General features: G+C 42.3%; 63 protein-coding genes and 1 tRNA gene (2 of these 64 only partly in view). 6 read left to right on the forward strand and 58 right to left on the reverse strand.

Annotation, left to right across the window (positions count from 1 at the left end; translation table 11 throughout):
• Both QU605_RS08185 and QU605_RS08190 read right to left on the reverse strand, forming a co-directional pair.
• Positions 1 to 578, reverse strand: the 5' portion of a protein-coding gene (locus tag QU605_RS08185) for a 4Fe-4S binding protein (protein ID WP_289724799.1). It extends 1018 nt beyond the left edge of the window; only the first 578 of its 1596 coding nucleotides appear in the window; its start codon is at positions 576 to 578; its stop codon lies beyond the left edge, outside the window.
• Complete coding sequence (locus tag QU605_RS08190) at positions 575 to 1876, reverse strand: NAD(P)/FAD-dependent oxidoreductase (RefSeq protein WP_289724800.1); 1302 nt, start codon at positions 1874 to 1876, stop codon at positions 575 to 577. Before QU605_RS08190 ends, QU605_RS08185 begins: the two co-directional genes overlap by 4 nt.
• 112 nt (positions 1877 to 1988) lie before the next feature.
• On the opposite strand from QU605_RS08190, the gene QU605_RS08195 reads away from it, so the two are divergent.
• Positions 1989 to 2987 (forward strand): glycoside hydrolase family 113, encoded by a 999-nt coding sequence (locus tag QU605_RS08195; RefSeq protein ID WP_289724801.1) that lies wholly within the window; start codon positions 1989 to 1991, stop codon positions 2985 to 2987.
• Here QU605_RS08195 and QU605_RS08200 read toward each other — a convergent pair.
• From QU605_RS08200 to QU605_RS08230, 7 genes are all read right to left on the reverse strand, one after another.
• Positions 2984 to 3694, reverse strand: coding sequence for a TIGR04283 family arsenosugar biosynthesis glycosyltransferase (locus tag QU605_RS08200; protein WP_289724802.1), 711 nt, complete (start codon positions 3692 to 3694; stop codon positions 2984 to 2986). The two genes, QU605_RS08195 and QU605_RS08200, sit on opposite strands and share 4 nt — an antisense overlap.
• Positions 3691 to 4437 carry a DUF547 domain-containing protein gene (locus tag QU605_RS08205; RefSeq protein ID WP_289724803.1) on the reverse strand — a complete coding sequence of 249 codons (747 nt, stop codon included), beginning with the start codon at positions 4435 to 4437 and terminating at the stop codon, positions 3691 to 3693. Before QU605_RS08205 ends, QU605_RS08200 begins: the two co-directional genes overlap by 4 nt.
• Before the next feature lie 64 nt (positions 4438 to 4501).
• Positions 4502 to 5467: an arsenosugar biosynthesis arsenite methyltransferase ArsM gene (gene arsM / locus QU605_RS08210; protein ID WP_289724804.1), complete on the reverse strand. Its 966-nt coding sequence runs from the start codon at positions 5465 to 5467 to the stop codon at positions 4502 to 4504.
• A gap of 77 nt (positions 5468 to 5544) precedes the next feature.
• Entirely contained in the window at positions 5545 to 6360 is an 816-nt protein-coding gene (locus QU605_RS08215; protein WP_289724805.1) for a purine-nucleoside phosphorylase, read from the reverse strand.
• A complete protein-coding gene (locus QU605_RS08220) occupies positions 6357 to 6980 on the reverse strand; it encodes a TIGR04282 family arsenosugar biosynthesis glycosyltransferase (RefSeq protein ID WP_289724806.1) in 624 nt (207 codons plus the stop codon). The genes QU605_RS08215 and QU605_RS08220 overlap by 4 nt, the downstream gene beginning before the upstream one ends.
• 198 nt (positions 6981 to 7178) lie before the next feature.
• The gene (locus QU605_RS08225) at positions 7179 to 7310 is read right to left on the reverse strand and encodes a hypothetical protein (protein ID WP_289724807.1); all 132 of its coding nucleotides are present in this window, start codon (positions 7308 to 7310) and stop codon (positions 7179 to 7181) included.
• A gap of 72 nt (positions 7311 to 7382) precedes the next feature.
• Positions 7383 to 7553 (reverse strand): DUF6747 family protein, encoded by a 171-nt coding sequence (locus QU605_RS08230; protein ID WP_289724808.1) that lies wholly within the window; start codon positions 7551 to 7553, stop codon positions 7383 to 7385.
• A 232-nt stretch (positions 7554 to 7785) separates the two neighbouring features.
• Between QU605_RS08230 and QU605_RS08235 the strand changes: the two genes are divergently transcribed.
• Positions 7786 to 8256 carry an ABA4-like family protein gene (locus QU605_RS08235; protein ID WP_289724809.1) on the forward strand — a complete coding sequence of 157 codons (471 nt, stop codon included), beginning with the start codon at positions 7786 to 7788 and terminating at the stop codon, positions 8254 to 8256.
• Between the two features lie 52 nt (positions 8257 to 8308).
• Here QU605_RS08235 and QU605_RS08240 read toward each other — a convergent pair whose 3' ends face one another.
• The 21 genes from QU605_RS08240 to QU605_RS08340 form a co-directional block, all read right to left on the reverse strand.
• The gene (locus QU605_RS08240) at positions 8309 to 10498 is read right to left on the reverse strand and encodes a S9 family peptidase (protein ID WP_289724810.1); all 2190 of its coding nucleotides are present in this window, start codon (positions 10496 to 10498) and stop codon (positions 8309 to 8311) included.
• 112 nt (positions 10499 to 10610) lie between these two features.
• Positions 10611 to 11120, reverse strand: coding sequence for a lactoylglutathione lyase family protein (locus QU605_RS08245; protein WP_289724811.1), 510 nt, complete (start codon positions 11118 to 11120; stop codon positions 10611 to 10613).
• A gap of 95 nt (positions 11121 to 11215) precedes the next feature.
• A complete protein-coding gene (locus QU605_RS08250) occupies positions 11216 to 11458 on the reverse strand; it encodes a hypothetical protein (protein ID WP_289724812.1) in 243 nt (80 codons plus the stop codon).
• 113 nt (positions 11459 to 11571) lie between these two features.
• Complete coding sequence (locus tag QU605_RS08255; protein ID WP_289724813.1) at positions 11572 to 11787, reverse strand: hypothetical protein; 216 nt, start codon at positions 11785 to 11787, stop codon at positions 11572 to 11574.
• 318 nt (positions 11788 to 12105) lie between these two features.
• Positions 12106 to 13371 carry a phosphatidylserine decarboxylase gene (locus QU605_RS08260; protein ID WP_289724814.1) on the reverse strand — a complete coding sequence of 422 codons (1266 nt, stop codon included), beginning with the start codon at positions 13369 to 13371 and terminating at the stop codon, positions 12106 to 12108.
• Positions 13372 to 13389: 18 nt separating this feature from the next.
• A complete protein-coding gene (locus QU605_RS08265; protein ID WP_289724815.1) occupies positions 13390 to 14148 on the reverse strand; it encodes a flavodoxin family protein in 759 nt (252 codons plus the stop codon).
• Positions 14149 to 14181: 33 nt separating this feature from the next.
• Positions 14182 to 14961, reverse strand: a complete 780-nt coding sequence (locus QU605_RS08270; RefSeq protein ID WP_289724816.1) for a glycoside hydrolase family 16 protein — start codon at positions 14959 to 14961, stop codon at positions 14182 to 14184.
• A 167-nt stretch (positions 14962 to 15128) separates the two neighbouring features.
• Positions 15129 to 16094, reverse strand: coding sequence for a hypothetical protein (locus QU605_RS08275; protein WP_289724817.1), 966 nt, complete (start codon positions 16092 to 16094; stop codon positions 15129 to 15131).
• A gap of 6 nt (positions 16095 to 16100) precedes the next feature.
• Entirely contained in the window at positions 16101 to 16703 is a 603-nt protein-coding gene (locus QU605_RS08280) for a short chain dehydrogenase (protein ID WP_289724818.1), read from the reverse strand.
• Positions 16704 to 16833: 130 nt separating this feature from the next.
• Positions 16834 to 18447, reverse strand: a complete 1614-nt coding sequence (locus QU605_RS08285; protein ID WP_289724819.1) for a glycoside hydrolase family 30 protein — start codon at positions 18445 to 18447, stop codon at positions 16834 to 16836.
• Between the two features lie 127 nt (positions 18448 to 18574).
• Complete coding sequence (locus QU605_RS08290) at positions 18575 to 19126, reverse strand: dihydrofolate reductase family protein (protein ID WP_289724820.1); 552 nt, start codon at positions 19124 to 19126, stop codon at positions 18575 to 18577.
• Between the two features lie 90 nt (positions 19127 to 19216).
• A complete protein-coding gene (locus QU605_RS08295) occupies positions 19217 to 20281 on the reverse strand; it encodes a DUF481 domain-containing protein (RefSeq protein WP_289724821.1) in 1065 nt (354 codons plus the stop codon).
• 309 nt (positions 20282 to 20590) lie between these two features.
• Complete coding sequence (locus QU605_RS08300) at positions 20591 to 20986, reverse strand: hypothetical protein (protein WP_289724822.1); 396 nt, start codon at positions 20984 to 20986, stop codon at positions 20591 to 20593.
• Positions 20987 to 21015: 29 nt separating this feature from the next.
• Entirely contained in the window at positions 21016 to 21306 is a 291-nt protein-coding gene (locus tag QU605_RS08305; RefSeq protein ID WP_289724823.1) for a hypothetical protein, read from the reverse strand.
• A gap of 25 nt (positions 21307 to 21331) precedes the next feature.
• A complete protein-coding gene (locus QU605_RS08310) occupies positions 21332 to 22180 on the reverse strand; it encodes a glycoside hydrolase family 16 protein (protein WP_289724824.1) in 849 nt (282 codons plus the stop codon).
• A 316-nt stretch (positions 22181 to 22496) separates the two neighbouring features.
• Positions 22497 to 23453 carry a TolB family protein gene (locus QU605_RS08315; RefSeq protein WP_289724825.1) on the reverse strand — a complete coding sequence of 319 codons (957 nt, stop codon included), beginning with the start codon at positions 23451 to 23453 and terminating at the stop codon, positions 22497 to 22499.
• 19 nt (positions 23454 to 23472) lie between these two features.
• Positions 23473 to 24219, reverse strand: a complete 747-nt coding sequence (locus QU605_RS08320; RefSeq protein ID WP_289724826.1) for a DUF6090 family protein — start codon at positions 24217 to 24219, stop codon at positions 23473 to 23475.
• Between the two features lie 298 nt (positions 24220 to 24517).
• On the reverse strand, positions 24518 to 25297 hold the full coding sequence (locus tag QU605_RS08325; protein WP_289724827.1) for an esterase/lipase family protein: 780 nt from the start codon (positions 25295 to 25297) through the stop codon (positions 24518 to 24520).
• Between the two features lie 2 nt (positions 25298 to 25299).
• Entirely contained in the window at positions 25300 to 25806 is a 507-nt protein-coding gene (locus QU605_RS08330) for a hypothetical protein (RefSeq protein ID WP_289724828.1), read from the reverse strand.
• A gap of 128 nt (positions 25807 to 25934) precedes the next feature.
• Positions 25935 to 28019 (reverse strand): penicillin acylase family protein, encoded by a 2085-nt coding sequence (locus QU605_RS08335; protein WP_289724829.1) that lies wholly within the window; start codon positions 28017 to 28019, stop codon positions 25935 to 25937.
• 18 nt (positions 28020 to 28037) lie between these two features.
• Complete coding sequence (locus tag QU605_RS08340; protein WP_289724830.1) at positions 28038 to 29006, reverse strand: MBL fold metallo-hydrolase; 969 nt, start codon at positions 29004 to 29006, stop codon at positions 28038 to 28040.
• A gap of 536 nt (positions 29007 to 29542) precedes the next feature.
• On the opposite strand from QU605_RS08340, the gene QU605_RS08345 reads away from it, so the two are divergent.
• From QU605_RS08345 to QU605_RS08355, 3 genes are all read left to right on the forward strand, one after another.
• Positions 29543 to 30373 (forward strand): hypothetical protein, encoded by an 831-nt coding sequence (locus tag QU605_RS08345; protein ID WP_289724831.1) that lies wholly within the window; start codon positions 29543 to 29545, stop codon positions 30371 to 30373.
• Between the two features lie 49 nt (positions 30374 to 30422).
• A complete protein-coding gene (locus QU605_RS08350) occupies positions 30423 to 31880 on the forward strand; it encodes a DUF1254 domain-containing protein (RefSeq protein WP_289724832.1) in 1458 nt (485 codons plus the stop codon).
• A gap of 217 nt (positions 31881 to 32097) precedes the next feature.
• Positions 32098 to 33660, forward strand: coding sequence for a phosphatase PAP2 family protein (locus QU605_RS08355; protein WP_289724833.1), 1563 nt, complete (start codon positions 32098 to 32100; stop codon positions 33658 to 33660).
• A 30-nt stretch (positions 33661 to 33690) separates the two neighbouring features.
• Here QU605_RS08355 and QU605_RS08360 read toward each other — a convergent pair whose 3' ends face one another.
• From QU605_RS08360 to QU605_RS08380, 5 genes are all read right to left on the reverse strand, one after another.
• Positions 33691 to 34743: a hypothetical protein gene (locus QU605_RS08360; protein WP_289724834.1), complete on the reverse strand. Its 1053-nt coding sequence runs from the start codon at positions 34741 to 34743 to the stop codon at positions 33691 to 33693.
• A 123-nt stretch (positions 34744 to 34866) separates the two neighbouring features.
• On the reverse strand, positions 34867 to 35163 hold the full coding sequence (locus QU605_RS08365) for a glutaminase (RefSeq protein ID WP_289724835.1): 297 nt from the start codon (positions 35161 to 35163) through the stop codon (positions 34867 to 34869).
• On the reverse strand, positions 35160 to 35534 hold the full coding sequence (locus tag QU605_RS08370) for a group III truncated hemoglobin (RefSeq protein WP_289724836.1): 375 nt from the start codon (positions 35532 to 35534) through the stop codon (positions 35160 to 35162). Before QU605_RS08370 ends, QU605_RS08365 begins: the two co-directional genes overlap by 4 nt.
• Positions 35535 to 35637: 103 nt before the next feature.
• Positions 35638 to 36405: a DUF6090 family protein gene (locus tag QU605_RS08375; RefSeq protein WP_289724837.1), complete on the reverse strand. Its 768-nt coding sequence runs from the start codon at positions 36403 to 36405 to the stop codon at positions 35638 to 35640.
• A 487-nt stretch (positions 36406 to 36892) separates the two neighbouring features.
• Entirely contained in the window at positions 36893 to 37489 is a 597-nt protein-coding gene (locus tag QU605_RS08380; RefSeq protein ID WP_289724838.1) for a TetR/AcrR family transcriptional regulator, read from the reverse strand.
• Between the two features lie 72 nt (positions 37490 to 37561).
• On the opposite strand from QU605_RS08380, the gene QU605_RS08385 reads away from it, so the two are divergent.
• Complete coding sequence (locus QU605_RS08385) at positions 37562 to 37996, forward strand: cupin domain-containing protein (RefSeq protein ID WP_289724839.1); 435 nt, start codon at positions 37562 to 37564, stop codon at positions 37994 to 37996.
• A gap of 170 nt (positions 37997 to 38166) precedes the next feature.
• Here the strand turns inward: QU605_RS08385 and QU605_RS08390 are convergent, their stop codons facing one another.
• From QU605_RS08390 to QU605_RS08500, 23 genes are all read right to left on the reverse strand, one after another.
• Entirely contained in the window at positions 38167 to 38955 is a 789-nt protein-coding gene (locus tag QU605_RS08390; protein WP_289724840.1) for a DUF6090 family protein, read from the reverse strand.
• A gap of 641 nt (positions 38956 to 39596) precedes the next feature.
• The gene (locus QU605_RS08395) at positions 39597 to 39773 is read right to left on the reverse strand and encodes a VOC family protein (RefSeq protein WP_289724841.1); all 177 of its coding nucleotides are present in this window, start codon (positions 39771 to 39773) and stop codon (positions 39597 to 39599) included.
• Positions 39774 to 39825: 52 nt separating this feature from the next.
• Complete coding sequence (locus tag QU605_RS08400) at positions 39826 to 40182, reverse strand: hypothetical protein (protein ID WP_289724842.1); 357 nt, start codon at positions 40180 to 40182, stop codon at positions 39826 to 39828.
• Between the two features lie 251 nt (positions 40183 to 40433).
• Positions 40434 to 40973 (reverse strand): DUF1697 domain-containing protein, encoded by a 540-nt coding sequence (locus QU605_RS08405; RefSeq protein WP_289724843.1) that lies wholly within the window; start codon positions 40971 to 40973, stop codon positions 40434 to 40436.
• Between the two features lie 332 nt (positions 40974 to 41305).
• Entirely contained in the window at positions 41306 to 41683 is a 378-nt protein-coding gene (locus tag QU605_RS08410) for a DUF2200 domain-containing protein (protein ID WP_289724844.1), read from the reverse strand.
• A 70-nt stretch (positions 41684 to 41753) separates the two neighbouring features.
• Positions 41754 to 42536 carry a DUF6090 family protein gene (locus QU605_RS08415; RefSeq protein ID WP_289724845.1) on the reverse strand — a complete coding sequence of 261 codons (783 nt, stop codon included), beginning with the start codon at positions 42534 to 42536 and terminating at the stop codon, positions 41754 to 41756.
• Positions 42537 to 42696: 160 nt separating this feature from the next.
• The gene (locus QU605_RS08420; protein WP_289724846.1) at positions 42697 to 44034 is read right to left on the reverse strand and encodes a serine hydrolase domain-containing protein; all 1338 of its coding nucleotides are present in this window, start codon (positions 44032 to 44034) and stop codon (positions 42697 to 42699) included.
• Between the two features lie 190 nt (positions 44035 to 44224).
• Entirely contained in the window at positions 44225 to 44626 is a 402-nt protein-coding gene (locus tag QU605_RS08425) for a hypothetical protein (RefSeq protein ID WP_289724847.1), read from the reverse strand.
• Between the two features lie 245 nt (positions 44627 to 44871).
• Positions 44872 to 45519 (reverse strand): PliI family lysozyme inhibitor of I-type lysozyme, encoded by a 648-nt coding sequence (locus QU605_RS08430; protein ID WP_289724848.1) that lies wholly within the window; start codon positions 45517 to 45519, stop codon positions 44872 to 44874.
• A gap of 291 nt (positions 45520 to 45810) precedes the next feature.
• On the reverse strand, positions 45811 to 46197 hold the full coding sequence (locus QU605_RS08435; RefSeq protein WP_289724849.1) for a YybH family protein: 387 nt from the start codon (positions 46195 to 46197) through the stop codon (positions 45811 to 45813).
• 83 nt (positions 46198 to 46280) lie between these two features.
• The gene (locus tag QU605_RS08440) at positions 46281 to 46874 is read right to left on the reverse strand and encodes a hypothetical protein (protein ID WP_289724850.1); all 594 of its coding nucleotides are present in this window, start codon (positions 46872 to 46874) and stop codon (positions 46281 to 46283) included.
• A gap of 31 nt (positions 46875 to 46905) precedes the next feature.
• A complete protein-coding gene (locus QU605_RS08445; RefSeq protein WP_289724851.1) occupies positions 46906 to 47376 on the reverse strand; it encodes a nuclear transport factor 2 family protein in 471 nt (156 codons plus the stop codon).
• A gap of 58 nt (positions 47377 to 47434) precedes the next feature.
• Positions 47435 to 47827 (reverse strand): hypothetical protein, encoded by a 393-nt coding sequence (locus QU605_RS08450; protein WP_289724852.1) that lies wholly within the window; start codon positions 47825 to 47827, stop codon positions 47435 to 47437.
• 158 nt (positions 47828 to 47985) lie between these two features.
• Entirely contained in the window at positions 47986 to 48738 is a 753-nt protein-coding gene (locus QU605_RS08455) for a DUF6090 family protein (RefSeq protein WP_289724853.1), read from the reverse strand.
• Between the two features lie 59 nt (positions 48739 to 48797).
• A complete protein-coding gene (locus QU605_RS08460) occupies positions 48798 to 49919 on the reverse strand; it encodes a hypothetical protein (protein ID WP_289724854.1) in 1122 nt (373 codons plus the stop codon).
• Between the two features lie 94 nt (positions 49920 to 50013).
• Positions 50014 to 51372 (reverse strand): FAD-dependent oxidoreductase, encoded by a 1359-nt coding sequence (locus QU605_RS08465; protein WP_289724855.1) that lies wholly within the window; start codon positions 51370 to 51372, stop codon positions 50014 to 50016.
• Between the two features lie 144 nt (positions 51373 to 51516).
• On the reverse strand, positions 51517 to 52548 hold the full coding sequence (locus tag QU605_RS08470) for a serine hydrolase domain-containing protein (protein WP_289724856.1): 1032 nt from the start codon (positions 52546 to 52548) through the stop codon (positions 51517 to 51519).
• 181 nt (positions 52549 to 52729) lie between these two features.
• Positions 52730 to 53410, reverse strand: a complete 681-nt coding sequence (locus tag QU605_RS08475) for a toxin-antitoxin system YwqK family antitoxin (RefSeq protein WP_289724857.1) — start codon at positions 53408 to 53410, stop codon at positions 52730 to 52732.
• 333 nt (positions 53411 to 53743) lie between these two features.
• Positions 53744 to 54181: a hypothetical protein gene (locus tag QU605_RS08480; protein ID WP_289724858.1), complete on the reverse strand. Its 438-nt coding sequence runs from the start codon at positions 54179 to 54181 to the stop codon at positions 53744 to 53746.
• A 154-nt stretch (positions 54182 to 54335) separates the two neighbouring features.
• Complete coding sequence (locus QU605_RS08485) at positions 54336 to 55064, reverse strand: DUF6090 family protein (RefSeq protein ID WP_289724859.1); 729 nt, start codon at positions 55062 to 55064, stop codon at positions 54336 to 54338.
• 96 nt (positions 55065 to 55160) lie between these two features.
• Positions 55161 to 55742 (reverse strand): hypothetical protein, encoded by a 582-nt coding sequence (locus tag QU605_RS08490; protein ID WP_289724860.1) that lies wholly within the window; start codon positions 55740 to 55742, stop codon positions 55161 to 55163.
• A 24-nt stretch (positions 55743 to 55766) separates the two neighbouring features.
• Positions 55767 to 55988: a tyrosine-type recombinase/integrase gene (locus QU605_RS08495; RefSeq protein WP_289724967.1), complete on the reverse strand. Its 222-nt coding sequence runs from the start codon at positions 55986 to 55988 to the stop codon at positions 55767 to 55769.
• A gap of 246 nt (positions 55989 to 56234) precedes the next feature.
• Positions 56235 to 56283: transfer RNA gene (locus tag QU605_RS08500), tRNA-Phe, on the reverse strand (it continues 24 nt past the right edge of the window).

Here is a 56283-nt window from a genome sequence, read left to right on the forward strand (position 1 = left end):
TCCGGGATAATGAAAGCAAAGGCCGTCTGGAAGAACATGACGCTCATCGTTCTGAGCTGTTGGTACCTATTGTGGCGGTACTTCCAGATAAATTTGATGCCGAAGGCTAGAATAGCCAGGGTATATAAGGTCCCGTAAACAAACCACTGGCTTGCCGGATTGCCACTTAACGCGCGGCTCAGGGGGTCAAAAAGCGAAATCAGGCCCCGGTTCGGGCCATCTTTGACCAGACCCAGATACTCGGGGTAGAAATACAGTACGATGTAAAACCCGGTGATCAGAATACCCAGGGCCCAGGCCCAGAGACCCCGGCCGGAAATCGATTTAAACCAGACACCGTGGTTTTTAATTCCTTTCGGGTCGTCCCGGTAGGCAATCCAGCTGAACCAAATCACCGCTCCCAAAATCCCCGAAAGCGATGCTGTCAGCCAGAAGCCCTTATTTGGAAAATTGAGTCCGAACGCGGCAAGCACGACAATAAAAAAACTCGATAGTCCCAGGAAAACGGCAAATTTCTGACCGTTCTTCAGGCCCTTGGGTGGCCCGCCGGCCAATGACATAGAATCCAGGGTATTCATACTACTTTTTCGGCTTTAGAGGTGAAGGTCTGGGCAATCTCGGTTTCATAATGACGATACCATTCCGGATCGAAGTTGGCTTCCCCAAGGCGGGGAACAACCTGATCTACGGTGCGATTTTCGGTAAGCCATTGGTCGATAACCTCATGCCGCATTCGAATTCCAAACGTGTTGATGCCCAGCAGCACCCGCGACTCTTTGTGATAGGATATCGTGAGGCAGAGGTATTGCTCCGGATGTCTCCAGTGGAATTGTCGTTCCTGTGGATCCTTGCTACTCGCCCCGGAAACCCACCCATAGGTCTGGTATTCAATATCGAAGAATTTGGCAGAATTAAACCAGTGGCCCGGGTTGTATTCCATGGGCGCGCCGCAGATTGTCCGGGCTACTGTTTCACCCATCATTCGTCCGGTGTACCAGACGGCTTCCACAGCGCGCCGTTTGCCAATTGGGGTACGCTGCTGGGCGCAGTCTCCAATGGCAAATACATCCGGAATGTTGGTTCGTAATTGGCGGTCGACCAGAACCCCTTTATCTGTTTGGACTCCCGAACCGGAAAGAAAATCAATATTGGGCCTGACCCCGGCGGTAAGGCCGACCAGATCACAATCGATCTGTTCGCCACCATCCGTAATCACGGCTCGGGCAGCCCCGGCGTCATCCGAGAGGATTTCTTTCAGGTTGGTATTCAGTCGCAGATCCACGTGGTGTTCACGAATGTGTTCGTTAATCATTGCGGACTCTCCCTGGGGGAGTACACCATTCCAGAAACTGGTTTCGCGTACCAGGAAGGTCACCGGGATATTGCGACTCCTGAGCATTTCTGCCAATTCGATCCCGATAAGCCCCCCACCTACAATTACGGCCCTTTTACATCGGTGGGAATCCGGGGCGTTTTTCTCCAGAGCTTCGAGATCCTGAAGGGAATAAAGGCCCTGAACCCTTTTTAAATCCTGTCCCGGCCACCCAAACCGATTTGGCTGGGAACCAGTTGCGATGATGAGTTTGTCATAGGCTATCTGTGATCCGGAATCCAGGATCAGGGTCTTTGTTTCAGTGTCTACGGATCGAACCCTTGCCCGTTTTAGTTCGATTCGGTTCTTTTTCCAGAATGAATCTTCATAGGGTTTGGTATGTTGATATTTCATATGCCCCATATAGATATACATCAGGGCCGTGCGTGAGAAAAAGTAGTCGCTCTCCGCGGAGATTACCGTTATTTGATGATCGGAAAGTTTTCGGATATGCCTTGCCGCAGTAATTCCTGAAATTCCATTTCCGATGATTACAATTTGCATGGTATCGGGTAAGGTGTTTTACATTGAGTCGCTCTGAAGTTACAAACTTAACAGAACAGGAAAGCATTCCTGCGATTAATATGTACCTTTAAGTCTGGATGAGACCTCAGCTATGAAGAAATTTGGCCTCCTTTTGGTACTGCTTTGTTATTGCTGCACCAACCGACCATCAGAAAAGATCAATGGCGTTAGTTTCGTGGCTTCACGGGAGCCTGCAAATGTTGAACACGTGCAGGCAATACGGGCTATCCACGCAGGCTATGCCGCTGTAATGCCCTTTGGTTTTATTCGGGAAAAGGAGAGTCCGGAAATTATTTTTGATACTGATCGCCAGTGGTTCGGGGAAACCCGGCAGGGAGCCCGGCAGTACATCAGCCTGCTACATAAAAATGGGATCCGGGTGATGTTGAAACCACAACTGTGGATTTGGCGGGGGATCTTTACCGGGGACCTCAAGATGAATTCCGAAGCAGACTGGAAGCAACTGGAATGGCAGTATGCCGATTTTATCCTAACCTATGCTGAGCTGGCTGAAGAGACCGGGGTTCGTCTGTTTTGTATCGGCACGGAATTGGAAACCTTTGTGGAACATCGGCCCAAGTACTGGAAATGGCTGATACGACAGGTCCGGGAACGCTATTCCGGAAAGCTTACCTATGCGGCCAATTGGGATGAATACAAACGCATTTCTTTCTGGCAGGACCTGGACCTTATCGGGATCGATGCGTATTTTCCGCTATCTGAGGCCCGAAATCCCGGGGTTTCTGAATTGAGGGAGGGATGGAGTCGATGGAAAACAGAAATTGAAAAACTTCAACAGAACGTGAACAGGCCGGTCCTGTTTACGGAATTCGGATACCGCAGCATGGATTTTACAGCAAAAAAACCCTGGTTGGTAGACCGAAATGAGGAAGAGGTCAACCTGGAGGCGCAGGCAAATGCCAAAGAGGCAATTTTTCAGGAATTCTGGTCAGAAGACTGGTTTGCCGGCGGGTTTGTATGGAAGTGGTTTATTCACCATTCCAGGGCTGGCGGACCCTCAGATAACCGGTTCACCCCCCAAAACAAACCTGCAGAACAGGTCATCCGCGATTATTATCTGAAGTATTAGGTATCCGCTTTTGGCTCAACAGAAATATGTTTTTTGTAGTAGCGGTACAGGGATTCCGGACTGGCTCCAAAGAATTTTTTAAGGTGAACGACCGCATAATGGAATTGGAGTTGATAGACGCCCTTTTCCCGATAGCGCCTTGCAGATGTTCTCAACTCCGAGGGAAGCACAGTAAAGGTATAATGGCGATAAAGCCTTCCCGTGAATTCATTATCCTCATATACGCGGTAGCGCTCATCGAAACCACCCAGGGCCTCAAACCATTTTTTGGGCAGGAAAAGCGATTGATCTCCACCCCGGCATATTGGAAAATTCAGTCGGCTACACCAGGCAAAGGCACTGAGGAAAGCATTGGATGGTTCAAAACGAATTCTGAAACATCCGGCGGTTTCCCGGCGCTTGAGGGCGGAGGTGATTTTGGATTGGAAGTTCGGGGGTGGTAGTGAATCCGCATGCAGGAAATACAAAATACGACCCTTCGCCTGTTTGGCCCCGGCATTCATCTGAGACGCCCTGCCCCTGGGTGCAGAGATTACCAGAGCTCCTTCCTTTCGGGCGATTTCTTTGGTATCATCCGTACTTCCCCCGTCGGATATGATGATTTCAGGAAGCGCTCCGGGATCTGCATTTGCATAGAGATAGGGAAGCAGGGTTTCCAGGCGGGGCCCCTCATTGAGGGTCGGAATGATAATACTGAATTCACTCACTGCACAGATTCATTGAGGGACCAGTCGTATGGCAGAAATTCAATCGGTGTTGAAGGTTTCAGCCGTTTGTCTGTGTAGCGATTTAAATAATCCAGGAGGGAGACTCCGGCCGATTCGAAGTCTGCCCGGAACCATTTGAAGATTTTTGAGACTTGCGCTTTTTCAGGACAAATGACGTTCCGCTGTGGATCATTGATAAAGGCACGTGTGACACCCTCAAGCTGGGATTCGACCTCTGCTTCAGTGAATGCCTGTTTCGGAAGGGGCGGACAGGAAAAGGAGGCGCAATTGATCGCAAAGTGTATTCTTGGATCCTCCATTTTTCGCAGGATCTTATGTTCAATATCCCCCAGGGAATACAGGTCTTCTCCTACCTGTATCCACTTTCTTCCCCATGGCCTTTTTATATCCCGAATGCTCTTAACCGGATAATTCTCGAGAATCATGGCAATAGTACCCGCATTGTAGAGGTTGATAAAATAAGCCAGTCGTGCTTCCCGGGTCCAATTTGGCTGGGGCGGGGTCTCTGACAGTTCTGACAAATACGACCGAAGGCTTTCCCGATCTTCCAGAAACCCTTTATAATTGACCATTCCATCATTGCTAACGTGAGCCTTTAAAAGGGAATCCCAGGAGGCGTGGAGGTAGGGGCTGATATCCGTGTCCCCCTTCATACGCCCGGACTGAGCGTGAAGGCTGCCGAAAATCAGAACCAAAGCCAGTATGTGGATACACCTGTTCATGATGTAGATTTCAGTGCCGGAGATCCGCTTTAGATTTCCCCCCCGAAAGAACCCTGACACCTTGTTAGCAGCACCCGCCACCATTATAATGCCAGGTGCTATCACTCACATAGATTTCAGCATCTAATTCTGAGAGTGCCTGAGCCGTTTTATCACAGACAGCAAGGGGTTGATTCTGAATCAGGACATGCCCTTTTTGATCGTCGAAATAGTCTTCTTTACCATAATACACCGCGCTTTTGCCCGTAAAAATACACGGGCCATCTTCCGGCATGGGATCCTTAATGGCAGCGATCTCTATGGACTCTATGGGTATGAGTTCATCAACAGCGTAGTGGTTTGGACTCAATACCCTGTATAAACGTCGTGCGCGTACTTCAATGGTTCCGAACCCAACATCCGTCAGTATTTTGATGTAATCCTTTACCGGGATGCTGCCGCTCAGGCACAACGCTCTCAGGCGGTCATCATTGCGAAGCGCATCACTTAAGGGCACATCGCAAACCGGGTCGCTCATAACCAGACGGCCATGGGGCCTCAGCACCCGGTACATTTCCGCTACGGCCTTTCTCAGGTCTTCTTCTTTGAAAATGTTGAAAAGGCAGTTCTGAGCCGCGATATCTACACTTTGGTCCGCAATGGGAAGATTTAGTGCATCCCCCTGAACGAGTTCAACAAAATCTGACGAAAACCAGGGGTTCTCCGATTCAGCAATTTTAAAATTCTTTCGGCAAGCCTCCAGCATTTCCGTTACGACATCTACACCGATCACCCCTGCTTTCTGCCTTGAAAAATAAGCGAACTGAAGCAGCTCCATGCCCCCGCCCACCCCGGCGTAAAGTATTTTTGGGTTTCCTGACAGATCCTGGGCAGAAACTGTGCTTCCGCAGCCGTAATTCATCTCCTGCATGATTGTGGGGATGGATAGTCCAGGGAATTGCCATATCGGATTGGTAGTACAGCAAAGTCCGACATCCGGCTTTAAAGCGGCTTCTTTATAAAGATCGGAAGTAGCTTGAAGATAACTCATAAGGGTTTAAAATATTAAAGCGGTTACTTTGATGAATTAGTAGGGGTTCAGGAATATTGCTTACAACTGAAGTTGTGTTAAATTTCGGCAATCAGATTTCGGAATAGCGCAATCATATGTGGCTCTGCCTCACTGGCGATTTGTATAATCTCAGAAACATTGACCGGAGCAAGGTTGTCCGGGTCACATTCATCGGTGAGAACGGAAATGGCCGCAACAGGTAACTTAAGTTGATTTGCAACGATGACCTCCGGTACTGTGCTCATTCCCACGGCATCCGCCCCAAGGGTTTTCAGCATCCGGTATTCCGCCCGTGTTTCCAGTTGCGGGCCTGTTACGGCTGCATAAACCCCTGTCCTCAAAGTAATACCGAGCCTTCGGCTGGTCTCCAGCAGGCCTTCTCTCAGGTCCGGATCGTAGGGGTCACTCATGTCTATAAACCGGTCCCCGAAGTCGGTAACATTTTTAAATGCCAAAGGGGATCCCCCCTGCAGGTTGATGTGATCCTCCAGAAGCATCAATTCCCCTTTTTTGAAGTTCAGGTTTACGGCACCGGCCGCATTGGAAATTAGTAGTTTCTTTATCCCTAGGCGCTGCATAACCCTAATGGGATAGGTGACTTCGGTTAAGCTGTAACCTTCGTAAAGATGGAAGCGGCCCTGCATCACGACAACCTTCTTTCCTTCCAGGTTCCCGTAAACTAGTTTCCCGCTATGGAATTCCACCGTGGCCAATGGAAAAAACGGAATCTCATGGTAATGCGCGATATGGGCATTCTCAATGTCATCTGCCATACGCCCCAGGCCCGAACCCAGAATGATACCTATTTCAGGTTCGATAAATCCTTTTTCTTTTAATAAGGTTGCCGATGCCGATAGTTGCTTTTCTGTCATTTTATTTTTTTTGCAAAAGTTTCGAAAACAGGGATTCCTGCGATGTCTTCGTACTGGTCAATGTCATTTCGAACGGATAGTTGGGATACCTTTAAATCCTTCAGGTCTTCCAGGGTATCTTTGAGTACGGTGTGGGTTCCCCAGGCTTTATTGCGGAATAGTTTTGGGATTGGGCCTTTGAGGCCCAGCAGGTAGTAGCCCCCATCCTGGGCGGGGCCAAGCACGACTTCCGCCTCCATGAATCGGTTAAAAGCTTCCTTGAGATCGGAAGTGTTCAGGTTATACATATCACTCCCAATAATGAGTACTTCGGAATAGCCTGCCTCAAAGGCATCTTCAAAAGCATTTTGCATTCGCTGGCCCAGATCTGTGCCCTCTTGTAGCTTGTAGCGAAAGGTCTCGGGATCCCAGATAGTACCATTTCCGAGGTGCTCACTGAAATAGACCAGTTTGTCTGCGTCATTGAGTTTGGCAGTTATCGCAGCGGTATGTCGAAGTAAGATAAGGTAAACCTCCAGGGCGGCCTGATCGCCAATAGTAGCAGCCAATCTGGTTTTACATTTTCCGGGAACAGGATTCCTGGTGAAGATAAGAAGTGCACGGGAGGAGGTCCTCAACAAGTCTCAGTGTTGTTAAAACTACCCAAACGTTCCATGTAAACGGAATGAGGGTATGCGTTCAACTACAAAGATATCATTTAGACGCCATAAAAATGTGGTCTTCCGGGCTTTCTGAATTTAGGTATTGGGTATCGGATTCCCGCTGTATCAAAGGACCGCGGGAAAACCTGTGGCTGAACCCGATTTGCTTAGTGAATATTAATACTCCACCAGGCGGGTAGCATAGATGACAATGGCCATAAGATAAACCCAGAAGAGTATAGCTCCACGGTACCGGTGCACCGTATTGGCAATTTCGGCAAAAAACGAGAGGGTTGGGTTATTTTTCATAATAATAGTGTTCGCGTAAAAGAGTCAATTATCAGTTTCGTCAGTCTGGGTAACCTGATCCCAGATAAAGGCTTATACAAAAGCGTAACCGGTGGCTAGTCTGAATACAAAAGCGTAGACAACGGTAGCGATCATTGCAAAGCTGAACCATGCAAAAGCCTTAAAAGAATTTCTAATGATAAAATTTCCAAGTTCTCTGAATGCTTCAAAATAAAGATCTCTAAGAAGTAGTGTTGTTTTCATGTCGTAGGATTTAGGATTCAATTACAAATTTCAGGTCTAAAGAGATATCAGGCCAGTGAAATGGACTGACCCCTTATATTATCGATGAAATGCACTTTCCATTTCCACTTATCGAAAAAACCTGCATTTCATCCCCGGAGTATAATTTTGCACACAAGGGGCATGTGTGGGAAAACACCGATGTTTGGTGCGTTCGGGACCTTGCCATATCTTCTTTGGTACTGGTTATCAGATGGTGTATCTTACTATCGTAATGACCGGATCCTTTGAAACTATTTTTTCGATTGCCAATGCCTGGATTTTGCCTGGCTGGCTTTTATTGCTATTTGCCCCGTCCTGGAAGTATACCGGTAAGATGGTGTATTACCTGATCATCCTGGCGCTGGCTATCACTTATGCGGTGTTGTTATTTGGAGATTTGGGGAGTTTCGATCCTGAAGCGGGTTCTTCATTGGAGGCCCTGGCGAATGCATTTGGATCCCCTCGGGTTATCCTGATCGGTTGGATACATTATTTGGCCTTTGATTTATTTGCAGGGCTTATTATTGCCAGGGATGCGCGGAGGATCGGGTTGAATCGATTTTTAATGATCGTTCCCCTGTTTTTCACCCTGATGACCGGGCCCTTCGGCTTGCTGGTTTACTCTTTGATACGAATCGCTCATACCCGTAAGCTGGATATCCCTTTTGAGGATCAGGGATAAAAGGGAGGCGGACCCGGGGGGTTACGCTAACACAGTAACCATAAGCCCCGGCTTACCTTCCTCCGGGAGGGCAATGAAGTTTAAGGTAGTTTGTGTACATCGTTGAAAGATGCTCCCACGTCCCTTCTCCTTCACTAAAACCATGCGATCGGTTCGGATAGGGCATAAACTGGAATTGTTTGTTGTGTTTTATCAACTCGTTGATCAGCAACTCCGCATTTTGGTAATGGACATTGTCATCTCCGGTTCCATGGATGTAGAGCAAGTTGCCTTCCAGCTTCCCGGCGTGCGTTACAGGTGAGCCTGCGATAAAGTCTTCTCTGTTTTCCTGGGGTAAGCCCATATAGCGCTCCTGATAAATGTTGTCATAGGTCAGCTGATTGGCCACAGCCGCGAGTGAAATCCCTGTCTTGTATATATCCGGGTGTTTAAACATCAGGTTCAGGGTTGCTGACCCCCCTCCGCTATGGCCCCATACGGCTACGCGTTCTGAATCGACGAAATCCCATTTCAGGATTTCCCTGGCTGCCATAGCCTGGTCCCTGATATTTACTACCCCAATTTTTCGATAGATGGATTTTCTCCATTCCCTTCCCTTGGGAGCAGGGGTGCCCCGGTTATCCAAGGAAATATAGATATATCCGTCATCGGCCATATTCCCTTTGTAAAACCAATTCCGACCGACGTTATACGCGTCGTTCACCGTTGTTCCCGCAGGTTCGGTATAGACGTAAAATACGATAGGGTATTTTTTAGACGGATCAAAATCGGTTGGTTTGACCATCCATCCGTCCATTTCAATATTGTCTGCTGTTGTTATGGTAAAAAACTCTGCGGTTGGCTTTTCTTCCAGTTCCCCAAGTTTGGCGAGAATGCTTTCTTTCTCAGTCAGGGCTTTGTGATTGACAACTTTTATAAACTCCTTGGCCCTGGGCGTATGGTGGTTTGAAAACGTATGCTCTGCGTAGGTGCCGTTCGAGGAGAATGAATAATCATGGGTACCCTTGAGGCTTTCCGGGGATACAAGCTCATTTTTTCCTTTTCCGTTCAGTCTGGACCGGTATAAATACTTTTGGGTGGCGTTATCCGGGGATGCCAGGTAATAGACGAATCCTTCTTTGGTATTGATGTGCTTCAAATCTATGACGTCGAATTCGCCCTTTGTGATGAGCATCTCCGGCTTACCCTCAAGGGAAACCTGGTACAAATGCCGCCAACCGTCTTTTTCGGAGGCCCACAGGATATTTTTGTTTTTATCCAGAAAACTGAATCCGTTGGTGTAGTCTATGGCATAGGGATTCCCGACTTGAAACATGTCTACCCAGGCCTCGTCCGACTCCTGGTGAATCGATTTCGTATTTCCATTTGAGGCGTCCGCGATGTACAGTGTACTCTGGTTCTGCTTTCGATTCAATTGCTGAAGCAAAAGCTCGTTGGTCCCCGGGATATACTCCATACGGACCAGGTAGTTTTGGGCGGGGTCCCCCGGGACCTCCATCCATTTTGTTTTGGCATCTGAAAGCGCAACAACTCCAACCCTGCAGACAGATGGGGTTTCACCTACTTTAGGGTATTCCAGCGGGACTAACTGAGAATAGATTTCCTCGGTGTTGTTTATCATGTAGAACTTTTTAATATCCCCTGCATCGATCTGCCAGTAGGCAATGGATTTGCTGTCCGGACTCCATCGAAAGCCATCTCTGCAGAAAAATTCTTCCTCATATGCCCAATCAAAGGTTCCGTTTATCAGGGAAACCGTGCCGTTGGTTGTAAGGGCTTGAATGGCGCCGGATTCATAGTTTTCACTGTATAAGTTGTTCCCCGAGACATAAGCGATTTTGTTTCCGTCAGGTGAGAATTTCGCAAACATCAGGGAGGCCGATGGGAGGTTTTTCCCGAGCTGCTTCAGTGTATTGGTTTTAAAGTCAAAAACCCAGTAATCCCCTTTTGTGTTCAGCCTCCAAACTCTCTGCGTATTGGTAAACAACAGTATTTTTTGCTGATCCGATGAAAATGAGAAATGGGCCACTTCCAGGGGTTCTGAATGGCCTTCAGGGGTTAATTGGGTTTTGGAAATGACGGTTTTTGCCTCATGATCCGGCAGGGTATAAGTCCGCAACTCATTGTTTTCCAGTTTAAAATAGGAATCCCCGTCGTTTGTCCAGTTTACCTGGGCTGCCCCCGTAAAGTAAAGGCATAAAAGGCAAACAAATAAAAGGGTTTTAAAGGTCTTCTTAGGCATGGGTAGTTGATTTTTAAGCTTCATTATTACAATTGGAAAGTCAATTTTTATCCTGTATTTGGCCGGGCCGGCAAATCAATGTCGTATACTGTTTAGAGTATGTTTCTAAGCGCTATTCCTGATAGGCTCCTGAGGAGTAGGTCAGTTCATAACTATGGGTATAGATCTCGAAGACGATGCCGAAAGGATCCTCCACATAGACCATTTTATAAGGTTTTTCGTTCGGGTAGTATTCGCGAATAGGCATCCGCTGTTTCCCGCCATGTGCAACAATTTTTTGCGTTAAAGCTTCAATCTCCGGGTCCTGTACACAGAAGTGGAAAAGCCCGGTGTTAAACGGATTGAACTCAGGGGCTTCCTTCATTCCATGGGGGAAAGCGAACAATTCGATCCCTATTCCGTCTGAAGTGGACATATGGGCGATTTCAAAGGCTTCCCAATCCGTTCCGAAAACATCGATGCACATTTGCCCTATGGCCGTTTCACTTTCCTTCAGGACTTTTGAAGGGGGCATAATGAGATACCACCCCATTACTTGACTATAAAAATCTACCGCCTTTTCAATGTCCGGAACGGTAATGCCGATGTGTGAAAAAGACCTTGGGTAATTTGAGTTGATCATATTGTGAGGTTTTATCTCGTTTTCAAAGAGCGGCCCTGACCCGGGCTTACGAAAGTATTTCATGGAATTACAATCCCATGCCAATCCATTTCTTTTTACGGTTCTTCAAATGCCAGGATCCGCTTCTGAAGGGCTTCGTTTTCCCTTTCCAGAGTTTGTACTCTGGTTTCCAGGGCTTTGATCTGCTCCTGGGACTGTGCGATTTCAGTTTCGAGTTTCTGAAGTCGTTCTTCTTTGTTTGGATTCATATTGCAGGCCGTAATTGAGACCAATAAGGCTGCAATGAGAAGTGTTTTTTTTATCATGATTACGGGGTGAATAATGGTTTCAAAGGCCATGTACAAAATGATATGCAGGCCGAAAGTTTCGGACCCACATGGTTCCGGAACAAAATTTCAATCCCAGAATGTCTTCGTGCTTTACGTATTCCAATGGAAAATCTAATGTGCTCCTAAGTCCGGTTCAAGGATTTGTCTTTCCGGTATCTTATAAATAAATATACCAAAGAAATGAAGGCAACCATGATATAGGCCAGAAAAGCCACTTCCAGATTAAAATAGTAATCCAGGAGAAGAAAGGGCAAAGCGAAAACTACTGTGGCTACAACGATCAAAAGGAGCAGGGTAAAAACGCTGAAAGAGCCTTGAAGTAATTTTTTTGTCGTCATGGGATTTGTGTTGACTTGGCGCAATGATTGAAAATTTGGAGCTGTCCAGATAAAATGCAGCGGCTCCTAAAAATAAGGAAAAAATAAATACCCCGGGGAAGCATCCATTTGAGGGAAGTCAGCAACTAACTGCTTTTATTTATTAGGGTCTCTTAATGTTAAATCCAAGGGAGGACATAAAGGCAATGTAACAGACCACTACCAATGCATGGTTGTCAAAGTTCCATTCTTAAAAGTCGAACACGTAAAGCAGGCGCCACTCGCAATAAGGGCGATGATGAAAGCAAAAATAATTAAGGATAGTGTTAAGATTCACTATCATTTAAGGGTTACAGCCCCTAAATGTTCCCCCATGAGCATGTGCTTGTAATATGTGCTGTCCTCATTCATAGGGGCTTGTAATTCAAAGCGCACATTTTCCTGGAAGATCATGACAAAATCTGAGCCCCCAAATGCAAAGTGCCCCAGCATATCTCCTTTTTGGACCAGCGTGCCAGGGGTAATATTGGCCTCAAAATTAACGGAGCTAACTACTGCCATGCCAATGGGTAGTAGGGCCACCAATCCATAGTTTTCGGTTTCGAGGATAACACACCCACGGGTTTCCACAGATTGCCAACCTGTTTTGGCCGTGGGGTTGAAGGCATATCGTTTTTGATCTGCATCCCACCAAAGCTCACCTCCTGTTGGGTTAATACCCTTTATAATCCGTGATTCGAGGATCTTGCCGCCTATGGGAAAGTGATACCTGTGGTAATCATTGACGTTCAAAAAGGAATGTGTCAGTGTTCCATTGGCAAAAGCGTTTTGGTAGGCACTTCCTTCACCAATCAACTCACTAACGGATCTCAGGGTAGCAGACTTTACGGGTACCCCGGCTTTACTTTCAATATTCGATAGACTATCAATTGCCCAAACTCCCTGAGGTTCGGAGTCGGCAAACGATACCACGACGGAATCCACCTCCGGACTTGCGATGGGGCGCTGGTCCGGGGATTTCAAATAGCGTGCAAAGAACTGGTTGAAAGTCTTCCAGTTTGAAGGGTCTTCATACCACCCATTTTGAAGGCCAAAATTTGGATCGTTTAGCGCCATATGATAGTATTCTTCGTTCCAAGATGCTTCGGTATCGAGGTAGTCGCCCCAGGTTTTACTAAAGGAGGTCAACCATGCTGAAAAGGGCCCGTAATACTGAAGGGAATTATTTACCAGTCCTTTACCTTCCAGCTCTGGAAGGGGTTGATCTATAAGGAAATAGAAGGCGCAGAACCCCTGAAAAATATTGTCAAAAATCTCGGGATACTCTTCTTTTTCAATAATTGCCCATGGCATTGTGGTTTCCATCCATGTCACAAACCTGTAATACTCTTCAAGGCTTTGGGCCGGGTTCGTATTTGGGTCCGGATTAATGGCTTTCGCCTTCTCTAAGGAGGATTCCAGCATTGCTTTTAAAGCAGGATCCTTCTCCAAAAGGGTCATAAGTTCTTTTGTCGCTTTTCCAGCTTCAACTTCTTCAGGGGCGCCACATGAAAATACCAGGAGGCTTAGCGCCAGGACGAAAATCAAATTTTTTAAGGCTCTCATTTTAATAAATTTAGGTGGTTATCTCTTATGCTCCGGACTGTCAAATCCAGCCTGGCACCCGGCGGTCCATTCATCGGGTTGATTTCCATAGGCAGGGATTCCTCCATTGTCCTTCAGCATTCTGGCCAGGTGCAAACAGTTCCAAACCAGGAATGTCGTATTCCGGTTTGTAAAGTCATTTTCCGGTCCTCCGGAACCGGGATCCCGGTATGATGGTCCAGGACCTGCCTCACCCATCCAACCTGCATCTGCCTGGGGTGGAACAGTATATCCGATATGGGACAAGGAAAACAAAATGTTCATGGCACAATGTTTTACCCCATCTTCATTTCCTGTGATTAATGTGGCCCCCACTTTATCGTAATCCCTGTATTGGCCTTTCTGGTTGAATTGATGCGTATAGCCATACATGCGCTCCAGGGTTCGGTTGCAAACGGATGACTTTTCGCCCAGCCAAACCGACGTACAAAGAATAAGAATGTCACAGGCATCCACTTCTTTTTGAATAAGGGGCCAATCGTCACGGTCCCATTCCGGTGTTTTAGACATGTCGAGGCCCAGACCTGCCGGAATGACGTAATCTACGGGTCTTATAATTTTCGTGGCAGCACCCACAGATTCAAAGATGGTCTGTGCTTTCTGAATCAGGCCCTCTGTATGGGACAGCACAGGAGTGCGGTTTAGCGTACAATTGAGAAACAGCACCTTGAGGTCATCGTAGGATGCCGGAGGGTTTTCGCAATGCTTTTCGGTCATCCGTTTAAGTTGATCGCTCATTTTTAAGGTTTAGGTTTATATGCCGCTTGTAATTTACTTTCTGTATTCGTGCTTTACCCAGTCCACCTCCATGACCCATTCGCCGCTCATAGGCGAGTCGGTGATTTTGGCGAAGTTTAAAATAGCAAACATGGGCTCTGGATACTTATCACCTTCACCCGGATTCCGGTAGACTTCTTTGCCGTCGAGTCGATAAACCAGGTCACTCGCTTCCCATTCCACGGAGTATTCATGAAATTCATTCAGTGTTGCCGGAAAATTTCTTCTTTGACTTTCCCAGTCCCCTTTGTCACATTCACCCAAACTAACAATTGCCCCTGTGGTAAATTCATCTTTCATATGGTCCCCGTGATGTTCAAAAATGTCGATTTCTCCGGATCCTGTAAGCGGCCAGCAAATGGTCTCATCATCCTCCTGAACCGGGGGCTCGTTGTTCTGGGCCCCGAGCAACCACCAGGCCGGGAACATACTTGCCTCTCCATTACTCGATAGTTTAAGACGAGCCGTCCACTTGCCCTTCACAAATTCTTTGCGATTTTTAGAACAAATTCGTCCGGCAACATATTCGGTGTCGGGGTGTTGTTGGCCATGTTTGTCAAAATTATCACAAGGTCGCTTTTCGCCTGTATTGACCACTTTGATCTTTAAGGTACCCTCACTTACCTCCCGGGTGCCAAACTCGCCATCGGGCACGTAGCAGTGATTTTCATTATTTACCCAAATCCTTTGGTCCTGCCAATTCTCTGGATTAAAAGTTTCAAATTCATCGAGGAAATCCGTTTCCCAAATAGCATCCGATTCTTGTACTGCCATACTTTTTTTATCGCTGTTTTTACAACTATAAACCAATGTTAAAAATACAAGCAAGCCTATGGTTAAAACCTGTTTCATTTTGTGAAAATTTAATACAGAAAGATCATTCCTTTCTTTGGAGACAGACTAAAGGTAAGGGATAGATTTGACAGATGGTAACCGCTGGGTTACTCAATATTAATTTTGCCCTCTATCCAGTCCGGCAAATGGAAATTCATACCGGTTTTTTCCTCGATTTCCACCAATTTATTTCGCAACCCTATGGATCGCAACCCGATTTTAGCCCTTAATTCATCCGTCTGTGAAAGGGTGGATTTTTTAGGTGAAATCAGAAACCCATATCCTATAGCCGTCCTTTCTGAGGCGGCCGCCTTTTGCCAATCATCTGCCAGGGCAAATTCATAAGGTGACATCTCGCCATTTTCAATAGCCCCGATCAATTTGGGCTTGATGAAATTATAAAGGGTATCTCTTCTGGAATATTCAAGGGAAATCGAATTGTGGTGACTGATAATCGTAGACATCCAGAAGTCGTTCCCAATCAGTTTTTCTCCCGGATATCCCACTGTGTCGATTATTTCCACAAGGCTGAGCATCTGTTTTTCGCTATGCGGTGCAAATGTGATTGTCCCGTACTTTTCCTGAGCCTTATTCCCTATCTTTAGGAGGGCCCCCATGGCCTTCTTCTGATCTTTTTTGAACATAAGATGTACTTCCTCCCTTAAATCCGGATCGATTTTGGCCTGGTACTGACTGCGAAGCCCGGCATAAGACTGCTGTATTTCAGTCCATTCAGAGTCCTTCTGAAGGGGCTTTAAAAACTTATTTTTCTTAATGTCCTTCAGGGCCCATCCGGCCGCCATTCCCGCCTTGATATATTCGCAAGCCTTAGCCCTGTCATCCAGGTATAGCGCCAATTGCGAAGCCACTTTGTAGTCTCGCATAAAAACGAAATCGTAGCGCTCAAAAATTTGAGCGTATTGTTCTAAAGCCGCTTTAAATTGGTGTTCGCCAATTGACTTTTCCGCTGCGGTAATTTGTTTGTGATACTCCAGATAATCCGGACTTTCGTACGTCTGAAATCCCATGGATGTCAGTAGGGGGAGGAGAAACAAAACAATTGCCTTCTTCATGGGATATCAGTTATAAACCCTGATGATCTTACCGTTGTCTTTTCCCTTTACACTTCGGGTATACGCGTTTACAACCTTGGTCATGGGAATCGGATTATGGCCCGGGAAATAATCCCTGTACTTATCGTAGGCATCCTCAACCACACCCAGGGAGACCGCATTTACGCGTATTCCGTCTTCAATTTCGAGTGCAACTGCCTGGACAAAGCTGTGAATACCGCCATTGACCATTGCAGCACTTGTCGTTTTGATTACCGGATCATCGGCCAAAATACCAGTAGAGAGCGTAATGGATCCTCCTTTGCTCAAATAGTTCTTTCCAATCCGGACAAGGTTAACCTGCCCCATCAGTTTGCTTTTTAAGCCAATATAGTAGTCTGCCTCTGTCAACTCCTCAAAGTCTGCCCATTTCGCCTCTCCTGCAATACAGATTACCGCATCGACTGAACCAACCTTTTCGAACAATGCCTGTATGGAATTACTATCCGAGATGTCTACGGTATAATCCCCGCTTGTCCGGCCAGCAATAACCAGGTCGTTTCCCTCTGCAAAATGGGAAGTCACCTTTTTTCCAATCGTACCATGACCTCCAATGATTAGTATTCTCATCGTATTTACTTTGAGATAAAGCTAGGGTTTTCAGTTCAATATAGCTTTATTCCTGTTGAGGTCATCCCCGGCATTTCAACCGTGGTAACTACAGATTAAAATTGACAATTTTGCTTCTCAGGGGAGTTGTTTACCTGCTTTGAAAATGGATCGTCTGCATCGCCCTGGGTGCAATTTGCATGGCATGTGAATCCCCCTCCAGGGTAATGGTAAGTTCATGAGCCACTTCGTTTCGGTTAAAAACAACCACGGCAATGGAACCATCCGGGTTTTTGGCAGCCGTATAAATAAGGCCTTCCACATCTTCGCCTTTCACTTCGATCCTGCGGGCTTCAGGGCGGATGAATTTGCTAAAGTGGCTTAGCAAATAATAAAGCGGGGTGTAAATCACTTCGTGCGTAACCGGATTGATAAGTACCGGAGCGCTGTTAAAGTTGTCATAGGGATTTGGTTGCCCTTTATGGCTAAGAATGATGCACCATTCAACATACCCCTGTGTTCCGTGATTCAAATCGGAAATGATATCATAGGCGTAGGTGTCGAAAGGCACAAAAGTACCCGCATAGTCGGTGCTCTCCCTCCAGTACTGACCAATGGGATCCTCGGCATCAATATCGATACTCGATTCGGAGTGGATCATTCCCTTTTGTGGCCAGGCCGTCCTTAGGGCGTCCAATTCCTCCGCATACCAGTTATTCGCTTCCAGTTCTGAGTTGGCATACCAATGAAATGCCGTGCCCCAGGCATATTTTGAGGCTTCAGGGTCCTGGTATGTCGGCGTTACATAATCGTTTAGTGTAGATTTGTTGTGGTCGTAGATCAGCACCCGCAATCCGGAATCCAGGTCATCGGGGTTAAGGTGACCGTCTTTTACAAGTTGAGGACCCAGGTGATCCCGCAAAAAGTCACGACCCTGCTCAGGGGTAAACCCATTGCTGTCCCAGCGGGCATCATGAGCATGTAAGGGCTCGTTCTGGGGCGTAATGCCCCAGAGCGTAATTCCCTGTTCGGCATAGGCACTTACATATTTCGACAGGTATTTGGCCCAAAGCCCATAATACTCTGGGAGTAAGGTGCCATTGGTCATCTCAGCCGTTTCTCCTGTTTTCATCCATGAAGGCGGGCTCCATGGGGATGCAATTATTTTGAAGTCTGCCCCGGGAATATTGGAGGCCTCTAAGATCATCGGGATAAGGTCATAGGAGGGTTCTGCCAGTTCAATTCCGCGTACCTGTTCGTTTTCATCACCTGTGAAACCTCTCATATCCTCATATACACTGAATGTGGAAAGATCTACATCACCATCCTCAACATAGGTGTAATGATTGTTGGCGTAGTCACTGCTGTTGATGTGCGTTCGCGTAAGAGTGAATCCTGCGCCCTCCGATGGGCTGAACAACCGGGTCAGGACCTCGTGTCGCTGTTCCGATGGAAGGGTTGCAAGGTTCCAGGCCGATGATTCCGTAAAGGAAGCTCCGAAGCCGTAATATTTTTGAAATTCTTTATCAGGAAAAAGCTCCAGAGCAACTTGCTTACCGTGCACTCCAGGGAATTGCACTTCATCGTTCGAAAGTAATTGGAGATTGTCACCAGCCTGGGATGTTTGATAAACAAAGGCTTTATAAGCTGCGGAATCACTTTTAGGTTTGCAGCCTACTGAAACAAGGGATAAGGCGAGAACCAGCGAAGGCATAAGCCATGCAAAGGTCATCAGGGAAATTCTGTGAAGGGTTCGGTCTGTCATAATTCTTTGCGGTCTGAAAATCTGGTTCGGATCCTAAACCCTTTAGAATTGAACCGGAATTGAGAAAGCATACAAGATAGTTGTTTCAAGACCAACGAGTACTGCCAACCTTCAATTGGAGTGGTTCTTACAAAGCAAGATGCCGCTTTCGGAGATAATGATTCTGGGTTACCTGGTCTAAAAATGTTTTGGTGCCGGCCAATTCAAATTGCAGTGCCTTCGGAAGTTCGGAAAACAAAGGAGAACCACCACCCAGTAAAATAGGGATTGTGGTTAGAATCATCTCATCAATAAGGTCCGCTTTCAGAAAATTACGTATGGTTACCCCGCCATCTATATAAAGCCGGAAAAAACCCATTTGGTGGATCTGCGCTAAAATTTCTCCAGGGCTTCCCTGGGTTAAAAACACCTTTTCTTTCAGGTCCTCAGGTATTTCTTTCAGCGAATTGCTCAAAACAAAAACAGGTATTGAATAGGGCCAGACTACATTAAACCCACATACCGTTTCAAACGTTTGTCGCCCCATAACGAGGGCGTCAATTCTATTGATAAAGTCCGTGTACCCCATATCCTCCTGATTTGGATTGGGAATTGTGTGCAGCCAATCAATACCCCCCTTTTTATCGGCGATATAGCCATCCAGACTCGACGCGATGAATACGCTGTTCTTTTTAAGCATCACTTATTTGTTCCTTGCGAAGGACACCACCTCGATTGATCAGAGCAGGATCGCGTTTTAAAACGCCTTGCATGAGGTCTTAAAGGTGGTTTACCATTCCCAGCCAAATCCCGTAGTAAAGATATAATCGACCTCTCTGCCAGCTTCAACCGGACGGTTATCGTAGTTCAGGGTAAAACCCGCTCTGACATAAAAGTCATCAATAAAAATATCGTCGTATTTCGCATCGAATCTAAAGTCTGTACGAATACGTCCGGATTCTACAGATTCGTCGGAAATAATGGTTGGGTAGAATACCACAGTTGTGAGAAGGTTCAAATCCCCGATATCATACAAGTTTAGCTCAGTACCCACAAATCCTTCAAGGGACCTTCTGCTGGGGGCCGTTGTCGTAGTCCCATCCTCCGGGTTTAATACCGGGGTATAGGATTCAGCCGTGAACGCAACCCCTCCCGTCACATTCCAGTACATGGAGTTTGACCGTTTCACAAAATTACCAACTCCAAGTTTTCCGGTAGACCGCAAATCTAACGACTGTTCCGTATTGGATAGGAAATCCAGGTCCACTCCGAGATTCCAATCTTTAGGCAGGAAGTACCGGTAACCGATGCCGGCGTCATTTCTTTGAATATCGGATACATTGTCCTGGGTGGTGATCAGCGTATTATAGTACAATTCTGCTGACCAACGATCCTCGAGATAACCCAATCTCAGATTGCCATTTAATTGTCTTTGATTATTGGCCTTGGTCAGAGAAAGTCCAAAGTCAATATTGGCTGAGAGGCGGCTTAAAAAACCACTATCGATACTTTTGATATTTACGACATCAATTTGGTCTACGGTCAGGTCCTCCCCCTCTTCATTATCGATGAATATTTTCCCTTCGCCGGCACTGCTGAATGTCCCATTGATTCTTTCTCCATCGGAAAGCGTAATGAGATAGCGTTGTGTCGCCTTCATTTCTTTGATGTCTTCCCAGGTGATTTTAAAATCAGAATCTGAATACGTAGGTTCAATGGTCAAAACACCCCGGTCCATTCCTTTTAAATCCCCGACAATAATATCGCCATTGTTGAGATACAAAGTGTCATTTTGTGCCCAGCTCACGCTGTGCAGGCCTACGAGTAAAAAAACAATAAAGTAGAATTTGTTCATGGTAAAAGATGTTTAGAAAACTGTTCTTTCCGGCATGTAACTTCTTTTTTTTGGGAATCCAGTTACAGTCGAAGCGTCAAATTCACGGCAAATATAAATCCTATAGCCCGGTTCTTCTATATCATACTTCTGGTTTTTGCAACTGAGCGCTTACATAGGCGATTTCACTTAAGGGTTTCCTTAAGGATCTGGTTCAGGGATTATTATGATGATTAGATCGTGCCTTAATGATTACAACAAAGGACTTCGGAAATGTCTGAATTGACTTTGGATTACATCGCCGGAATCTTCTCTGTTCACAAAAGGTGTTTACTCAATATCCTCAGCAGTTATTTGATAATCATACTTATAAAAGCGCTTTGAGGGCTCGCTAAAAATCCAGTAATCATCCACATTAAAAATATTCTTTCCAGCCGTATTTTGATTGAATACTTTGAGAATTTCCTGTGAGGTACTTTCGATGTAAACGGAGTCAAATTCCATTAATGACGGTTCTAGAAAACCGCCGGTAGAAGAAAAGCCTTCCTGAAACAAAAGGGTTTCACCAGGGCGGAGGACCAATGTTTCGTTTGGGACTACGGAAGAAAATAAAATGAGGGATAGGGGTTGTGACGTTTTATTTTCAATATTGGCGTCCATCACAGACGCCGGGTCGCAACTCGTTACAACAGCAGTAAGAAAGAGGCAAAGGATAAATCGCTTCATGGGGCATTTGGTGTTGGCGCCTTTGCGGTCTAATCGTTTCTCAGTTGAAATAAAATATCCATGATTTCAATATCCGGAGCGGCTACAATTTCATAGGCTTGCGGGATGCTTTTGGCTAAATCCGTTTTTTGGAAGGATTGAAGGGATTCTGGGGAATCCCAAACGTAAACACCCCCGTACACTCCAGCCTGACCTGTTTTTACATAGTATTTCTGGACAAGCCCTGGTATCGCTTTAAACTGGGGCTCCCTTTCTCGTGCCTTACGTAAGAGTTCTTCTTCCGAAAGGTCAGATCTTAATTTGATAATCTGTAGGATCATAATTTTGAATGTATTTGCGTGGGTTTTATTGATAGATTCTGATATAATCCACCTCAAGCGCACTTTCGGTAAATTCAGGATCAATGTCCGGTTCAATGGCAATATTCAGAATTAAATAATAGTCCGAATCGTAGGGCCAGGTATTGGTGTCCTTCTTCGAGGGTTCGTATACATAATGAACGACACCATCAATGCTGAAAGTCATTTTGTTTTTTGTCCATTCAATCGCATAAACGTGAAATTGATCGGATACTCCCGCCACGCGCCGCCCTCCAAGATTTTCAACTGCGCCCCCATAACCTGAACCATTATGGACCGCACTGGACACGTAGTCCTGGTTCTTTCCCCAGTGTTCAAGAATATCTATTTCCCCACAGTAGGGCCATTTCACCTTCCCAAACCCTTCGTTATCCCAGTAGGCGCCATCTTCGTCAATGTTTTTGTTCAACATCCAGATGGCCGGCCATGTACCTGTCCCTTTGGGCATTTTTGCCTTAATCTCCACCCGTCCATGCGTAAATGTAAATTTTGAATTCAATCGGGCTGAGGTATAGTTTTTCACTTCACCCTGATCTTTGAACACTTCCTTTTTTGCAACCAGGTGTAAGAGGCCGTCTTTTAGATAAGTATTTTCCTGTCGGTCTGTGTAATGGTTTATTATTCCACCAAACCAACTTCCTCCTGGTGGCAGTTGGGTCTGGTGAAACCATTTTTTGGCATCTACAGGTCCATTGCCTTCAAACTCATCTGACCATACTAAAGTTTCGAAGCGCTTACCTGTTGCTGTTTCCTGTAAAGGATTTACGCTGTTTTGTGCGCGTAAATTTCCAAGAAAAGTCAGGCATGTTATAAAAAGTACAACACTATATTTCATGTAAGCGGTCGGTATATTCATCTTTTATTTAAGCTTAGTATGGTTTGGGGTACCCTTGTCATTTTCGTTTCTCCCTTTTGTATTTTGTTTCGTACTCTTTTCAATTTTGGCAGGCGCACCACCGGATTCCCAGATGGTGATTCTGTTGTCATCCGCTTCTGCCGGGAATGTAATTTTTAAGGGAATCTCTTCAAGAACGAATACCTTTTCACCTGTGGATTATTGCCAGGCCGTATTGACTTGATTAAATTAAGAATTTTTATCCTACACGGGGCTCTTGCCCCACTTGGAGGTGCAAATTACCTACCCTCTAAACTCAAAAAATGGATTCCAAGTTCAGATACTCGGTTTCAAGAAAGAAAATATTCCATTCCCCATATTCATAGTTACCCAAATTCTCGGCACGGGAAAAGAAGAAATACTTTCCATCTCTGGAAAACCTGGGACTGCTTTCCTCATTTTTAGTGTTTATCAATTTTCCAATTGGCCTGGCTTCACTCCATCCATCTGCTACTTTTTTCGACACAAAAATGTCTTCACCTCCCGCTCCGCCTGGAACTCCGTAGGAATTGAAAAGCAAGTACTTTCCATCCGGGGAAATTACCGCTGAATATATCCAGTACTGCTCATCACTGAAGATGCCTTTTACCTCTTTTGGTTCCGTGAAGCCCTTGCCATCAAAATTGGTTTCGTAGAGTTTAATAGCGTTTGTTCCACGCTTCATTGTGGTGAAGTAAAAGGTTGTGTTGTCATGGGTAAAGAAGAAATTATTGTTGGAGGAGGGCCATTCTTCATTTTCGCTTTGAACGGCGTTGATGGGTTCGGGCAAAGGTCTGGGTTCACTCCAGCCGTTATCCGCTTTTTCCATCATCCAAATATTCATGTCAAAGTTGCCTTTGTTGGGCTTATTCGGAATGGGTCGTTTTGAACCGAAGAACAGGTATTTGCCGTCCGGTGTTATGGAGGCGGCCTCGTCCCGGTCTGTCGAGAATTCGGCACGTCTGGCTTCGGTCCACTGCCCATCTTTAAAATGGCTGATATATATTTTCTGTTTTTGTTCCGGGGCCCTCCGTGAGAAGTAGGTTGTCAGGCCGTCAGGTGAAAAAGCGAGTTCAAATTCACTGTGGTCTTCTGTGGAGATCACGCCAGGTGCAAAAGGGACAGGACTCTTAACGGGCTCTTTAGAATAAACTGCGTTGGGGATTTCGGTTTTTTGATTGCAACTGCTAAGCGCAAAGATTGAGAATAGGATGATGATGTATTTTTTTTTCATGGCCATTTAGTTTTCTCGGTTATCGTGACTCCCTTTTCAGACTCAGGTCAATCAGCTCAATGAGTTCCTTTGCCTGCTGTTTAAGGCTCTGAAAATACCGGATCATTCCCGTTCTGTGTATATAATTCTCCTTAATATAATTCCTTCCCTGAATGCTTTGTGCAAAATCCAGTATAGCATCAGGCTGGCCGTTATCCCGGGGAAGCATAGGAAAATCCGCGATATGGATTTCTATTTTGGAGCGTATGATTTCATTTATGTCGTTCTCAAAGGCGTGATACTTTTCTTCTTCATTATACGCATCCAAGAGGTATTTAGTGTCGGTATAATATTTGGTGAGTTTGTTTTGGAGGTCTGCAAAACCTGTGAGGTTCGGGTTTTCGGAATTTTGTAGTTTATTGAAGGTCCGTGCCGTCATAGGTTGCTGGTAATAGGGGCCTAAGAGCACTTTTCTCAAACTATCTCTATGACTCAGATCATAGGAAACCAATGTCAGGGCCCAGCGTTCCAGTTTTACCTGATCTTCCAACTTTCCGATGACATAATTGGATTCCAGGGTATCCCTAACCAAATCTTTTCTGAATTCTTTCAGCAAAGCCCTGGACTTTCCAATTTCTTTCCTGCTTTCATTCCAGGTATTGATTTGCAGGGCGATCAAAATACCTATGACCACCAGTACAATTTCCCCAAGGGCGTAGGTGAGGTACTTGCCTGTTTTGCCTTGTGAAAGCAGGTTTCGTCTGATGCGTTTGAAGAATTTAAACATAAGGCTGGGGGGTTAATATGCTAAGATACTAAGGTCTTTTATCTTATTGGGTATGGATTGCAAGCGGGGCTGTCATTCATTGAGAACCGAATGCAGGGGGCGAGTCTCCTGTTCTGAGGGGTGTCCACTTGCCTCCGAAACACATGTAGTGACTATTGCAGCCCGGCTTATGGAAATTGCGAACGAGATCACAAGCCTTAGATTATCAAAAAAGGACGAATAGGAGACTGTAAGTATCCAACGCTGTGTGAATTGAACAATTTCCTTCCAGAATGGATATCACGGTCCGTCTTTAAGTTTAGAGTGATTCATAAATATCCACCAGGATTTTTGAAATTTCCGACATGGAAGGATCCTGTTCCTGAAGGGTATGCGGACCTTCTACTGTGATTACTTCCCAGTTTCTGGCTTTAGCTTTTTTGGGTGCGCTTTTAGTTCTCATGTACCCAAATATTTCCATGGCTTCGGTAGCAATTATTATGGTGCCATCTGTTTTTACATCATTGACAATTTCTACGCGCTCCGTATAGGATTTCAAAGGATGTTTAGACATTGTTGGAATGGGTTCTCTCAATGCATCGGCAGTAATGAGCCATCCGTCTCCATTTTCTTTTGCAGATTCCATTGAGATACGCGCAACCTCAGGGCCAAAAACATCCAGCGTATTTTCTCCATTGTCTGCGGGTGCGCAATCGATATAAACTTGATGTTTTATCTTGTTTCCAACCTTGTCAACAACTCCCGATATTACAGGCCCGCCATAGGAGTGCGCTACCAATATGATATTGTCTAAATCGCGCCATTTGATAAAATTAACAATGTCATTTATATGGGTTGAAATGCCAGTCTCCTTGGATAATAAGTGATTCTTTTCACCCAGACCGGTCAGCGTTGGATTGTACACTACATAACCTTTAGAAACCAGGTCAGATTTGAGCAGGTTCCACTGTCCTCCCCATTGAAAGGTGCCATGCACCAGAACAAAAACAGGTTTGGCAGATTCATCCTGGCCAGAAATGGGCGAGGGATAAAGACAAAGGGTTAACAGAAAAAGCAAAAATGAATTGATGTGTTTCATGTCTAATTCGTTTTTCGAGTTTTACTGGATAGGACTGATTCGGCTTTCATGAATGTAAAAGTCTTTAAATCCTCATTCCATACCCAGTATTTACGGGACTCTTCGGTTTCTCCAGTCGGGGATTGCGCAACAGCAACGGTTAAAAGAGTTTCACTTTCTTTTTTTGATTCAATATAGGTTCCGTTACCTCCCCATTCCTTGTCCTCAGGCATCGAATAAACCTTTCCATCTCGCGTATCAACCATGGCCCCGGTCACACAACCAGACCCACACCCCCAGGTTGTAATTACATAATAGGAAGCAAAATTCACCTCGAGTGCGTTATACTTTTCGGAGATGACATCCCTGTGGTCTTCGGCCATTGGGTTACTCATAAAATCGATATCCGCCTTACTTCTGATTTCTGAATTCGAAGGAATTTCGCTTGCTGATTTTGCATCCTTTTGCGCTACCCCTTTGCAGGAAATTAGCGCGATTGGCATTAGAAGTGATAGTATAAGTTTTCTCATAATTTTGGCTGCTATAATATATTCATAAGGTATTGATGGGGTGTAAACCCCCCGAAGCGATTTAGAAGAGCCAGTTGTATCCAGACTGATTTTAACCCGAAACCCCGGGAGATCAGGTCAGGCACTTGCTACATATCGTCAATACGTTCCTTTTTCTCCAAATTCGATTCCTGAGCTTCCCGGGAAAACCAGATTTCTCTCAATTGGTTTTTACTAAAAAGCTCCAATTGATCTCCGTAATGGGGATTATCAGGGTCAGAGGAATTCCCATAGGTCAAAAGACCTTTGGCCTTAATGGTTTCATCCATTTCCACGACCAGAACAAAAGAGTCCCCAAAATAACCGACGAACTCACCCTCCCCATCCGGACTGGCGATCATAATCCTGAAAACACCCAGATATTGAGGTCCTCCGGTACCGGCATATTCCAAATCCCCTAATTTTAGCTTGAAATAGTCTCCATAAAGAACCTCAAGTGACGGGTATTTGGACAAGTGATTCTCAGCAGCTGTCCTGATGATTCCAATTACCTCTTCCTGGTCCGGGAACCCGTCCGGGGTGTTTATCGGATCTTCGAAACTCCAGGGTTCTTTTAAAAAACTTCCAAGTTGATAGGCCCCGATTTGTTTTTCGGATCGGATAGTGTTGACGAATTCCATAAAAAAAATGGCACCAAGGCTCTGGGCGTCGTATGAGCCATCCCACGTTGTAATCACATCAATGGCAGCGAGGGCCAAGGAGTCGGTTGTGACATCCTTCAGGCCAATCAGATCGTCCCGTAGCCTCAGGGCAAGCTCTGCTTTGTTATCGTGTTTTAGTTCAACAAGTCTGTCAAAGGAAATAGCGTCCTCTTCATGAAGCAGTCTCGCTGCCCGCTGAGGTCTAAAGGCCATGTCGAGAGGTGCGATATGGGAGGCAAAATCATTTGGGTCCAGCACAGTAGGGACCGTATTTACGTAAGGCGGGTCATTGGCATTTTGCAACCACCCGGAAGTTGGATTGACAACCATTGGCAGCTGGTCGCTTTCGTAATACGTCGTCCAGATATTCGCGCTGGAATCTCCTGAAACAACCCCCTGCCATTTGTCCCAGTCCCCATTCTTTACAGGAACTAATCCGCCAAAATGATGCATGATATTTCCGTCCGTGTCTGCATAAACCGTATTTAAAAATGGCATTTGCCTTAAGGCGAGCGCATTGTTCATGTCGTCCAGGTTTTGGGCTTTGGCCATTCGGTCATACTGTTCAATTATAGGCTCGAAGTCTTCCATTTGTGCAAATCGGATGGCGATTACCTGCTCCTCTGACTCATTGACCACGATTCCGTGCCTGGTTTTTTTGCGGGTAAATTCATGGCTGGAAGTGGTTCCATCCTCGTTTAATGTTTTAACGGTATAGTTGCTTTCCTCGAAGGGCAGGTATTCTCCATCGAGAAAGTAGGTGTTGTCCTGTTTTTGAATTTCAAACAAATCTGTATTGTCCAGGGTGTTTACCGTATGTGTCCAGGAAACAAATTCATTAAAGCCAAGTACGAGAGAAGGGGTACCGATAAGGCTGGCGCCATACATATTGTACTGTTCTGTTATAAACTGCTGTTCATGCCAAAGAAACAGATCGGACCAGGGCAGATGCGGGTTTACTACAAGCATGGGGTTCCCGGTAGCGGTTTTGCTGCCTGAAAGTGCCCAGGAATTGGATCCTCCTTCAATTCTTTCTCCTGTCAGGAACTGTTGTCTAATCAGGAATTCATAATTGATCACACGGAACTGGTGCGCAATAATATCTTCTACGGTGACCGGGAGTACCTTTATGTATTTTTCATCGAGTTCAGGGGCGTGTTTTTCTGCATAACTGTTGATTCCTTCCGCAAAGGAGGTGAGCATTTGCTGGTATTTTTTGTCTAACTGATTGTAGGCAGGCTCCAATTGGTCATAGATTCCCAACTGATTAAGCGCTTTGTTGATTTCAAATCCCTCGCCCCATAGTTCCGCACTGACCCCTCTTGCTTCTCCATAAAGCTTCAAAACCAGATCTCCATGGTTTTTCATTTGGCCCCATCCAGCCATGTAGTAAAGACTGGAATCGGAGGTTGCATAGATGTGAGGAACACCGTAACTGTCCCAAAGAATTTCGTCTTGTTTAATTCCCGAATCTACAGGAGCGGCACAAGCGGTGAGGAGTATTAGTAGTGAGATTATAAATACTTTGTTCATAAGAGAATGATAAATGATTTACCGTGCAATAATGCCCGCTTTTATACCGGTTTCCAAATTAAAACTATCCCCCACAGACCCCACAACGGCATCACTGCGATTGAGTCCGAGCGTTTCTTTCAGGGCGTACAGTGAATTGATTCCCGTGCAATGGGATCCAATTATTTTCGAAACGCCAAAATCCTTTAATTTACCCGCCGTCCAGTTTAATTGTTCATCGGATGCTTGGATTAAATGAAAGCCGCCAATTATTGCAAAAACGGCTTCTTTATTAATGTTTGCATGAATATGCTCCAGGGTATTTACAAGGCCCGCATGCCCGCACCCCGAAACCAGGACATAGCCCTCTGGGGTATCAATCACCAAAGACTGATCTTCCGGTATCGTATCTTCAATGGTACCATTTTCAGTTTCTATCTTTCCATTTCCGGACCAGTTGCGCTCGTCATGTATTCTCTGAATCGGCCCTGTGATCCAGACTCCGGGGAATAATTCGCGTTGCCCGGAATAGACAATAAACGTGACATTGTCTTCTTCCAATGCCTCTTTTGTGACCAAAAGGGTGTTGTCGGAATTCACTCTTTTACTGAAGATGCCGTCCCCTACGTGAACTCGTTTAAGGGCATTGGGGTTGCTTTTTTTGAGCGCCTCCCTCAGGGTGAGCAGGCCACCGGTATGATCCCAGTGGTTGTGGCTTAAGAAGACGTCTTCGACATCCGATAAATCAATACCCAACTCCCGTGCATTATTTAAGACCGTCTCCGGCCTGGCGCCCGTATCGAATAGTATCTTCCTTCCGTCCACTTCAATTAAGGCCGAATATCCCCATTCGCCAATGCCTTTGCCGTTGGTCAGCATGGTGGAGAGGGTGGTGATTTTTAATTCGTAAACGGGTTTCCTGTCCTGCTGTCCTGTGAGGAAAGAGCTATTGAGGACAATTATGATCAGAAGGATTTGATGTCTGATGAAGGTCGTTTTAAAGGTCATTCAGTTCTGAGTTTAGTGCTTTAATGGCGCTATCAATTTCACCGTAATAATTCCTCTAAACATGTGCGTGCAATACTTTCCTGTTTTCTTTTGAAAGTAAAGATTACCTGTTGAGGTTTGAGAATTTGATCATTGGTGAATGGTCGGTAATGGTGAAACATAAGTTCACGAAAGCACATAAATATAGTACTTATCCTGCACTATAGAGGTGGATAAGCACCTTTGGAGCTGTCCTTACCTATTTGGTGACCCTCCTCCGATTTCATTTCAGGCTTTTTTCTTTCTAAAGGAAATCTCAATTCGCGTATCATTAGCTCCAAGAAGCGCTGGAGAGCTTACTTGTGCAGGGCTTTACTCTGATCATACTCTCTCATAGGTATATGGTTATTTCACTCTACTCATGATACAGATCATTGCTGACATTGTAGTCTAAAACTACTTTTAAAAGATTCTGATTCCACGGTTTGGTTACCTGTGTTTCAGACCTGACTGTAGAATCTCAGTACTGTTTGAATTTAACTAAAATCCAAAATGTGATGATGTTGAAAATTCAATTCAATGAAAGGTTCTGCAGGGTTTGGCTGGTATCCATATTCTTTTTAGTGGGCCTTATGGTTCATGGGCAGCAAACTAAGGAAGAATTATCCCAGCAGGCCGCAAATCCGTTGGCAGATCTGATGAGTTTCCCTTTTCAGAATAATCTCAATATGAACTATGGGGAATTCAACCGGAATCTGAATGTTCTGAACATCCAGCCCGTACTACCTTTTGCCGATGGCCGTATCATAACGCGAACCATCTTCCCAATTGTCAGCATCCCAGACTTTGGCAGTGAAAGCGGCAACTTGTCTTCTGGTCTTGGCGACATCGTTTTTACGGCCTTCTACTCCCCGGAAAGCAAGACGACCTGGGGAATAGGCCCTGTTGTTGAAATTCCTTCAGGCGGGGCGATTCGCGGGACCCAGAAATGGAGCATCGGCCCATCCTTTGTGGTCCTGATGCAACCCGGGGACTGGACTTTTGGCCTTCTGGCCAACAATACCTGGTCCATTGCAGGCAAGGACGAAAGGGAGGATGTAAATCACATGCTTCTTAACCTATTTATTGTGCGCCAGTTGGGGGATGGATGGTATGTGAATTCCGCCCCTATCATCACGGCAGACTGGCAGGCCGATTCTGGAGATCAATGGATTGTACCCCTGGGCGGTGGCGGCGGGAAGTTAGTCATGTTGGGAGGCAAACTACCGGTAAACCTCCAAACCCAGCTGTATTATAATATAGTCCGCCCGGACTTCGGTCCGGAATGGCAATGGAGGTTCCAGGTACAGTTTCTCATACCGAAATCAATTCTTTCCGGAAAGAAATAGTCCGGAATCTCTATAAGTGATATTGATTAACAACTGAAAATAAATTACAATGAGAAAATTAAGTATCACAGCTTCCTTACTCCTTGGGTTGCTTTTTTTGGTTGCATCCTGTAATGATGCCAGAAAGGACAAAACAGAAAGTTCCATTTCCGAACTATCCCATGAAGAGATAGTCGATATCACTGCAGAGGCCTATGTATATGGGTTTCCCATGGTGGTGAATTACAAGACCTTGTATAACTATACTTTAAATACGGAATCACCGGAGTACAAAGGCCCGATCAATCAAAAAAGTTGTGTCGCCCGCCTGTTTACCCCAGACGATAAAGCTGTTGTAACCCCGAATTCCGACACGCCTTATTGCATGTTTTGGATGGATCTTCGCGACGAGCCCCAGGTTATTTCCGTCCCTGAAATGGAACCGGAAAGGTTTTACCATTTTCAACTCGTCGATTTATACACGCATAACTTCGCCTACATAGGTACTTTAACCAATGATAATAAGGAAGGAAATTATCTGATTGCCAGACAAGGATGGGAAGGTGATAAACCCGAGGGCATCACGGACATCATCTATTGCGAGACAGACTTGTTCTTTGTGGTGGTTCGCACTCAGCTTATGGGTCCGGATGACCTTGAAAATGTGAAAGCCATCCAGGATGCCTATACCGTGCAAAGTATGAACGAATTTTTAGGCCGGGAACCTATGGTTACCGACAGAGATGAAGCGTTTTTGGTTTGGAAGGATGGCGATGAGTTTACAACCGCTTCATTTAACTACTTAAACTTCATGCTGAACCTGACCGCTCCGGTTGAAAGTGAAGTAGCATTGAGAAACGACATGGCCAAACTGGGTATTGGGACTCAGGAAGGTTTTGACCTCAATCGCTTTGATGAAGAAACGCAGAAAGCCATAGAAGAAGGCGTAGCTAAGGGTCTGCAGGAGATAAAAGATTTTACTGCCGCCATCACAACAGATCCTCTGGCAAGTGCCAAAATATTTGGCACCCGTGAGTTTTTAACCACAAGTGCAAAAGAAAATTTTAAGCTCGACAAGCTTTATTTACTTCGGGCTACGGCTGCTGAGAGGGGACTTTATGGCAACACAGGTTCAGAAGCCATTTATCCAACGTATTTGCTGGATGAATCCGCTGAACCGTTCAACGCGGCCAATAATAGATATACCCTGACTTTTGAAAAAGACGGGTTGCCCCCTGTGAATGCTTTTTGGTCGCTGAGTATGTATGACGGACAGACGCAGTTGTTTATTGATAATCCGTTGGAGAGGTACTTACTCAACTCCAGTTCCCTGGATGAATTTGTGTATGGAGAAGATGGTTCGTTAACCCTTTATGTTCAAAAAGATTCACCGGGCAAAGCGTTAGAAAGCAATTGGCTGCCCGCACCGGATGGACCTTTTTACTGTGTGATGCGCCTCTATGGTCCTAAAGAAGAAGCGCTCTCCGGGGAGTGGGTTAATCCACCGCTGGTTAAGACTAATGAATAATTGCTTGGGTAACGAAATCTCAATGGTTGTGTGAGAAAATTGTAAAAAGATCGTGCCACTGCGTGGCCGTGCAAAATGTCAATAATGAGTCAGCTCTCATGCAGGGAGGAGTACCTGACTTTTAATGAGGATGGCTCTTTAGGCCTTTGGGATTGGATCAGCAGATATTGTAATTAAAATATACTATATGCCTTTCGCACGCTTAAATATTCGGAGTTTGCAAAGAACACAATGGATTATTGGGTTAATCATAGGGTTTTTTGGCCAGCAGCTTTACCCACAGTATGTTTCCGGTAGTTTGCCCTATTTCTCCAATCAGCAGATTTCGGAATTAAGCATAGGTACTGTCGGAGTAGAGGCGCTGGTGGCACACGATTTATCCAATGTCATTCTGGATAATCATGGATTTCTGGACAGCGAAGACTCTAACCCGATGGCTATTACATCTTCCGTTTTGTACACTGGTAACAATCCACTGGGATACCAGACCGGAAACCTAAACACCGCAAATTTGAAATGGTACCAAACGGACACCGGAATCTCCCTGATCGTATCCGGTGGGTTCTTTACCATGGCGGCAATTACTTATAAGGATAACGGAACCTTTAGTCGCGTCAAGGTTAGGGATGAAATCAACAGGTATCTGCCCAATTATGAAAATACCATAGACGATTACACCCAGTATATTCCATATGCCGCAACCTATGCCCTGGATGCCTTTGGCGTGAAAAGCCGGCATAAACTGCTTCGCAAAACGACTACAATGGCTACCGCCCTGGCCCTCAACGGAATTGTGGTGCACACGATGAAAGGCCTCATCGATGAAGAGCGACCCGATGGAACAGCCAATAACTCCTTCCCGTCCGGGCATACTACGACCGCCTTTATGGGCGCGCATATTTTTCATAAAGAATACAGACATCTCAGCCCCTATTACAGCGTTGGTGCCTATTCCTTGGCCACTTTTACAGGTATGTTCCGTCAATTGAACAACCGACACTGGATATCAGATGTGATGATGGGTGCCGGCCTGGGTATTTCCCTGACAGAACTTGCCTATTTTATCAATGGTGAAATTTACAAGGAGAAAGGGATCAATCCTATTCCCGAACCCAGCGACAAGATAATCAATGAACGACGTCCTTCCTTTATAAGTTCGACCCTTGGCTTTGCCAGTCTTACGAAGGCTTTTGACAATCCGCAATCGGGTGTCCGTGCGGACCGCGGGTATGTACTGTCGGCAGAAGGGGCTTATTTCTTCAACCCTTATATTGGTCTGGGGGCGACAATCCAGGGACAGAGTTTTCCGATTCAGTTCAGTTCGGAAGCCCTGGATGCCATTCGGGATCAGGGCTATGAGCCAGTCTTCCAGGCGCTGGGCAGCACCAACCTCATGGTGGGACCGTATTTCCAGTATGGTTTCGGAAAACATATCATCGGCGGTAAGTGGGTGGCCGGAAGTTTGAGCGGATCCGACACCAAATTAAACCTGCGCGAAATTGACGTTGAGGTTGTCGACCCCGATTTTGAACTTCTTTATTCGGAGTATTTTCCGGAAACGACCTTTGCCTGGTCCACAGGATTCTACTACAAATACCGTATTGGGAAAATAACTGCCCTGGGGATTTATGGGCATTATACAGATTCAGATCTGAAATTCACCCAATTACTTCTGGCAGATCTTGAAAGTGTAGAACCCGTGTACGTGGAAGGGGAGCCAATCATAAAGAAATTCAACTCCTGGTCTGCAGGCCTAAGCCTGAGCGTCCTTCTGTGGTAGGACTTAACGGTTGTTTTGCTGCTATTTAGCTCAATTCGTGGGTACCGTGACTACCGGCATTTGGTTGGAGGGATTGCTCTCCGCAAGGTTCAATAGCAATTGCAAAAAGGAAAAGTTCCTTTTGCTGAGCCTGTCATCGGAATGGATGTAAAACCAATAGCCTTGCTGAAGAACTGAAATAAAAGCGTCTTCAGGCTCTTTATCTGAAAATTGGATATTGATGGCCGGAAATTCCACCCTTTTATCGGTATAGAAACCTTCGACCGTCCTGCCTTTAGCCACATGTTCCTGGGGAACGTCAAACTGCCAGGCCAGATTCAGCATGATTTCCCATATGGAGCCACTCAAAACAGTGAATTCTGAATCACTTCGCTGAACCTTACCGTAGGCGATCTTATATTCAGAAAGCCCGGGATCCAGCCCCAATAAATCTCTGAATGCGGCCACGTCCTTTTTATGCGCAATAGGATAATCCTCACGAATAAATACCAAATCAACTTCCCCCCGACGGACCCCAAGGACTCCGGCTCCGCTCAACTTTTCCCATAGATCGACCACATGGAGAAATTCAGCATCGGCTTCCCGGCGCGCGGAAGGTCTGGCCACATCGTCTTTCAGATCATTGATCGAAAAAATTGCCAGACTAAATACCAGGTCAATAGGCCAGCCTGCCTGAATCATATTGATCAGCGTGCCCGGGGGTATCGGCAGCAGAAGGTTTGTCGAAAATTCCTTTCCGCTTATAGGTACATAGGTAATGGTAGGGGTATTCGACCAGGCCAGATTTCCGCTTGCAATGGCGGAGTTCGCACCTGTTGGAATTGCATTGTTAAGACCGGCCTGGGCACCTACGCTTCCAGCGCGGGTATATTGGTTGATTACGGAGTTTACCTTTAAAAATACCGGCGGCTCATTATATCTGAGGCGGACCAGGTTCATCAGTAATTGTTCATTAGACGCCTGACTGATGGAGGTATTGAAGTTAAATTGGTCTGCCGGCAAGGTATTCGGACCTACCGAACGGCATGAAAGGGATAAAACCCCAATAAAAAGGATTAAGAATTTGCTCGAGGTGCGCATCATGGCCCGTTTTATCGTAGCTATAAGATACGAAATTCCGATCTCTCGTGTCGGGTTTTCCGAATGATTATTTGCAAGGTTTTTGTTCTGAAATATGGATAATTCGGTTCTGGCCGTAAATTCTTCTTAGAACTTCATACCTCGGCAGGAGTTGCCTTTCTCATACAATTCCGGAGTCCATACGGCAATGGCATACTGATCTGCCTGCATGGCTATGGTTCCCCTGCTGACTCCGCATTTCCTGGTGAGTCCGACTTTAAGAGCAAACGCTCCGGATTTATCGCAAAACCTACTGGCCTGCATGAGTGCGTTTATCCTTTTTGTCGGGATCTTTCTGCGATCCGAAGGGATTACATTACGTTCAGGACGGTCCCAGGCGAATTCCAGAGCCTCCGCCTTTGGACTAAATGCTGAAGGCGTCATGCAGTCTGAATATTGTGCATCATTAATCTGGCGATATTTTCTGCTCTTACCTTTGCTTCTGTCGCTTTTTCGCCCGTAAAAAGTTTGTCCACGGTCTCAGTAAATAGACGTAGCCACATTGAAAATTCAGTGTTGGTAATGGCCGTGAGTTTACTCAAGGCTATGTGCTTTTGCATGGGGTTACCCGAATAACTGTATTCTCCCAGTAGTATGCTTCCCCAAAAAGAATACATCCTTGGAAGGTGGGTTTCCCAGTTTATCTTGGCTACATCCTTAAAAATATAGCCCAGTTCGGGGTTGCTTCTTACTTTCTCGTAGAAAGTATCCACCAGTAATTCAATGTCCTTTCGGCTTGTGATGTCTGACTTCATTTGCGGGTTTCCATTTCCATCTTATGATGCCCTTTATAAGGGATCAGGGATGCAAGGACCTATTGCTTACACACCTTGTGGTACTATTGTCGTCTCTAATAGGTCATTGGATATTGGTCTCGATAAGCGCTAGGGTATCTTCTAAATAGTTTTGAAAGATGCGGTAAGAATTAATGACATACATATAATTAAGCGCATTATTATAAACCTGATTTTCAAATTCAACCGTTCTTATGGTTTGAGTATAGTCCAGGTTGAAACTGGATTTAGAAATCGCCTTTAGATCGAGATCTTTTTCAAAGAAGGAAGGAACAGACATATTCCTCAATCGAACCTTTTCCGTCAAGGAGGGAATGAAAACACCGAATAAATAGTCCCTGTAAATTACGATATCATCTTCCGTATCCGTGAAATAATAGGGCCAATTGGAAATCTGTTTTCTCAACGCCGGATCACTTATCATATGAAGAGAACCGGTGTTGAATATCTCATTGATGGATCCGGTAATAAAGTCGAAAGACTGGGTTTTGTTAATGACATTGTCGACCAGGCGCTCAACCTCTTCTGAATCCAATGCACTGCTGTCCTTAATAATCTCGAGTAAGCTGACAGAAGCCTCATACGCTTCTTTAAAACTATTATAGGCCTTATCGAGGTTTTCAATATTATTTTTAAAATCTATTCGGAGGTTTTTCAGAACGGCTTGTTCCTTCACCTTTTCAATTCTGTGATTGTTCCAGTTGTTCACCTGAAGGGCGAGCAATATCCCTATCATCACAAGTATGATTTCCCCGACTGCATATTTAAGATACCTTCCTGTATTCCCTCCTGAAAGTAATTTTTGTCGGATTTGTCTGAAGAATTTGATCATATGCTGTGTTTTATGAGCCGGCACTCAAAACAAACCTGAAGACAATTATTTCCGGAATTGATAACGCTTCAAGTTATGAATTTTCTACGGGTTAGGGGAGTGCAGCAAAAGGGCATACCGAAATAGCTCCTGATTCAATGCAATCGGTAAAAGGCATCATCAGATCTTATTTGGACCAGTAGGTGAACCACATAATCCAGAGCGCAAAAAAGAGTAAGGGACAGAAAATTGAATTCCCGAGAAATATGAGTCCAATTGGTTTTTTGAGGTAATAAAATAAGAGTCCCAGGAGCAAGTTAACTGCAAATAAAATTGGAACCACCCTGAAAATAGCTATGCCGGACGCTGTTCCGGGTTGAACCATGGAGAACCATAAGACCATGAGTGCAAACTCAATGATGAATAGAAAAATAATGACCAATGATAATCCCTTACGTCTGATGATGTCAAAAGTATGAACAACGGTTATACCCTGCTGGAACGGGCTTTATTTCTTTTTGGAATGAAAGTAACCTTTAAGAATTAATTCCATGCCCCATCGTAGTAATTTATGTGATTCTTCATTACTCAATCCGGAAACATCTTTTGTAACTATTAGGGGTTCTATGCCCATCAATATGGTTAGCAGATGCATTAAATCATTTTTTTCCCTGTCGGCAAAGCTTGTTTTATCAAATGCCAGTTGCAAGGTTTTTTTACGTCTTGCGCCTCTTTTTATTTCAGATGGGTTGGAAACGATCACAAAACTTAGATATTTACGAAAGGCATTCTCATTTTCCGTGGCGTGTGTATTAAAGTAGTCTTGAATTCCAAGAATCATCTCTTCGAGATTCTTGCCTTCAAGTTCTTTAATAATGCCTTCCGGACTTAGCGTTTTTATATCCAGGCTGGCTTCGGCAGCAAGTACTTCCACATTGGAATAATAGCGATAGATAGTAGCCCTTGAAAGCCCTGTTTTATTGGCTACATCCTGGAGGCCAAACGCCATTCCTTTATTTATAAAGTACTGTGCGCCTTTTAATATTTTATCTCTTGTTTCCTGCTTTTGGTTTGTCCTTCCTGTGTTGATATAATCATCGTTCATAAGACAAATATCTCATAAGTTTTTGATAATTCAAAAGAAGGATTTATGTTTGTGAGACAAAAGTCTTATAAAATGGAAAAAAATAATTCAAAATGGGTGCTGGGACATCAGGTTACGTCTTACGAAACTTCCGGAGATTATGATTTAATGTTGGCGGTCACCCCTCCCCATGTTCAGGGTCCGCCTCCACATTTACACAATTCATTCAAAGAGTCCTTTCTGATTATAGAAGGAGAGATGGAATTTTTTGTCGATGGAGAAATCATGAAGATCGGGGCAGGGGAGTCGGTTGACATTCCTCCGAAGACGTTACATACTTTTGGGAACAAAAGTGATTCGCCCTGTAAATGGGTCAATATCCATAGCCCGAAGGGATTTAGCGCGTTTTTTGAGCAAATGGGTATTCCGGCGGAACTTGAAGACGCACAAGAGAAGTCTATCGCTCCTGAAATTATTCAAAAAGTAATGGAAACTGCGGAGGCGTTTGATATGATTATCAAAGTTTAGGAGTACATCACTTTTTATAGCCAGGGTTCAAAGGGTGCTAAAAAGTGCTGGCAACCTGAAATTATCAGGATAAAATTAGGGCAGCTACCTTGTTCATAGTATTATTTAGAAACACTAGGGTTTCATTATTGGTTGGCGTTTGGCGTTAATGGAGCGTTGTTGTCCTTTTGTTATTTGTTGATTTCGACATCTATCAATTGTATCAATTCATGAATAAATGCTACTTGATCCATATGTTTACGACCTAATCCGGTATTGTTCATCATTGCTAACTTTAATCCATTGGTGAATGTTTGATTATTGTGTTGCCACGCTGCATCGGAAATAACTTTATCACGCCGGGACTCAGGGATATCCTGGGCTTTTAGCCTGATTAGTAATCCGTCTGTGGGAGTAGTTGTATCAAAGAACTCTATAGCAGAAATATTTTTAACATGTGGATCGTAAAGGTATTCCTCAAATTCTCTCCGCATATGATACTCATTACCGGCAATTGAAGCGTAATTATTTTCTAATTCTAGCAAGCCATTTTTAATAGAATCATTTTTTATTAAACTAAGATTGCCTGAGCTCAATAGCTCTTTAAACGTATTGTTGTTCGGAACAAAATCTTTCCAACGAAAAACCACTTCATATGTGTCTGTATAGACTTGAGCATCTTTAATGTTTTTTGGGGCATCTCCGTTTATGAGTTTAGCGCATGCCTGTACCTTTTTGAAATGGTATTCAGCATATTGTTCACTATTTAATATTTCATGCTGTAAATCAATCTTAAGATTTTCGAGGTAGTTAATTTCTTTTTTTCTTTCCTTCCTTTCTTCATTCCAATTATTAATGGATAAGGCAATCAGGATGCCTATAACCACAAGTACTATTTCCCCAATAGCATACTTAAAGTACTTCCCGGTTTTATTTTCCATAAGTAAGTTTTGACGAATTCGCCTGAAGAATTTGATCATATCTTTCATTTTTAGGCCATAGCACCGCTTTTTTCTCACTGGCAAAGGTCCGTCAGGTCTTTGTTTCCCGTTCTAACCTCCAAAGAATTTTATCAGTGGCTAAAGGTTTCTGATAACAAAGGAAAACGTTACTTCCTATGATCTTGAACTTGAAAGCACCTGTCAAAGCAGGGTAATTTGAGCGACCGCAAATTGGGAAAACCGCCCTGGCCGGCAATGCTGTTTGAAACAGTCTTGGTTTAACTGTATTCAAATTCTAAAAAGTCAAAACATTGGCCCATTTTAAAAGGAACATTAATAGAGTTGTCAATCCGATACTGTATAAAATGGCAGCTTGCCAATAGGCTAGCCTAGTAGGCCAATGTTTCCACATCTTTGGACCATATCCCTTTTTGGCATAACCACTGGTCAGCTTCCAAAAGAGAAAAACGGATATTAAGAAAATCAATAGCGCTATTAGTAATACCCAGATTTTTTCCATTTGATTGACTTTGATTTTTTCAAAAGTGTTGAAACAGTACGAATATGTAAAACCGTCGATTTCCGGCTTCAGACTTGCACAACGTTATGATTATGATCCGGATGTACGTCCCGAATTTACTCCTATTTCGCCGATTTTATCCAAAGATTGTAAGCTGTTTTTATTCTGTTATTTCAATTAGATTTCCTTCAGGGTCAGAAATTACACTTTCATAATATCCGTCACCTGTTGTCCTGTGTTCTCCAATTATTTTAAATCCATTTTTACGTACTTGTTCCGTATGGGCCTCAACCTTTTTCTTTGACCCGACCGATATCGCAAAATGTGCTAACCCCAATTTTGAATTTGAGTCATCAATACATTCTAAAAACCTTTGATGTTATATGCTTTTATTCATTTATTCTCTCATAATCTACACGGGCTTTCGCAATACCTTCTGGATTTGGATCCAAGTATAATTCATAACCCTTCAGAAGTTTCACTTTTATTAATTCCCCCTTCAGGATTGGAATTTCTTCAATGATTTTTCCTTCTTGTTGAACTCTGATGGAAAATTCTCTTTCGCCAATATTGTTTACTATGGCATAGCAATCTTGCCCAAAATACGGGTTAATTGTTCCGTCCTGACCCGGACCCTTACCGGTCATTATCATGCTTTGAGAGGGTTCAAGTATAAATTCTGTTTGAGCTTTGCCTTTAAAGTGTATTAAGAATAGTAAGGATATTACAGGGAATAAGATTTTCATGGTTTAATGATTTCTTTTGATGTATTGACTTAATGAAAGCCAACGGCCTCGGCTACAAGTAAATGTAAAATGAATCCCACGCATAAATCGAGAACAGGGTAGGTGCCCAAACCTTGCAGGGAATTATAGATGGTTTCTAAGTTAGGAAAATGTTCTAAGCCTGGCGGAGAGCTAACACATGGTATTATTAGCAAAGGCCATTCTGATTGTGTTCCTTCAAGGATGCCATACCAGGTATCCTGTAGTCCACCTTATTCCTTTTTACATAACTCAGAAAGTTTTAAAACGGTTCTCCAATTTCGTGTTGTGGCTCCAACTTTCAGTTGTTTTTCAAAAAAGTTGTTGGTCAATTTTGATTCGTGATACTTTCCTTCACAATAAATAAATACTTCTTTGTCTTCAATTTTGAATTGATCCGGTTCGTAATTGTAGGTTCGTGTTTTCTCAAGGTTTTCTAGAATCGGTTCTTCCTTGAGAAAGGTCAGGTGAAGTCGCTTTAATTCGGCAGTCTTCTCAATGAAGGGATTGTTGCTAATTGAATTTTCAAGCTCATTTTCCCTCCTTACAATAACTGGAACATCATACCCAAACTTTTCCGCAATTGCCTTTTCAAGTGCATTTTCCAATTCAGCGTTTTTTCTGTCTGAATTGAAAATCAGGTTTCCACTTTGAATGTATGTTTGAACATTTTTAAGTCCTATTTTTTCACACATTGCCTTTAGGTCAGCCATGCGGATTTTTCGTTTTCCTCCTACATTTATTCCTCTTAATAATCCGACTTTTCTCTGCATTGTCTAATTAATCGTATTCTGTGATGGGGTTTAAAAAAGGGTTGAATTCCAATTTATGTATTTGATAAAGGCGGGTAAACGTTTTGTTTTCCCTCGTTCATTCAGGAGATCAATTAGCCATTCATACCATTCCATGAATGTTGGATGCGCTCTGTCGATCCTTGTTTCATCTACCCAGGTTTTAAGGATTTTCCAAAGTGTTAAGCCTGCCCCTCCTACAAGATCCTCCATGGCATCTAATGGCATCACCCACTTTAAAAACAAGTAATCCAACTGTTTCAAACTTCACACCTACTCTTAATGCTGCAGGTTACGCATTTTTTGCCCCGGCTTTATTTCGCTTCTTTCCTAAGAATTTTCTCCATTTTACGACCTTTTGCCAATTCATCAATCAGCTTTTCCATACGTCTGCATTGTTTGTACACTTTAAACTCATCCTCTATTTCTTCAATTCGATAGCCACAAACGACACCTTTAATTAAGTGTGCGTTTGGATTTATTTTCGCTTTTTGAAAAAAGGTTCTAAAAGTTGCTTTTTCTTCAATTAGTGCTTGTAAAGCATCCGGTTCAATACCCGTGAACCATTCAATTACCTGGTTGAGTTCTTCCTTTGTCCGTCCATTTTTCTCCAGTCTATTCAGGTAAAGCGGATATATGGATGCGAATATCATATTGGCAACTTTTTCATTTTTTTCGACTGTGACTTTCATGATAATTGATTTTAAAAGGTCAGGTTGTATCGGCTTTGCGCCATTTCTTATAGCATTTATTGCCCTTTCCTTAATCTACAATCTCAGATTCTAAAACCTGGAGGATATAATCAATCCTATTCATCAAAGTTTGACCCTCTTGGTTATTAAAGGTATTTAAATTCATAGTCCATACAATCATGCCTTCCAGTTTTGGGTCGGAAAGCAATATAACTTTATTATACATACTGATTTTCGATTTTCCAGGGATGGGATTGCTCACTTTTCTGGCTTCCAGTAAGGCTGAACTTGCTTTTTGCCAGAAAGAAAAACCCAAATCACGCTGGATGCCTATTTCGTTCATGTATGGCATATAGATTGTTTCGTAATACCTTAAAAACATTTGCTCTACTTCTTGAAGCTGAATAACATCTGTGCTCCAATTTATAAGCAATTGCTTTAACTCTTCGTTCGTTATAATTTCGATACTACCAGAGCTGACTAAGTCATTTTGAATAGGGTCAAATGTGGTTGGAACAATGCTTCCTAAATATGTGAGAATGCTGTCAATATCGGCCTTTTCAGGTTCGTTGTAATAGGATAACAGTCGACTACATTTTTTAATAATATCATTTCTGCTTTCAATTTTATTTAAAAGTTGTTCCCGATTTGATCTAAATTCATTGGTCAACCTTTTTAAAATCGCTTGTTCTTTCTTTCTCTCTATTCTTTGTTCATTCCAATTATTAATCTGTAATGCAATTAGTATCCCAATAACAACCAGTATGATCTCTCCAATTGCATATTTGAAATACTTACCAGTATTGCCTTCTGAAAGCATGTTTTGTCTAATTTTTCGAAAGAATTTTATCATTGATTAGCGGTTGGTTGTAATGAAGCAAACCGGTTTGGTATATGAAAAGTAGTGGTTTTAATTCTCTGACTTTTCGGATAAATACGGAACTTAAACTTTTGGCATTCATTTTTGATAAAGCACCAAAACTGCAATTTTTTAGATACACTTTTTGCAGCGGTTACTCCTTTAACCCTTCGAAACTATTTCCATCATTATTCGTCCAAACCATTTTAACTATATTTCCTTGATCATCTTCTTTAAACTCAATGTACGAGTACAGGGTTCTACTGAAAAATCGACTATCTTCAAGTAGGATCAATTCCGAATATCCTCCTTCGTTTGCTCTGGCTTGAATTTTGCCCTCAATTCCTTCAACATATACTTTAAAATTTGGTCCAAATGCGTAGGTGCCAATTATTTCTTCTTTGTCAATTTTGGTATCCTTTTCGGGCGGGATGCTCTTGGCTCTACTTTCATATTCTTTGTTGAAAACTATTGCGGCAATGTCTCTCCTAAAAAAATCTGCGACACCTGTTTGTATATTGCCCAGAATAATTACAGAAATGTCTGACTCTTCATAGTGCAGGTAATCTGCAATATATCCATTGACCCTTCCGTCATGACCAAATACAGGTTCTTCCAAAGATTCATACACAGAAATTCCATAACCATAATTGTGGCCATAATTCTCTAGAAATTTCTCGTAAGATTCTTCACTCATCAGAGATCTATTTTTAATTGACCCAATCCATAATTGTAGATCTTGCACCGTACTATACAGAGATCCTGAACCTTTCAGCAATTCAGGGTCAAGGAAGTCGGTTATCTTGACATTACTGTATCCTGAAGGGTCATAACCAACAGCGAGATCTGGAACCACCTCATTATATCTATTGTGACCGGTCGCCGTCATTTTCAAAGGTTGGAATATATTTTCCTTCAGGTAATCCTGATAGGTGCTACCACTTAATTTTTCAATGATTTGGGCTAAAATGGCATATCCGCCATTTGAATATTCATATTGAGTTCCCGATTCAAATTGAAGTTCGGAATCCAGAACTAATTTTGTTAAATCAGATATAGTTTTCTTTTCACCGGACAGTTTATTGAAATTAGGCACAGTGTATATATCAGCAATTCCTGCAGTATGGGTCAAAAGTTGCTGTATAGTCATCCGTTCGGCATTCGAGTGATCCGGAAAAAATTTGGACAAAGTGTCTGTAGTATGTAACAATCCTTCTTGTTCCAAGATTAGAATGGCTGCTGCCGTAAACTGCTTTGAAACAGATCCGATTTTGAATCTGGTGTTTATCTCATTCGGAACTTTGAAGGATTGGGTAGCAAAACCATAACAGTTTTCAAATATGGTTTCGTCATTTTTTGTAATGAGAATACAACCGCTGAAATCACCAGTTTTGACGTATGAATTAGTATAGTCATTCACAAGTTTAGAAATATCCTGTGCTTGTGCCTGAAGATTAACGGAAAGGAATAATAAAACTAATATGTATCTCATCTCTTAAATTCTAATTGCTGCAAACGGTCTAGTGTAACCCTCAGCTGGGAGTAACATGTGCTAATTTTTAGTTAGGCCCAGATATTAGCAATCCCCAGTAGATTCGGACGTAGTCGAATCCGCCATTCCAAGCGAATCGAGCAGTCAAACAAACTGCGATTATACATTCAATGTAAAACGTTTTTTGTATTCAGTATGCTATTCCCGCTTTCGTGAATAATTCACGGGCTTGTGCCAATTCAAATTGGTCTTTAAAATTTCCCAGGTTCCTCTTCTTTCCGTTTTTCAATACCAGGGCAAATCTTTTCTTTCCGAAGATTGTTTTTTCTTCAAGTCGACTTATTTCTCCAATTGAAATTTTCTCCGCTGTCGATACTTTGAATAGGAACATAACGAGTACTGCCAATGAAATGACTCCTAATCCGATCCATATATATTCAATAAACCCATATTCATCTGTTTCTTTTCCAAATATTCGGATCGTTGCATTTGCCAAATTCAACAGCATTAAAATTTTTAAAATAAGATATTGGTTTTTTAGGCCATCTTTAATTTCGATTGAGTTTTCCAATTCATCAAATATTATTTTCATCCTATTTCGTTTATTCTTTTTTTTGGTGAAAGTTGTAAACGGTTCCGACTATGGCGTGGCGCCATTTATGCTCAAGCCATTCCATGAATTATTAATAAAGCCTAAGATAGTACATTAGCCTATGCCGTAACCCGTGCGCAACTTTTGCGAATAGCCTCAAAATTTTACACTAAAAGGAAAGTAGGTGATAACGGCACCATTACTTACTGCCAGTGTGGATATTCGTTTTCATGAAATAAATTTCATCAATATTCACTAATCTTATCAATTACAAATCGTCTGGAGGCTTCACCATCTTTTAGTTTATATTCAATCTGTCGAGTGCCTCCTGTAGGATTGCTATTTGTATCACCGTCCTTATAAACTGGAAATCTTCGCGCTAAAGTGGTCTCTATAATAGCAAATTCATCGTGTCCCATATAGCCACTACTTGCTTCTTTATTTTCAGAAATCTCCGGGAAGTAAATTTGACTTATAGACTTTCCATTATTTACTGAATAGCCAATTACATTGCCATAGCTGCCACTTCCTGCTGAAGTTGTATAAACTAAGATTTCAGGAAACCCATCTGAGTTCAAATCTTCAATTTCTGCATTAACAACTTGTCCGTCTATTTCAACTTCTATTTTTTGATTATCTATTTCCAATCCGCTAGGTTGAATGGTCAGCTCACTAATAGACCCTTCTCCAGTAGTTCTAATATCAAAGGTTATATTTTGTAATGTCAAAGTTTTTTGGAATACAATTTTTTGTTCTTCCTCATTAGCCTCCTTAGTACTTGAGACCTCAGTGTTTTCAATTTGTTCCGGATTGATTTTTTTCTTTTCGTTCTTACATGCTATGGTTGTTAAGACACCAAGTAGAATAATGAACATTTTTTTTAATTGATTCATAGTTTTGTTATTTAAGTATTTCCAAGGGTTCCGGCTGCGGTCCGGCGCCTCAAGGCGCAGGCCAATCCAGTTTTATTTAATGAACTTTAAAATAGGAAAAATTCCTGTGCCCTGCCAGCCTATTTTCCAGACGTTTTGATTTTCCGGGTGTTTGTCGGTTAGGGTTGATAAAGGACCATAGCGGATTAAACATATCTGCTTTGCTTGGAGAAAAATACTTTAATATACAAGTAGCGGTTTGAGTACATTCTCAAACCGCAATTACTTATACACTATGTTATAGGGAGTTCTTTATCCTTTTGGCTCGGTTTTATTAAACATGTAACGTGCAATTTTCCATTCTCCATTTGCTTTTTCGAACACAAAAAGCTCTCTGTTTGCTTCGGGCACTTCAACGCCATTTGCATGAACCTTAACTGTCCCCTTTGAACTTGTTACTGCAAAGGCCATATTTCCTTCAACTACTATTTCCTCAATAAAGAATTCAATATTCAAGTGAATTTGAGAGAATACAAATTCATATGATTTTAATATACCTTCAGAACCTATTCCAGAAGGTGCCTCTGTTGGCATGAATACTCCATCCTTTGTGTAAAGGCTTTGGGCGAGTTTTGCATTGGATGTATTCAATGACTTCTTATACACACTTAGTAACTCTTCTATTTTTTGTTTAAACAAAAGTCAAGAAATAGAATCATGCGTACCTATAAGGTATATTAAGAAAGAAGCTTAAGGAAGATTAAGGTTTTGCCCATTTCGATTTATTCTGGCTTTGAATATTCAATTAACTCCTCTTCGTAGAAAAAATCACCTTGAGCCTGAGTCAGTTTGATAAAATTTTTCACTTCCGGGGAATACAACCAGACCTCCTCTTCATCTGCGTTATAACCTCTGGAATTTGTGGTTTTACCCGTGTATTTGATGGTGTAGGCCATGAATGTGCCAGCTTCTACTGTTTCTTCTTTGTATGATAATATCTCAGCCTCCTGACTTTGGTTTCCTGTTGTTCCATCCTGACTTGTCCAATTGTTCTCATATTTCCACTTTTTACCCACTTCCAGAGGCCATTTATATTTAGGTGTCTCACTTTCATCTTGCTTCACAATTTCAGTAACAGGAATGGTGTCATTTCCGATTGTCATACTTAAAACTCCATTAGCATTGACTATTTCTCTGGTGTCCTTTCCATCCGATCGCACCTCTCCTTCCGTTGTTACGCCTTTATATTTCCAAACCCATTTCTCGCCAACTTGATAATCAGCTAAAGTTGGTTGTTGGGTGATGCCAGATTTCTTTGGACTGTTACAGGCACCAAGGATCACCAACGCAAATAATATTACAATTTGACTTTTCATATTAAAAGATATTTTCAATGTGCTTTAATTGTTATTCAATTATTTGTGGTTTATAAACATCACGAAAAATTCGCCACTTATCACTCTCTTTTTTCCATACGAAAAGAGAATTTCCTTTACTCACAAGTGTTCCATTCAAATGATAAAATTCAACATAAGCATCTTCAACAATAATATTTTCGTTGCCCCAAATGTTGATTATTTTGAATTTTATGTCTGTGATGCTATCTCGAACCAACTCGTGCACCTCTTTAATGAGATTGTCTCTACCCGCATACGCACCAATTATTTTTGAATCGATTGTGTAAATATCTCCTACTGCAATGGAATCTCCAGCTTTTAAAGCTTCTTCAAAATCCTTATTTCGTTTCTCGACAATTGCTGTGGCTTTAGCTACATCAAATTGAACTTCATTATCACTTGTAATAGATATGTCTGAACTTTTTTTACACGATAAGGAAAGGACCATTAAAACTGCAAAAATTATTTTTAAAGGTTTCAATAGATGTGTTGGTTTAGGTTAGTGTAAATTGCATATGGCCATTGTTGTGCGTCCGTTTTCATTTTTTTGAACCAGTCCATGGGGCAGTAAATTTTCTATCCGGACAATAGGTAATTCCAAATAATTTACCATCTAGCAAATAACCAGAATGATAATATTCGTTAGTCCCGTCATTCGTTGTAAATGCAAAATAAAGCTTCTCCCAATTATCATTTAAAAGAGCGTTCTCCAGGTTGCTCCCATAAAAAGTTCCATTAATCGTATTTCCTTCTATTGATTCAACTATAAAGGGTTGAAAATATCCTTCAGCATGTGGAGTTGGGCGTAAGTCAATAACCCATTCACCAATTAGGGAAGCGTTATAGCTCGTAACAGATTGTTCTTCCTCTTGGGCAGTTATAATGGAAGAGAGTGATAGAAATAAAAAAGTGAAGCAGAAAAGATGTTTCATGGGTTTTAGCTTTTATTAAATGACGCACAAAGGTCTTGGATATTATTTGTTGTGAAATCATCTTCAGGATTCTTCCATCCAAATCCAGCCGTCTGATTTATACCATTATTTAGGTGTGGTATAAACCACAATGTGGCATAACCATTGTTGTTCTTTCGTTATTTTGAGTTTAATTCAAGATCGATTTTATCAATTAGTTCAATAGTGCTTTTTTCAACTCTTTGCCCACGTGATTGAGTAGCGCTGTTCTCAAAAGCAATAGCTTTTAGCAGTTTCAAAAATTTTGAATCATTTCTCAATCTTTGATAGTCTTCTTTGCTTATCTCAAAAAACAACCCTTCGAAACTTAAAGGTTGATCTGAATCATAATTCATTGAAAAGTATTCTAAGAGTTGTGGTTCGCTATGTAAGGCATGAAATCGTCCACGCTCATCCTCATAAGTTTTATAATAAGGATATAGCATGTCATATTGATATAAGATGGCGTCTCTTAAACTATCATTTTTAATGATTCCAACACTTCTATTTTGAAGCAAATTATAACCGCTGGTTATGGGGCTAAAATGTGGTGTAACTCTTAATATAGCTGCGCTTATTGATAAAGAATCGGTGGGTTGTTCGAGATTGAGTAAATGGTCCTTAACATCTAAACAGGCTTTATTAATGAAATCCATTAACTCTAAATCCTCTCTGATCTCTACCAGGTCTGTTTGCAGATTGGATCGAATTTCCTTTAATATGTCAACTTCAAAATTATTTTCTTTTCGTTGTTCGTTAAGATCATTTACCTGGAGTGCGATTAAAATACCAATAACTACAAGTACAATTTCTCCAATTGCATATTTAAAATACTTTCCAGTTTTTCCTTCTGAAAGTAAATTTTGTCTGATTCTTCTAAAGAATTTTATCATTGGTTATGGGTTGGTCATTATGGAGCGCAACGATAATGCTAAGACGGGTTTAATGCAGTTTAGCTTTGATTAGGCATAGTATTTATATAGTCCTCTAAATATTGGTGTAATCCTTTTATTGGATTATTGAGAAGATCTTCTTTATACTCAATTTTTAGTTCATCCAAAAGGCGCATAAGATTAAAGCCAAGTGTATAGTGATAGTCAGTCGGACCAGCGTAGACCAGGTAATTAAACGCATCATTTTCGAGATCAATTTCTTCAAATTCTGAATAAGAAATAAACTTTGGATCTTTAAGGATCGCTGGAGCTTCAGAATTATTGAAGTAGCTTTTAAGGATAAACATGCTCTGATACTCAATGTACCTAGCCGATCCTTCCTGGATGATATAATAGTTTTCTACCGGTTCAAGATGGGGATATTCCGACCCGTATTTGGTGATCCGCTTTTCCCTTCGGTTCAAGTAGGATGAAATTAAAGAGTCGCGATTATCCTTATTTTCCTCTGAAATGGCTTTCATAAGAATTTTATTTTCAAACTGAATCATCGTTAGAAATTGCTCGTCTTCCTGACACAGGGCCACCAGGTTTCTAACGTCAAAAGGCAATTTTCCAATTACAGATTCAGCATAGTCTCCGAAATTCTCATTGTTGTATTGAAAGTGATGAAACATTTCATGAACAACCATAGTTGCCCACATTTCAGTGCTTTCTACGGAAGGGATGTATTTCCCGATTTCTTCAACAGAAGAATATTGTTCTACAGGATTCTTAAAGAAGAACTCTGAAGAATCTGCTTCGTTGAAACTGATCATTACCTCCATGTGATAAGGAACGCTGTCCGTCCTTCCTGTTAGCCAATAATTATCACTGTGTTTTTCGAAGTTGTGCAATTTTTTATTCATATGTGAATCTGGAAAGAACACTTCAGACCAATCTGAATCGAAGTAAATTAAAGTTCCTTCATTATTTTTTGTCCCAAAGTCAGACCAACTGCTTTCAGCAACAGCTTTTTTCAGGTTAAGAACGAAAGAAATTCTTCTTGTTGACAGACTATCAGGCAAATCAAATTGATTCTCTGATTTCTTGCTTTCAAAACTTGCCTGAGAATCATTCTTCTGATTCCGACATGCTGATGTGAGGATACAAATTCCAGCTATGAGTAAAAGATTTATTCTCATTATTGTCTATTTTGTTGAACAGTTTTGCTTAAAAAGGGCAGAATCGGTCTGGTAGATTAGGTCTATGATATTTGGACATTGTTGGCACTGGTCTTTATTCATCTATATTCTGTAAGTCCAGACGTAGTCTATCTGTGCCCAAAGATGATTTCGTTTTTTGATACATAAAAGACTCATTGCTCTTACCTAGTAAAAGGTCAGCGGCTATAAGCCCATAAGCCAGTGAACCTTTGGCTCCGATGCCAGACATTCCTCCGACGAGCACAAAACTGGTGTCAATTTCTTCATCAGTTTTTATTACATGACTTACATAAGGTACTTCAGATTCTGTTAGGGAATAAACACAGGAATAACCCTTAACAAACTCCAAATCTGATGCTGTTAGAGGTAAATTTAGCTTTACCATATAGTCCGCGGTGTTTTCTTTGCTCCACAGGATTTCTTGTTCCGTTAGCTCCATTTCCCAAACGGCATTTAAGTCCGTTATATCTGTCCGTAAAAAATGTCCTCCTATCTTTAATAAAGGTCTATCCTCTTCATCAAATTTTTCAATCATCGAGTAGAATATTTCAGAATTCAGATATGCAACCGGATAGGATGCCGTAAGCTTATTTTTGTCTTGGGGCGTTAATTCATCGTACTTAATTGGATCAATTTTCAGGAATGAAAGAAATAGTCGTTCAGGATTTATTAAGCGCCTAATATAGGGCGCTATATCTTTTACCAATGTGCCATTATATGGTCCAGCAGCTGCAACGACTTTTTTGCTCAAAACAGTCTTACTTAGTCCAGTTTTTGTATCGCTAATTGTTATCTTATATATTCCATTCTCTTTTTTTAAGTCGGTTACTTTTTGCCTGTATTGAACTCGATTTCCTGACTTTTTGATCCCCTGATGCAGTTTCTTAATTAATATTTTTGGATTGAGTGTGCCAGAATATTGTTTGTATTCACGAATAACCATTGTTGTATCCGAGACTTTCATCCCAAATTTTTCTAAAGCTTCTCCTGAGTTTGTGGCATATTCATATTTATCAGTCTGCCCATCTAACAGTTCTTCAACTTCATTTGATTGAGATTGAGAGTAAATATAAGTTACAGGTGAAGTTTTGTAGATGTCTTCCATAGAATGAAGTTTTTTTGATTCTCCTTCATTTAAGTATTTAATCAAATCCTTTGTTTCTTTCACAGAGGTTTGTTGCAGGTATGAAAAGATATCTTCATTCGGCCCAAGGCTTCTCGAAATTCGCGCTTCTCCAAAGCTTGAGCCAAAAGTGTAAATTGAATCTTGTTGCTCAATCAATAAAACGTTTTGTCCATACTTTGATAACTCCCATGCTGTTGAACTTCCCATCAATCCGCCTCCAATAACTACTACTTCCTCTATCTTATCAGAAGTTTGACATGATATTAATGCGAGTGAGTAGAATAGAAATAATATTGAGTTTTTCATTTTTAGGGTATTAATGCGAACGGTCTCGGCGATGGGTTGTGTGGGATTTCAAGGAGATTGCCTTTCATGTTAGTGTGAAAGGTAGTTAAGCACCGAAATTCAGGCTTGCACTTTCACCTGCCTAACGTAAAGCCAATGTTGTGGCTAGTTACTCTTTCTAATAATCTTAACAATTCTATTATTGATTATTTCTGACAAGTTCCAATTGTACAGTTTAGGATCAGTTGTGCTGTAGAATTCGACAGTAACGGCATCAATATCTTTATGAAATTTTGCAAAACTCTGGTATCCAGGAACCCAACCTGAATGTTCATATTCATAAATGGAAGCATATATTTCCTGTTCTCCAGGCGCGAACAATGATCCATCGTTCAATGCCCTTAGAAAAGTTCCTACATCTTCTGCCGTGGCATGCATACCATAATCGTTCGTCTTTAAATCAGAGGGATATCCTACATGATAGCCACTCATTACATCCTCTAGATTGACTTCGCTTAACGAGGCGAAGGTATTGTTAAGGTTTAGAGGTGTCAGAATTTCTTCCTGAATGAATTGAAAATTTCCATAACCTAATTCATTATCCATTATCTTATTGATTAAAAGATAATTCGTATTGCAATATTCATAGTCTTCCCCGGGTTCAAAGTTGGCCGGCTTGCCTTGAATCAATGCCAGGCTTTCTTCAAAGGTTTCGGTTGGAGCTGCCCAAAAATTTGGGGCGTCCGTAAAATTGGGAATACCGCTTCTATGCTGTATCATTAACCTCAAAGTGATTTTGTCTGAGTTTTCGATTTTTCCCGAAAGTTCCGGTAAATAATCAGCGATTGTTCTATCGAGAGAAAGCCGTCCATCACTCACCAATTTGGTAACCGCTACAGCATCATATAGCTTGCTGATGCTGGCAATCTTAAATAAGGCATCGGGCTTGGCAGGTATCTTAGATTCCCGATCATGCCAACCTGAAGCAAAATATTGAGGCGATTGACCCGCCTGGTCTATATAGACAACTATGCCATCAAACCCATGTCCAATGGCCTCGTCTGCTTGTTCTTGAACAGTGTCGGGTAGCGGTAAAATCCAGGCTTTCACCAAAAGCCATGGTACAAAGAACAGGGAGATTGCCGTACCGGCAAACAAGAGGATTCTGATTATTAAGAGCTTTTTTTTCTTATTCATAGAATATGGAACTACAGTTTATTAAATTGGCCACGACGACCAGGCTATGACACGGCGCTTGAGTGTACAGGCCTTAGCGAACCAGATGTTCTGACTAAGATAAGATTTAAATGCTGGCCCTAGAGAGCGATGGGTTATAGGCGTTATTGTGTGGCCTTTTATTGGAGATTAGTTCCAAAATCTATTCCTTAAATCCGTTTTTTGAAAGTATATCGGAGTACCAGCCATAGGAGATTTCACCTCTATCATAGTACTCTTGTACTTCTTCAATACTTCCCTTATCACCGTAGTCTATCGAGGATTGAAAATTTCCATTTTGGTCATAGTATTCCCATTTTCCAATTTTAACTCTCCAGTCTTTATAGTTTCCTTCAGCTTTCAGATTTCCATTTTCGTAAAACTTTTTTATTGGCCCTTCAACAAGATTGTTGTTATAGTATCCTATTTCTTTATAATTGCCATTTTCATAGTAGTTAATCCATTTACCTTGTCCAAGACCATCAACATACTCTTGCCACGACGAATAATTTCCATTAGGATATTTTGCAAACAAGATTCCGGTAAAAGGTTTGTCCTCACCACGGGCGTAATATCTGTAAACACCATTTGTGTTTTTTCCAGAAGCATTGGCCATGGAAACCTCTCGTCTTGTTTCAGTTTCTTCCATGGATATAGCTTTTTGGGCAAACCCAACGGATTGAAAAATTAAAAATGCGACTAGGAAGGTGACTTTAATAAAATCTTTTTCAATCAGTTCAGTCTTTATGATTTGATCAAAACTCAATGATTTGCCAAGCAAGGAGTTAATTTTGATGACAGCTCCTTTTTTGTTCCATTGAACAAAATTTTTATACCAGAACATTCTACTGAAAAAAAGTGCTGCAGTAAAAACCCAACTCCACTTATCCCTTTATTCATTTTTGGATTTTCAAACGGAATAAATTCAAATATTCCCACAAGTAAGAATATTATGGAAAGAACCAAAATCGTGAGTAAAAACCAATTCTTACTCATATTGTCAAAATGAATTCGTTTCATTAGTCTTTACTATGGCCAACGGCCCGGGTTATGGTTTGTAGCGGCGTTGGATATCGTTTGATTACCAACAATTTAAATCCAGCCGTTGATGGTTTCTCAATTTCAAGTTGGCAAAAATGCAGCTGTAAAATAAAGCCATTGTTGGCAAAAATTTTTATCAGAAATAGTTGAAGAACAGCTCAACAAGAATACCGAGAACAAGACTTAATATACCTATTAACCGGGATAAACGTTTTAGTTCAAATGGGTTTGCAAATGCTAGCCATAGACATAACAGCCCACAAATTGATAAAATCATCGTTCCGTATAAAGGGACGATGCTGTCGAAAAGACCTATTTGATCAAAGAGCGGATCTAGCAAAGCCGTAAATCCAAAAAGAGCTAAAGCGAAATTCGTTTTTTTATGCCCTATAAAAAAGTAGTAACCTGCTATTAAAAGTTCAACACTTATGGCCAAAGGACCGAATTGGTTATAGTATTCCCTTTTAAAATAGGCATCAAATCCTTGAGGAAATTCAATCCTTAATAAAAAGGCAACACTTAAAACAATACCAACGAGTAAAAGTGACAATGAAATAATTTTTCTTTTTCTCATAAGGTCTTTCCAAATGTTTGCCAACGGTCTCGGCTATGAGTAATTGTGTAGGTTAGCACTTTACTATACAAGTATACACCAAGTTGGAAATTTCGTAGGAATTTCCAAAGCAGGCGAGGACAAGCATGTACTTATAGCCATTATTGTACTTTCGTTATTTACACTTTTTATCTTTTAATAGTTCTATAGGTTCTTGCATTTCCTTCTTTAAATTAGACAAATGCTGTTTCTGTCTAATCAGCATGGCTATATACACAATAAGATTGTCCTGAAACTTTAAGAATATTGGATTATTAGGGTCATTTGTCCAGTTGTTTTTTGGCAAAAGGGCAATATGTTCTCTATCAAGCTCTCGCTTTAGATAATCAACATCTTGATATCCAAATTCACTCATTGATTCAAAATCATCCATTCTGTCAATAATGACATTCCGATTTTCTTGAAGTAGATTTAAAATATTGTTCAAAAATGCACTATGCTGAATAAGTCTGTTTTTAAGTTTTAAATCTGTTAACAGTTTTAACTGTCCCGAAGAGGTTATATCTTCAAAAGCAATATTACTGGGAACAAAAACATCTTGTCTTAGAGCAACTACAAATTTATTCAGTATTGTACTTCTGTCATTTGGTATTTTATTTAAATCTGATAACAGCTCTTTGCAGAGCTTTATTTTGTTGCTTATCAGTTCAGAAGTTTCATCAATTAATTTTTCATTTAACTCCAAGTCTTCTAAAATTCTACAGTAATAATCAGCTTCAGCAATCCTATTCTTTCGGTTTTCATTCCAATTATTAATTTGAAGGGCAATCAAAATTCCAATAACAACAAGGATTATCTCTCCTAATGCGTATTGAATATACTTACCAGTTTTATTTTTCTCCATTAGGTCGTAACGTATTTTTCTAAAGAACTTAATCATTGGTTAGTGGTTGGACATAATGAAGCACAACGGTTAGTATAAAATGCGATTTATTGCATTTTATACAGTGTTAGCACTTGTTTTTCTTCTTTCTTTTATTTTGCTTATTCCAAGCATGAGTAGCGTTATAATCAATGCAATAAAAAAGACTGTTGTTGTCATACTTTTAACCACTGAAAAAACTGTTGTGACTTTCGCGGTAAATGGCGAAAAATCAGGAAAATTGTACAACATTGTAATAATTCCAAAATTTTCTATGTAATCAGCTATTCCTGCAATTAGAGGTAAAAAGCAGAGATAGAAAAAGAAAGAGTCTAGTTTGTTTAGTTTTTTTAAAAAGAACCCAATCAATAGGCAATAGCTTATTCCAAAGAGAAATGGATAAATCATATCGACAGGTAGTTGATTCGTTAAATAAACCTGCCTTCCATTTTCTCCTAATGTCCCGAAAAGCATGTTTATGTATTCTAAATCGTATCCTAATGGCATCATGTCCAATAATTTCAGGCCATTTGAAAATGTCATTGTTTTTGGTATTGTAACTGTCAGCATTACGGCATAAACCATATTTGTTAGAAGAAAAAGCAGCAGTACTTTTTTACCGGTCAGATTCGAAACTATAATTTTCCTTATTCTCTCCATTTATTTCTAATAAGTGCCAACTTGTTATATGGAAACTAAAATAACACTTAATCCCTTTAAGTTTCCGGATAAGGATTTATTCAATAAGTCTTTATCCCGGGTACGGAGTTCGAGGAGTGCGCTATCCCACGGACTTTGAACAGCCAGCAGGTCTTTTTTGGCCATATGGGTGTAAATCGTGGTGGTTTCGGGTTTGGAATGGCCAAGCAGTTTTTGTACGAGTCGCAGATTTACCCCGTTCTCGATTTAATGTGCGGCATAGCAATGGCGGAGGGTATAGGGGTTATTCATTTTTCTAATCCGCGAGCGGACTCCAGGAGATACGGCGCTGCGGGCCGTGTTCCTTTGGTCCCCCGCCTGAAAATGCCAAAACCCTTCGCCACCAGAGGTGGCGTGGTTTTTTAATTCCAGTCCCCTTAAGTACGCAAGCTTTCTACGGGGACTGGAAACAAAAAAACCCGCTCCGTATGGAGCGGGTTTTGGCGCTTTAAGTGGTACCTCCAGGAATCGAACCAGGGACACACGGATTTTCAGTCCGTTG

The sequence above is a fragment of the Robiginitalea aurantiaca genome (genome assembly GCF_030380815.1).
Classification (GTDB): Bacteria; Bacteroidota; Bacteroidia; order Flavobacteriales; family Flavobacteriaceae; genus Robiginitalea; species Robiginitalea aurantiaca.

Excerpts from the sequence above, each read along its gene's own strand:
- QU605_RS08410 (WP_289724844.1), bottom strand. The coding sequence starts at position 41,683 with ATGAAAGTCACAGTCGAAAAAAATGAAAAAGTTGCCAATATGATATTC.
- QU605_RS08480 (WP_289724858.1), bottom strand. The coding sequence starts at position 54,181 with ATGAGAAAAAGAAAAATTATTTCATTGTCACTTTTACTCGTTGGTATT.
- QU605_RS08490 (WP_289724860.1), bottom strand. The coding sequence starts at position 55,742 with ATGGAGAGAATAAGGAAAATTATAGTTTCGAATCTGACCGGTAAAAAA.
- QU605_RS08290 (WP_289724820.1), bottom strand. The coding sequence starts at position 19,126 with ATGCTTAAAAAGAACAGCGTATTCATCGCGTCGAGTCTGGATGGCTAT.
- QU605_RS08350 (WP_289724832.1), top strand. The coding sequence starts at position 30,423 with ATGAGAAAATTAAGTATCACAGCTTCCTTACTCCTTGGGTTGCTTTTT.
- arsM (WP_289724804.1), bottom strand. The coding sequence starts at position 5,467 with ATGAGTTATCTTCAAGCTACTTCCGATCTTTATAAAGAAGCCGCTTTA.
- QU605_RS08230 (WP_289724808.1), bottom strand. The coding sequence starts at position 7,553 with ATGAAAACAACACTACTTCTTAGAGATCTTTATTTTGAAGCATTCAGA.
- QU605_RS08245 (WP_289724811.1), bottom strand. The coding sequence starts at position 11,120 with ATGATCAACTCAAATTACCCAAGGTCTTTTTCACACATCGGCATTACC.
- QU605_RS08265 (WP_289724815.1), bottom strand. The coding sequence starts at position 14,148 with ATGAGCGATCAACTTAAACGGATGACCGAAAAGCATTGCGAAAACCCT.
- QU605_RS08415 (WP_289724845.1), bottom strand. The coding sequence starts at position 42,536 with ATGATAAAATTCTTTCGAAAAATTAGACAAAACATGCTTTCAGAAGGC.
- QU605_RS08450 (WP_289724852.1), bottom strand. The coding sequence starts at position 47,827 with ATGAAACATCTTTTCTGCTTCACTTTTTTATTTCTATCACTCTCTTCC.
- QU605_RS08345 (WP_289724831.1), top strand. The coding sequence starts at position 29,543 with ATGATGTTGAAAATTCAATTCAATGAAAGGTTCTGCAGGGTTTGGCTG.
- QU605_RS08465 (WP_289724855.1), bottom strand. The coding sequence starts at position 51,372 with ATGAAAAACTCAATATTATTTCTATTCTACTCACTCGCATTAATATCA.
- QU605_RS08305 (WP_289724823.1), bottom strand. The coding sequence starts at position 21,306 with ATGATCCTACAGATTATCAAATTAAGATCTGACCTTTCGGAAGAAGAA.
- QU605_RS08430 (WP_289724848.1), bottom strand. The coding sequence starts at position 45,519 with ATGAATCAATTAAAAAAAATGTTCATTATTCTACTTGGTGTCTTAACA.
- QU605_RS08250 (WP_289724812.1), bottom strand. The coding sequence starts at position 11,458 with ATGGCCTTTGAAACCATTATTCACCCCGTAATCATGATAAAAAAAACA.
- QU605_RS08190 (WP_289724800.1), bottom strand. The coding sequence starts at position 1,876 with ATGCAAATTGTAATCATCGGAAATGGAATTTCAGGAATTACTGCGGCA.
- QU605_RS08270 (WP_289724816.1), bottom strand. The coding sequence starts at position 14,961 with ATGGCAGTACAAGAATCGGATGCTATTTGGGAAACGGATTTCCTCGAT.
- QU605_RS08315 (WP_289724825.1), bottom strand. The coding sequence starts at position 23,453 with ATGAAAAAAAAATACATCATCATCCTATTCTCAATCTTTGCGCTTAGC.
- QU605_RS08255 (WP_289724813.1), bottom strand. The coding sequence starts at position 11,787 with ATGACGACAAAAAAATTACTTCAAGGCTCTTTCAGCGTTTTTACCCTG.
- QU605_RS08485 (WP_289724859.1), bottom strand. The coding sequence starts at position 55,064 with ATGGAGAAAAATAAAACTGGTAAGTATATTCAATACGCATTAGGAGAG.
- QU605_RS08370 (WP_289724836.1), bottom strand. The coding sequence starts at position 35,534 with ATGAAGTCAGACATCACAAGCCGAAAGGACATTGAATTACTGGTGGAT.
- QU605_RS08475 (WP_289724857.1), bottom strand. The coding sequence starts at position 53,410 with ATGTTCTGGTATAAAAATTTTGTTCAATGGAACAAAAAAGGAGCTGTC.
- QU605_RS08390 (WP_289724840.1), bottom strand. The coding sequence starts at position 38,955 with ATGATCAAATTCTTCAGGCGAATTCGTCAAAACTTACTTATGGAAAAT.
- QU605_RS08285 (WP_289724819.1), bottom strand. The coding sequence starts at position 18,447 with ATGACAGACCGAACCCTTCACAGAATTTCCCTGATGACCTTTGCATGG.
- QU605_RS08470 (WP_289724856.1), bottom strand. The coding sequence starts at position 52,548 with ATGAATAAGAAAAAAAAGCTCTTAATAATCAGAATCCTCTTGTTTGCC.
- QU605_RS08385 (WP_289724839.1), top strand. The coding sequence starts at position 37,562 with ATGGAAAAAAATAATTCAAAATGGGTGCTGGGACATCAGGTTACGTCT.
- QU605_RS08295 (WP_289724821.1), bottom strand. The coding sequence starts at position 20,281 with ATGAACAAATTCTACTTTATTGTTTTTTTACTCGTAGGCCTGCACAGC.
- QU605_RS08280 (WP_289724818.1), bottom strand. The coding sequence starts at position 16,703 with ATGAGAATACTAATCATTGGAGGTCATGGTACGATTGGAAAAAAGGTG.
- QU605_RS08325 (WP_289724827.1), bottom strand. The coding sequence starts at position 25,297 with ATGAAACACATCAATTCATTTTTGCTTTTTCTGTTAACCCTTTGTCTT.
- QU605_RS08195 (WP_289724801.1), top strand. The coding sequence starts at position 1,989 with ATGAAGAAATTTGGCCTCCTTTTGGTACTGCTTTGTTATTGCTGCACC.
- QU605_RS08380 (WP_289724838.1), bottom strand. The coding sequence starts at position 37,489 with ATGAACGATGATTATATCAACACAGGAAGGACAAACCAAAAGCAGGAA.
- QU605_RS08320 (WP_289724826.1), bottom strand. The coding sequence starts at position 24,219 with ATGTTTAAATTCTTCAAACGCATCAGACGAAACCTGCTTTCACAAGGC.
- QU605_RS08365 (WP_289724835.1), bottom strand. The coding sequence starts at position 35,163 with ATGACGCCTTCAGCATTTAGTCCAAAGGCGGAGGCTCTGGAATTCGCC.
- QU605_RS08215 (WP_289724805.1), bottom strand. The coding sequence starts at position 6,360 with ATGACAGAAAAGCAACTATCGGCATCGGCAACCTTATTAAAAGAAAAA.
- QU605_RS08400 (WP_289724842.1), bottom strand. The coding sequence starts at position 40,182 with ATGAAAATCTTATTCCCTGTAATATCCTTACTATTCTTAATACACTTT.
- QU605_RS08375 (WP_289724837.1), bottom strand. The coding sequence starts at position 36,405 with ATGATCAAATTCTTCAGACAAATCCGACAAAAATTACTTTCAGGAGGG.
- QU605_RS08240 (WP_289724810.1), bottom strand. The coding sequence starts at position 10,498 with ATGCCTAAGAAGACCTTTAAAACCCTTTTATTTGTTTGCCTTTTATGC.
- QU605_RS08440 (WP_289724850.1), bottom strand. The coding sequence starts at position 46,874 with ATGAAAAGTCAAATTGTAATATTATTTGCGTTGGTGATCCTTGGTGCC.
- QU605_RS08455 (WP_289724853.1), bottom strand. The coding sequence starts at position 48,738 with ATGATAAAATTCTTTAGAAGAATCAGACAAAATTTACTTTCAGAAGGA.
- QU605_RS08205 (WP_289724803.1), bottom strand. The coding sequence starts at position 4,437 with ATGAACAGGTGTATCCACATACTGGCTTTGGTTCTGATTTTCGGCAGC.
- QU605_RS08275 (WP_289724817.1), bottom strand. The coding sequence starts at position 16,094 with ATGAAGAAGGCAATTGTTTTGTTTCTCCTCCCCCTACTGACATCCATG.
- QU605_RS08330 (WP_289724828.1), bottom strand. The coding sequence starts at position 25,806 with ATGAGAAAACTTATACTATCACTTCTAATGCCAATCGCGCTAATTTCC.
- QU605_RS08310 (WP_289724824.1), bottom strand. The coding sequence starts at position 22,180 with ATGAAATATAGTGTTGTACTTTTTATAACATGCCTGACTTTTCTTGGA.
- QU605_RS08405 (WP_289724843.1), bottom strand. The coding sequence starts at position 40,973 with ATGCAGAGAAAAGTCGGATTATTAAGAGGAATAAATGTAGGAGGAAAA.
- QU605_RS08260 (WP_289724814.1), bottom strand. The coding sequence starts at position 13,371 with ATGAGAGCCTTAAAAAATTTGATTTTCGTCCTGGCGCTAAGCCTCCTG.
- QU605_RS08425 (WP_289724847.1), bottom strand. The coding sequence starts at position 44,626 with ATGAAAATAATATTTGATGAATTGGAAAACTCAATCGAAATTAAAGAT.
- QU605_RS08340 (WP_289724830.1), bottom strand. The coding sequence starts at position 29,006 with ATGACCTTTAAAACGACCTTCATCAGACATCAAATCCTTCTGATCATA.
- QU605_RS08225 (WP_289724807.1), bottom strand. The coding sequence starts at position 7,310 with ATGAAAAATAACCCAACCCTCTCGTTTTTTGCCGAAATTGCCAATACG.
- QU605_RS08335 (WP_289724829.1), bottom strand. The coding sequence starts at position 28,019 with ATGAACAAAGTATTTATAATCTCACTACTAATACTCCTCACCGCTTGT.
- QU605_RS08360 (WP_289724834.1), bottom strand. The coding sequence starts at position 34,743 with ATGATGCGCACCTCGAGCAAATTCTTAATCCTTTTTATTGGGGTTTTA.
- QU605_RS08460 (WP_289724854.1), bottom strand. The coding sequence starts at position 49,919 with ATGAGAATAAATCTTTTACTCATAGCTGGAATTTGTATCCTCACATCA.
- QU605_RS08420 (WP_289724846.1), bottom strand. The coding sequence starts at position 44,034 with ATGAGATACATATTAGTTTTATTATTCCTTTCCGTTAATCTTCAGGCA.
- QU605_RS08235 (WP_289724809.1), top strand. The coding sequence starts at position 7,786 with ATGGTGTATCTTACTATCGTAATGACCGGATCCTTTGAAACTATTTTT.
- QU605_RS08300 (WP_289724822.1), bottom strand. The coding sequence starts at position 20,986 with ATGAAGCGATTTATCCTTTGCCTCTTTCTTACTGCTGTTGTAACGAGT.